Here is a 57,671-nt window from a genome sequence, read left to right as displayed (position 1 = left end):
CGCGCTACAGGGAGTTCGAGCACGCCCTCATTATCTAGCCATGGCATGCTCATGAGTGGACTGGCCTCGATTGCCCCGACGTACCCTGCAGCTCAAAATGTGGCTGAGGATGTTGCCCGCTCTCACTTCAGAGGCTTCGAGAGCCTGTGACTTTACTGTGGCGCGCTGTTCGAAGCGGCTGTCGCGGACTAGGAGCGCCTCAGCTGCGGCTGAGACGTTCCACCAGGCGCTCCACCATATCCAGTACTAACATCCGATCATCCGCCTTCAGAGTAGACAGTAATTTCTGCAGGCGGCGCGTCTGATCCTCAGTTCGAGAGCTCCCGTCGGTCAGCAGGTCGGCTGTCTCGCAGCCGAAGATCGAAGCGAGCTCGACCAAACGCTCCACGTTGGGCGTAACGATCCCACGCTCGATTCGGGACACAGCCTCGCTACCAATCCCAAGCTTCTCCGCGACCTGCTCCTGGCTCAGCTCACAGCGCGCGCGCTGACGTGCAATCGCCTGCCCCACCAGCTCCGCCAACTGCTTTGAATCGGTTTTCGACATGCCACCCTCCAGGTCAACCCGGATGGTTGAGCATCAACCCATTGACATGAAGGACTTCACAAACCGACACTCAACCTAGAAAGTTGATATTCGACTTTTTCTTCACCGCCAATGCCCTGGCAAGGAGCACCCAACAGCATGAACGTCATTACTGGACTGAATGAAGCGCAGATCGAAAGCCTTGTCCGCAGCCAAGCGTCCTTCGAGATCAATGGCCTCAGGGGCAACTTCACCGCCGGCATCAAACTGGTCGAAACCAAGATTGAGAAACTTGGGATGAAATGCCGCGTCGTCACCGATTTAAAAGGTGCAGCCATACGCGGCGGAGTTTTTGGAGCTGCGGCCACTGTGATGTCAGCGCCAGCAACGCTCACCCTGGCGGCACTCGGCGTTGCAGCAGGTGTCGGCCATGCTCTCGTCACCTACAACCCCGATTACGAAATCATCAAAGACTACGTGAACAAGCGGCTCAGGGTCATTTACAAGAAGTAGTCCCTCCTCATTCCCACAGCCACCAACAGCGAAGAACACTAAAGCGCTGCCGAACTCGCAAGCTCCGCTACCGATCGTTAAATGGCCGGTTCGTCTACTCGCAAATCACAAACAGGAGTTAGCTCTTGAAACGGATACTCAATATTCTGCTGCTCGCGCTCTGTGCCAATGCCAATGCAGCGATTGACCATTACGCCTGGAACAACATCGCCTACCCAGACGAGACCTCCACCAATGGCCTCCCCGAAGCTATTCCGTGTATCACAAAGAAAGCCTTCAACGGCCAACCCATGATCAAGTGCACCTGGCTGGAGACCTCCCGCGAGGTGCTCATCTGGGATGCCCAGCGCCAGCAGGACATGCGCTATGTCAACCAGGTCAGTGGCACATGTCTGCGCGGCAAGTGCCGGACGAACACCGCCATCGTGGGTGAATGGAACCAGGATGTCTTCTTCGCGCTGTCGATTTGGTACCGCATCGGCACCAGTACCGACGGCAAGCCGGTAGCCTACCGCATTGACGCCTCCCGTCAGGTGTCGTATGCCGAGGCTGGTTCTATTCTGTACCAGTTCTATCTGGATATTGGCGTACCTGATGACCAGCTAGTTGCCACAATCAACGGGCGCTATGAAGGTGGTTACGCAGCGTGGCAAGCACAGAAGGGAGGTACACAAGCGTCGTCACAGCAATCACCTGCCACCTCGGCCCAATCAGAATGGCCGGAAGTTAAAAGTGCCTGGTGTAACCCACGCATGGATGACGACTGCTACATAAACGAGAAGAAGGTGCCTATCGCTGACCTTGGCAAGTGGTTGCCTGCCGTTGCTGAATCGAACATCGACCAGTTGGGCGGATACTGCGAGGCCATCCTCTGCTTCGATAGCAAAGATCAACCTCTGGGTTACATACTTCAGTAACTCGCGGTAAACAGCCCAGAGTGAGCAGCTTACCGGCTGCTCACTCTGGGCTCCTTCCAGAATTCTTTTTTCATTCCGACCGAGCTCAAATTCCGTTCACGTCGACCCTGAGCTGGTGCAGCCGCTAATTTCCTTTGACGACATCATCCCCAAGCGGCACTCATTAGAGTGGTCAGATCGCGACGCGAAAGCACCTCAGTGAATTCGCGCCAATCTTTCTCCGGCGGTATCATGGTGCCGGTGTAGCGTAAGTCGAAACCAGTCGCGGTCTTTTGGGAATTGATGTATTCATCCAGGCGTTCGCCCAACGTTTCGATGTCTTCGATCCACTCATCCTTGATTGTGTCCGGTAGAGAACCGAAAAGGTCATAACGATTTTTCATGCGCTCGGACAGGCGTTCGTAGATCGTCTCGTCCACCGTCTGCTCAAACACAAGGTTCAACATGTCCACAGTCTCACGCCGTTGACCAAAGCGTTTGATACGGCCGATGCGTTGCTCCAACCGCGTTGGGTTCCACGGCAAGTCAATGTTAATCAGAGTACCCAGTGTTTGCAGGTTCAGACCTTCACAGGCGGCATCGGTGGCCACCATCACGCGGATCTGGTGCTCAGCGACCATGCGTTTGAGAGTTTCACGCTCGACGCTCACACTCTCGCCACTTTGATAAAGTCGACTGCGACCTGCACCTGCGTACAGGCCAACCGCTTCCTCAGGGTAACGGGCAGCAAGCGAATCAGCCAACCATTTCGCCGTGTCGTAATACTGGCTAAAGATAATGACGCCCAGATCCAGCCATTTCTCCTTGTCGAGGAAGTGAACAACAGCCTCCATCTTTGGATCTGCGTCCAGCCGCTCCAGCCGGGCAATTAGGCGCTGCAATACCTCGCGCTCCTCACTCGTCTCAACGTTGACGTCACCTTCCCGCTCCTCATCTTCCTCATGAACGGCATCACCTTCCAGCAAGCGCCGCGCCGTTGAGAGGCCCGCGTGAATGCTGGAGCAAATGCGCTGTTCCATTAGGTTCTTCATGAAGCCGCTGCCCTTACCGCGCCTGGCCAGTGCTTTGCCAAACGCTCGCGCCTCGCTGTATGCCTGCCGGAAGTTCTCGGAGGTTCGAAGAGCCTTGCCTTCAAACAACATATCAAATGCCCGCTGCTCGGACGCGTACTCACGCTCGGGATGGACATCTACCCCAACCGGGGTCAACAAAGGCTTGCCGTCCTTGTCCTTAGTTTCTTCAAGCTGCAGGCGCTTGCGCAAAACCACGTGGCGTACCAGCGGGTTCTCACGTTGGAACAACGTAGCCCCGGCAATACGGCGATCAAGCTCCTCCTCCAGAATTTCCCGCGTTTCCTCTGTCAGCTCAGCCAGCGAACGGTTGGTCTGCCAGTCGCCATTTTGCAAACCCAAGTCTTGCCGAATTGCAGAAAACAAGCGCCGGGCGCGAGGCTCACTGGTCGACTCCGTGCGCGGCAACGGCGACCGCAGCAACTCCCACGCATCAGACAACTTCTCCACCTCTACGCGCCCAGAAAGGATTTCGAGCACCTCACCCGGCCGGTGCCACGGAGCAAGGTCGTGGCCGAGTACAAAGCGGCCTGGGCCTTGATGTAAGATACCCAGCAAGTCCCAAAGATCGGCAGGGTTTGTCTGGATCGGCGTGGCTGTGCCCAGAAGCACGTGATCGGCACGAGCGGCAATATCACGCATGAAGGCCAGCAATTCGTTCGGTGTTCCAGCTTCTTTGCCGAAGCCCTGGCGGGTTCTTGCCTTGTGCGCTTCGTCCAGAATCACTACGCCGAAACGCATACCAAGCAAATGCTGTTTCTCCAGCGAATCGCGCATCATCAGGCCAGTGGAAACAATGCCGATGCGCATCGGGCAATGGGCAATCTGCTCACGCCCACCTGGCGACAGCACGCGCTCGTCAACATCTAGCCAGACCTTGCCCACGGTATCCCAACGGGCGGTCGGGATGCCCAACTTATCCAGCATCTCGGTCTGCCATTGCTCGGTCAGCGTGGCAGGGGCAAAAATCACTACCGGACGACGCGGTCCATTGTCCTTGTCGGATAACAGGCACAGCGTCAGAGCGGCGGTGGCCAGCGACAGCGTCTTGCCCAGTCCTACTTCGTCCGCCAGTAGCAGACGCACAGTGCCGTACAAACGCTGGTGACGCAGGCACTCTGTCAGGAATCCCTGCTGCCATGGCTGTAACTGCTGGCCTTCGCGGTACAGCGGTGATTCGATCAATGCCGCAGGTGCAAGATTCTCGTCATCATCGATTTCGATGAACTCAATTTCTCGCCGATATCCACGCCGGTGCACCTCACGAATGACTGCCTGTGGAAGCGGTTTCGCGGCGTTCCAGAGAAAGTCGAACTCTTCCTCGATCCACGCCACGCCCTCCGGGGATTCGTCTTCCCACAGGATTTCGTAGTGGCGCTGCCAGCCGCTGCGCGTCTCATTCATCGAGCCAATGAAACCCAAGCGACGACCATCCGCCAAGGTAATCACGCCGGCCTTGCCGTGCACGAAACCGCAGATGTCGTCTGGTGCGATGCGCACCGCCTGCCCATGCTTGCCCAGGAAGGCATCTAGCCGACGATAGCGTTCGCGGTTCAGCAGTACCTCGGCCTCCAGGGCACGCTCGTTCCAGCGACCCAGCATCTTACTCTCACGCAGTTGCGCCACTTTCAGGTCGTCCGGGTGGATATCAACATTACAGACGATCTTCACCTCGGGAATGTGTTCCAGCGCCTCACCTGCCACCTCGAATAGAGAACTAGTGAAGTAGCCAGCAATACGCTTGTAGCTCCTGGCACCAACCAGATGCTGCATCAGGAAGCTGGCATCCAGCCGATGGGTACGTGAAGAAAAACGCCGGATGCTCATCTCTCAAGTCCTCACTCGCCGAAGCGCAGGTTCTTCAGGCGCGCGGCCAGCACCTCGGCCGCAGAGCGAACCTCGGGTTCGAGAGCTTTGCGCTCAATGAAAGCCAGCATTTCCACCAACAGCAATCGGACTTCTAGGAAGTCCGCCATCTCGGCGCGTAGTTGCTCAACGATGACCTGCACTTCAGTATCTTTGAGCAATTGTTGCAAAGCGATAATGAGCTGTCCCAACCGTGTTACACCGATCTCGGTAGCATCCGTCAGATCGCGCGAACTATATTCGGCCACGCGCTTCAAGCGGGCATTATTGGGCCGCATTTCACCCATCACGCGGCTGTAGTCCGTTACACGAAAGCCCTTGGCGAAGTTCTGATAGTTGTCCAGCTTTGTTGCACCTGTGGTTTCCATATCCATCATACGCAGTACAAAGCGCTCGATACCGGTCAGCCGTCCCCAGACGTCGGCGCTCAGCCCCTCGGGCACCAGCAGGCTGGAAGCAGTTTCCGCCGCCTGTTGGACGATTTCGTCCACGACGGTCACTTCACCACGTGTACGCGGGCGTAGGGCGAAGGTGGTTACATCCTCATCACCAATGCGGGTGTAGGCAGTCAGCACTTTGAGAGCGGCCGCGTAACCAGCCATTTGTAGATCAGAATCACCCCATACAGGCTCACCGTGGTGCTCTTCCACGACGTCGTTCAGATGCATCATGATTTCTATCTGACGCGCAACTTCCTGCCGCACAGCGGGCAGCAGCCGCTGCTTGAAGCCAGTGCGCTCGCCTGCCGTACGCTTCTTCAACATCAAAATGACAGTGCCCTGGACAAAACTACCTTTCTTGATGGCCGCATTGGTTTCCGTTGCGATGTACCAAGCGGCGACCACTTGCAGGCCAGCTGCCCAAAAGATGCCGATCAAATCGCCCCAGACGGCGGTGTCCTGATGTGTGAACATGACGCACTGCATGCCGTTCTCCGGCATATGTTCGGCCATCGCCTTGTAGGCAGCAACCATACCTCGTCGGAACTCGTCGTCAGATCCCTTGATCGCAAGCGCTCGGCGCGAGTCCCACACCCAGTCATCAAAAGGCTTGGGCGGATTCTTACGCAGCCAGGCGATAAAGAATTCGGTGATCTCGTGGTAGTTAACCGCATCGGCATAAGGTGGATCGGTGATCCAGATATCAGCATCGTCGGCCAGCTTAATCGCATCCTGGCACTTGATAGACCTGTGAGCTTCCGGAAGCGGGCTATTGGCAAAACCGAACGACCGGCCCGCTTCGTGACTGAAAAAGCAACGGATGCCGTAGTTGTAAAACGTATTTAACGCTTGGTTATAGAAGACGTTATTTGTCTTCTCCCAATGGTTCATCCAGTTGGCGATCCGGGAATTCCAGTCCAGCGACTTGGCGTTGAAGACGTAATCTTCCGGCGTCCTGTGTTGGAAGAAGCGCGAGATTAAAAGCAACTGTCGGGCATTGAACAAATGGTGCCAATGCGTCCATCCACGCGTGCGAATCAGTTCATCGGTCTTGTCGCCCGGCTCAATGGCCATATCCGGCACCAAACCTTCGTTCTGCCAGCGGTTCAAGCTCTCGGCAACGAGCGTATCTACGCGATGTTCGCGCTCCCAATCGGCATCAGTCGGTGCTGCAAACCAAGATTCTTGCCGTGTTTTCGTCAGCGTTTCTTTGGTGATCCAATGAATTGCGTAGAGTCGCTCCTGAAAGATATCGCCAGGCTGCGGCTTGAAATCGGATTTATCCCAGCGGCGCAGACGATTGCCCGTGCTGCCATCGACGTTTCGGAAGTCACCACGCAGTGTCTTGATGGGTGTGCGATAGGTCTTTCCGTCCAGCGTGTAGACCATGTCGCCTTCCTGTACGGTGCCCTTGTCAGCAGCGGCAGCCTCCGCGTCGGAAACACCAGTGATGATTTCGATGTCGAAACATTTGTTGTGGTGATCCGGCTTCAAGCGGGCGATGATGTTCCGGCCCTTCGAGATCACCCAAGAGGGTGACAGCGGAATCATCCAGCCCGTTTCCGGACAGCGGGCCTCCAAACAATACAGGTACGATTTGGCACGATTACCTTGCCTGTCATGCTCGACTCCAAGCTCGGTAATCTCCGCATCTACGGCTTTGGCAACAAGCTCCTGCGAGCTCTCGATTTCTGAGCGCCGTGCCGGGCTTGAACCGATGATGTTCAATGCGCCCCAGGTCAGCATGCAAGCGATGGGGTTGAGATCTGAGGCATAGACATCGCAGCCAATTCGCGCGGCCTCAAAAGGGATGGAACCACCACCACTAAAAGTGTCGCCCACACGTGCACGATGGCCGTACCGCAGGATGCCCAACTGCTCAACCAGTTCTGGAAACGACTGCACGCTCACACCCAAGTGAGCGTAGTGGCGGTTAACCTCGGCCCACACCGGGGCGTAAAGCCAGTCCTGATCTACCTCTTCCGGACGTTTGCTGATGCCAGCTTTTTCTTCGTAACCTGACATTGTGGCCAGTGCCTGTCGATACAGCACCAGTTTGTCCTCATCGGTGATATCGCGTCGCCAGCCACGCCCGCCGAAGTAATATTCTGGGTCGGAGATCAGGAGAATCTCCTGCAGCCTGGTAGCCGAGAACGCATTGGCCGCCAGCGCACGACGAGCTAAACCTTCATCATCGAAAGCCATGAGCTTTTCAAAGATTACGAGATCGGCCTCAGCATCGTCGGTGGGTGGCAGCAGGGTACCCAGCACGACAGCGCGCACCAAAATTAGCGGCTTGCGACCCTTCCAGTAGGAGCCAAGCCCGGTCAGTGTCTGGCCGAGATTTGCCTTGCGTTCCTTCTGTGCTTCGAACGACACCTTCTGCGCCGGAAAAACCGTCTCGATTAGAGCGGGCACATCTTTGAGCGCCAATGGCGTGAGTATTGTCGTTTTTTCCATGCGTTGTTAGTTCCTCAATGCGCTGCCGCGACTTCGGGCGACAGCCAGCCCTGTGAGCGAAGCCGCTCTTCGGCAATGGCAAGTTGGCGCGGCGTAAATTGCCGCTTACGGGAGTTCCAGCCATAGACCTGGCGCTCCACGCTGTCATGTTGGGTGGCACCTTCGCGACTCATCACCCAATGTACGGTGGCCAAAAGCTCCAGACCGTAAGGCGATTCAAAGCCCTCCACCAGCTTGGTCACACGCTCGAAGCGAGCGCGGCTGAGGTCGTGCCGATCCAGGTAACCCTTGGCGTCTTCCACTGCGCCAGGCACCAGCGTGAGTGGTTTGTCCGGCGCATCACCGCCATCGGCGTAACCCGCGATCAAATGGCCCTCCACCGCTTTCAGCACATGCCGAAGATTCTCGGCGTAAGGACCGTAGTGATGCTTGACGTACTGCAGTCGCAGCGGCTCACCTGCCTCCTGCATGAAGTACATCAGCTTGTGGACCTCCAGCAGACTAACAAATGGATCGAGCAGCCCACCGAGATAGCGTTGCATCAGCTCCACCAGAGCAGCACGCCCCGCCGTCATCTGGGGCACCTCGCGCACATGTGCCATCTTGTCGTGAGCCGGGGCACCTTTGGGCTCGAATACCATCACGCGCACATCGGCGAGCTCTGCCATGGCGTGCTCGATGCGCGGACGCACATCGTTCCAGTCAAGCCCACCCAAGCCTGCACCTAGTGGCGGGATGGCGATGGAGCGGATGCTATTAGCACGGATGACCTTGACCAGATCGACCAGCCCCGCCTCGATGTCCTCGATGCGGCTCTTGCCGCGCCAATGCCGCTTGGTCGGGAAGTTAACGATGAAGCGCGGCAGGGTGAGCTGTCCCGTCTCATGAACGAACATCCGCCCCGGCTGCACGACTTTCCGCTTGCAGGCCACTTCATAGGCTTTGAAGTTAGCTGGATAGACATTTTTGAACTGCAAGGCTATGCCGCGCCCCATCACACCGACGCAGTTGACGGTGTTGACCAGTGCATCAGCCTCGCATTGGAGGATGTCGCCCGAGGTGTACTCGATCATGGCTGTTCTCCTCTTTTAGTAATACCAATCCGGGCGGACTTCGACCGTGGGCCGATGTCCATGCGCCGGAAGGGCGTTGACCACTTGTTGGTAGGTAGTGCGATCTCGAACGCCGATACGTTCGATCAAATGCCATGGAAAGTGGTGTTCCAGCAAAAATTCGGCTTGCTTGCCTTCCTTGTGTGCCCGCCAGTCGCGAGCCTGAACCGCAGTCCAGTTGATCTCGTCCAGGCACGCGAGATCGTTACGGTCTTCAAAAAAGTACGACCCAGCGTTAGACAGTGTGAATGCCCAACGCAAAGGCTGTAGGTTGGCCCACGCAGCTACCGCATTTAGATCGGCCTCAAAATGCAGGATCGGCCCTTGTCCACCCCGATAGACCATCTCTGGATGGTTGCCCTGATAGACCAGGTAGAGCATCACGGAGCGTGGGCAAAAATAGAACGGCACACAATCGCCGACATGGAGGTCATGGTGACTGCTAAGACTCAATTCGTTCAAACGTCGCTGCTTGATACCGCTCATACCGATGGTCGTGCCCGCTGGTGCGCGGCGCACAATTTCCGAATCGCACCATAGAAACCCGTCTGCCACGATAGATGGCAGACGATCTACATGGGCAATGTGATAGATTTTAGGATGTGGCGGTACGGGGGCGACACTCATGGCACTTCGTCTCCGAACAGCCCCAACGAGGGCTGGACGACTTCCGTAGCTGCCTTGGCTCGTCGTGCACTGGGCGCAAGCAACTCACTCTGCGCCACATCGCCCAGGGCATGTTTAAGTGCCGCGCGCCAACCCTTGTCCGTGTCCATCACCCCACCAGTGCTCATAGCGGTCATGCCGAACAACCACCACCGCTCTTCGGGGCGGAGCGCTAGCCAGTTGCGCACGGCAACCGGAATTTTCTCCATCTCCATCTGCTCAACGGCCCAAGCCAGCACACACAGCTCCTTGCCAAGCAAGCGATCCACTAGGTTTTCACCCACTTTCCAAGCGCCAGCTTTGATGCCGTGCACAGCTAAGCGGGCGTTGAAAGCGCGTTGCACCTCTGCGCGGATAGCGGTCCAGCGCGGGCGATCCAACAAAACGCGATCGATCACCGCGTTGTCGCTACTTGCCGCCTGTAGACCGAGGTGCTCACTGATTTGCACCTTGCCCGAGCTGGCCTTGGGGATGATCACCATGAAGTGATGCGGATCGGACGTAGCAGGCACACCAAAGCCAAGCGTGTGCGGTATTTGCGCACGCGCTTTCGGCGAAGGGGTGCTGGCTGTTGCTCTGGCCATTCTCACTCTTCCTGGCTAATGTCACCCGGCTTCAGCTCGACCCCAGCGAGCTTGGCGAACTCTTTCAGCTCGAAACCGGTATCGAAGGTAATGCCATCGGCAATGGAGATGTTGAGCGGAGCGTCGGGTTCCTTAAGCACATCGCGTAGGCTGTTCACCACACCCTCGATAATGGCAGCGGTAACTTCGCGCTCCTGAAAGCGAACGGTCACGGTGTTTTCGCCTTCGCCAATTTCAACCCGAACGCCCTTGAAGCGCGTACCTGGCTGATCGCGGAAGCGGTTAATTACGCTAAAGACGCGGTCAGTGGTGTCGAGCGCAACGCGCTTGCTTTGCAGGCGCGCAGGCTTACTGTCGAGGATCTGTATGGTCTTATCGCCGCTGGCCGGAATCTGAAAGTCAGCAGTTTTGTTGGCTTCGCCCGCACGAGCAAACACCAATAGGCGGCAGCTTGCGGAGCCGATCTCGAACGGCTCGTCGTAGCGGGCGCCGTCCTTTGGATTTGAGCCGTCCAGGGTATAGAAAATTTCAGCATGCGGTGTTGCAGCTAAGGTGACACGGCGCTTGTCGGCGGCGGGTTCGACCTGATGTCGAATTTTGAGATCAGCAAGCCAGCGAGTGGCCGGGCCGCTCTCATAACGCCCGGTGGGCTCCTTCACCATGAAGTAGACTGTGCCCTCACCGGTAGCGAAGTTATCCAGGTCCTCGACCTTGTTGTCCTTTTCAGACACGTCGGGCTTGCTCGACCAGTAAACGATGGGGCTATCACCCGCGTGACGCGGCGTGAGGCTGAGCACCGTTTCACCGGTATCCGACTTAGAGTTTATGACAGAGACGTTGACGGTGGCCTTATCCTTGGGAAATGGCCCTTTCTCGATGTAACCGTCTTCCCCCAAACGCCACCGGCCTTGCTTCAGCGCTTCAGTTTTGAGCGCATCCATACCACTGGCACCCGGCATCCACGGCCAGATGGGCGAGCACTTGGCGCGAGTGACGACATCCTTCCAAGGCGTGCGACGATTATCCTTGCCGGACGGCCACAAATATTCCTCAGCCTGCGCGAAGTATTCGTCGAAGTTATCCTTACCCAGTGCGGCCACGAGCTTGTAATCGGCTCGTGGATTAGCCAGCAACTTCTCGATCTGTGTTTCAGCGGATTGATCTCCCTGGCCGAGTTTGAGACCTTGATCAATGCTCACCTTGCCCAACTTGTCAGTGCCATCCACGGCATCGTTCACTGGGATGTAGAGGCAGTTGTAAGCAGCTGACAGCGCCTTACCGAAACGATCTTCTGACTCTTCGAATCGGTCACGGGCTTCCTCGAACAAGGTATCGCCCGACTTGAGGCGCTTGTGGATTTGTTCGATTGCGTAAAGCTCGCGCAGGCGCTCTTCCACCGCGTCGGCCAGCAGACTGTCCTGCCCACTCAATACCAGTAAGTTATTCTTTTCTTGCTGGTAGTCGAAGAAATTCTGCAGCTCATTAGGCGGCACCTTGCCATCAGGCTTAATGACAATCAGCGTGCGCGGACCGCCGAGTTTGAGCTCATCTAGCTTGGGCAGCACCTGCACATCCTGATAGGCAGTCTTACTGACCGGCGCAAGGATGCCTGAGAGGCGGTTGATGAGCGCCTGGTCGACCTTAGGCTGCGGAATGTCCTTGGCATTGCGCTCAATCTGCCGCGAGAGGTTCTCGGTTTCCTTGATGAAGAAACGCTGCTCCTCGCGATGCAAGTACCACGCTGAGTCGCGCAAGCGCTGCAAAGCCTGCAGGAACTCGTCGGGCTTACGCTGAGGCGCTGCGAGAAACTCGATCAGCTCACTCTCGGTCAGACCGATACGTCCACCGACAGCACGCGAGAGGCTGGATGAAAGCAGTAAGGTCATCAATTGCTGTGCGGCATCACCAGCCAGTTCGTCATCGACATGCTCGGAGATGGCATTGCCCGAATCGGCGATGTCGCGCGTCACCGCCGGCATCAACTTCGGCGCGATGCGCTCGATCTCGTCCTTGACCTGCTCGTCGTTGAGATTGAGGTGCTGTGTGCCGACTAGGAAGACATCGTCAGCTTCACGCTCGTCCACACTCTTGAGCAGACGTGCGGTAAATTGCATCAGGCCACGGGTTTGGCGGAAGCCTTCGTTTTCCTTGAACAGCGCGACGAGGTGCTTGAAGGAAGGGTGGAAGGGATAGGTTTCCCGAACCTGCTCGGCGATCTGCTCGATGCTGCTGGCGACGATGTAGCCGCCATCCTCAGCCCTTTTGATCTGTTGCGCGTACTCCTCGGCGATGTCAGAGACGACGCGTTCGTCCGGCAGCTCGTCAATTAGACGCTTTTTGAGGATTTCGTAGATTTCGTTGCCTGCCAATTGCACAGGCGTGATGGTCATTGCCTGACGGCGGGTTTCCTGCTGAAGGTTGGATATAGCATCGGCCAGCGCCTTTGTCTGAGCCTTGTAGCTGCCCGAGAGGTTGGCAACCACGATGGCGCAGTTGGGCAGCTCCAGCGCGGCGCTCATCAAGCTGGAGAGGCTGTAGACCGCCATGTTGGCCAGCGTCCCTTGACCGAATACCTGGGTACTGGCGTTGTCTAGATACGGCGGCAACTCATCCAGAAGAATCAGAGTCGGCTGGTCACCAATGATTTCCTTCCACTGGCGCTGATCGACAGCCTTCGGCCCGTTCGCCCAAAATGGCTTGATAGCTTCAGCAGCTCCAAGCTGAGTAGCAATGTCACCCCAAATGTAGTTATCGGGGTTGTTGCGACCATTGAATGCAGCGATGCGCGCATGACCGAATTCAACGCGTGAAGCAAGTTCGGTAGGCAGAACATCTTTACGCAGGTGAGGATGCCTGGCGAGTAAGCCCAGCGCGATCATCATGTGCGTCTTACCACCGCCCATCGCCTGGGTCAGCTCGAAGACTGCTTGATCGGACTTACCGGAAAGGCGCAACAGCCCCTCACGAAATAGCTGATCCATGCCGTGGGTAACGAAATTACGCGAGAAGAACTCGCGCCCGTCACCTTCGTCATTGATGAGGTCAGAGAGATTCTCAATGCCCTGACTCATCCGATAGTCGCGGATAATGGGGTTGAATCGGCAGGCTTGCTTGACCGTTTTAATCATGAATGCGCTCCATTGCTGTCTTCGGCTTCTTCAGAGTGCACAATCGCAATGCCTTGGCGCTCGCAGTGGTCCCGAATGAGAACCTCAACCATATTCGCAATGGATCGGTGCTCCAGATCCGCCGCAATGCGAAGCGCTTCTTTTAGTCCGGGCTCGATACGAAATGTGAGCGTGGCGGTCTTGACGGTGGCCATAGCCTCTCCAGAAACCACTGTAAATGTACTGCACTTTACAGTACTTGCTTTATCTCGACAATTTGAGATGTTCGGAGCGCTGCCCGCTCCGCTTGGGGGCCAATGGATGGACGAAGGAGAGATGAATAGCGGTATCGACCCCCCAGGATTCCGACTCAGTTCGCACCCTGTACGACTAGCGTCCTTCCCCAATGGCGGGGAGGCTTCAGTTGGCCCAGTCGCAGACATCGCGCTCCCTCAGGCTTCAAGCGCAGATGCTGAGCGTCTTTGACCAGATACTTCACCGCATTATGCACATGGCGCCGAATTGCTCGATCACTCCTCAGGATGCGACCGATACCACACTTGTCACCGTACCGATCCTTGTCGTGGTTGCAGCTGTGCACGTAGCCCTGGCCATGCGTGATGTCTTCCCATAGCTCGCATAGCTGGATGGCCTTGTAGACATCACCCTGCACCTCGTTGCCATTGAAGAAATAGGCAGCATGGATGTGGTAGCCCCCGCCATCATTCCTGTCTCCCTGCTCCACCGAATAAATGTGGCCGATAAGGTGCTCGAAGAGTGGGTTACGCCTGTGCTCGTAGTTCAGTTCATTCAGGTCATCGAACACGCGCTCGACTCGTAGCCTGGCCTGCGCCTCTGAACGGTAGTGGAAGTCGACCCTGACGATAGTGATGCGCGAATAGATCTCACATAAGGCATCGGCGTAGTTGCAGACCTGGATCTCCTGCTCCTTGGTCTGATGGCGGAGGTCATGCTTCCTACGGAGATACCACCGCTCACGAGTCAACTGACGGATCCGGGCGACCAAGACACTCATGCTGTGATGATGATCCAGGTAGGCCGTACCCTCCTCATTCAGACAGACAGGGCCATCAGGGTGGCGCTCCAGCCCGACGTCCTGACATGCAGCCCTGAACGCTTGCAGGTGCTCACTGTAGCTATATTCGATACGGCCTTCGAATAGGTCGACCATCTGCTGGATATGATCGAAGTACCGAGAGAGCCTGGTCTCTTGGACGCGTTCGTACCCTGTGCGGGCTTGCTTGATGCGAAATGCCGGTGAATCGGAATCTTCGATGGCCTGGACAAGTCGCTCAATCTGAAGAGCAATTTCGGACTGGGAAAGGTGGGTGTAAATCTTGCGATTAGTCATGGATGGGTACCTGGCTGGTTGTTATACATACCAGGTACGTGTTGTGTGTTTTTTAACCGATTACCTATCCCTACCTGTGCAGTAGGTGTCGTACTGGATAAGCGTCAATGGCTATTGAATCATTGGGTATTGATAGTTAATAGCTATATCACTAGAAGCAGCCCAGCCCATCACCAACCCGCCCGGCGAGACCGGCAATGGGGAGCAACATTGCCAAGCCCACCAGGGAGTTTGCCGAATTGCATCTTGGGAGAGTTAGCTGAGAATTCCGAATTATCCCAAGCGGCATAAACGCCATGACCAGCTGCCAACCGGTCATGGCGTAAATGGTTGTTTCTAGCTGACCCTGCTCAGGTGGCCAGTGGTGCGCACCGCAGTACCTTCTGCCAAGTCACGCTCCTCGATCCTGGCCAGGATCCAGTCGTGCACTTCGCTGTCGACCCAACCGACGCAGCGATCCCCCAGCGAGACGGGCTTCGGGAAGATGCCCTCCCCGATGTATTTGTAGATGGTCGACCGCGCCAAGCCGGTCGAGTCGATAACTTCTTTCAGACGGATGATCCTCATGAACGGGGCTCCTCGTATTCGTTCAGAGGATTGGCAGAGCCGGTAAAAAAACACTGAAGAACTCATCCGATGGCTCTCCTCTCATTCACCTACAGCCAGTGAACGTACATACGTACAGTTTTCTCTAGCACCCGAACTCCGACTTAGGCTATAGCCCCTGCCTCGCGGCTATTCGACTATATAAAGCTCAAAAAAAAGTCAAAAACCCTACTGAACCCCAGTAGAAATGGGCTTTAGACGAAAAATATTATTCTAGAATCGTCATAGAGACGGGCTAGATTTCAGAAAGAAACTAGCTAGAATTAATCTAGAATAGATGTAGAATCGGACGAAAATCCGAACCAAAAATGCCCTTAGATCGGAACTGAAATGACGTGAAGACTGACAATCACGCGCGCACCAAAGATGCCGACAGGCTGAGCGAACTGCTCCAAGAACCTCATCGAAACCATCGCCACGACATCTGGCTGTGGCTGCACCTCTACCATTGCAAAGAGGCGAGGCTTGACCTCAGAACCTGCAACGGCCTAACCATGCGTGACGAGATAGCCAGAGCCCTGAGGGACCATAGGCTCTTCCAGTCCCGCATCCCCCAAGAGAAAGATCGACTCTTACTTCCAAACGAAAAGCTGGAGTGGATCGAAGAGGATGAACGGCAGCATCAATGGCTGATCCGCGAGATCGAGAAAATGACTGACTTGCGCCTACCTCGCGGCCTAGTCCACCTCACCGGCAGAGATCGCCTCATCGGCATGATCGACCTTTGGGATATCGATATTGTCGAAAAGGCATCGGAGGTCGAACAGCTTCACCGGGACTGGCTCAGACACAAGGCGAAGGACAGTGAATTCGAATGGTTCACCGATAAGAAAGAGAGCGAAAAGCGCTGTGCCTGCGCCTGGGAGTGGCTTAAAAAGAATCATCTGCCGTCGCACTCTAGGCAAACGCCAATCAGCAACTACCAAGAGCTGCTGATGTTCTTCGACCAAGAAGATGTAGGCCGTCACGAAAGGAAGGCCATACTTCGAGAGATCAAAAGGCGATGGAGTCGTAAGCAATTTGACGAGCGTACTGCCGACAAGAAGCAGGTCAACGTCATTCTCTCGAAAACGGTGATCGCCCAGCTTGATGCGCTAGCGAAGGCGCACGGCCTGAAGCGTGCTCAAATTATTGAGAGCCTGGTGAGGATGGAGGCTGACGCTGGCGTATACCTAGCCGAAAGCTAGCGATAGCCCCCACCAAGACGCCCCTAGGGTACCAAGCAAATCCTATCGGCATTCCAAATGGCATTCCAACAAAAAAATCTAACCGACATAATTCTTTAAAATCAATAATTTACATTGCCAGTTCAGTTTACCCCGGCCCCACCAAAACCCGAAACCGGATAAAACGCACCTGTACGTCTTTTTTGCCCCTATCACTTGCCGTCTCTACCTCTAACCCTCACATACAACTGCCCCCTCTGATCCAGAGCTGAGAACGATTGGGCCTGTCCCGTGACAACGACATAACCTGTCGCCCCCCACCCCCATCCTGCCTGCACTTGCCAATCACCAGGTGCAACCATGCCAATCACGCCCTTCACCCTCGCCTGCACCTACTGCCCCTGGAAGAAAACCTTCCTCCCGCGCAGTGACGTGCTGGTACTGAACCACGATTGGTTCACTCACTGCCCAACCTGCAACACCCCTTCGCCTCACCGGCGCGCGGCCACTTCCAAAGAGGTGCTCAAGACCCGGCTGGAGCAGTTCTTGGCCGAATCTTCGTCAGCACGACACAGGTTGTCGCCCCAGCCGGAACAATGATCCACATGCTCCAGAGGACCCCGCGATGAAAAACCTGCTCGCCACCATCGGACTTTTCGTGGTGCTCACCAAAGGCTACGAGTTCTACCGCGAATACAGCGAAATGAAACGCGAACGTGACACCCGGCGACCTGCCGAAAGCTGAACCAACCACCGCGAAACGCCTGCAATCACTACGCCGAACGACTAATGGCACAAAGCCATTTATTTGGGTAGGATTCACGCCAACTTGACGCCAGCCCGCTGACGCTCAATCGAGACAAAGGACCAGGTAAGTACCATGCCCCAAGCGAAGGATACGCTGCTCAGGTTGTTTGCACTGCTGCGCCTGATTCCCACCGAACCGCAGCGTATTGCGACTCCGACCCTGTTGGAAAAGCTCCGTGATCGGGGTTTTTCGGTCACCCTGCGCTCGATCCAGCGTGACTTGAGTCGGTTGTCGATTCCGTTCTCCCTGCAGTGTGACGACAGCGAAATGCCTTTTCGCTGGAGCTTCACTCGCGAGGCGCCGCTCAAGCTCGAGGACATGGACGCGCCTACCGCCCTGGCGCTGTTTCTTTCGGAAAGCCATTTGAGCCCGATTCTGCCGCAGAGCGTCCTGGACCAACTCGGTCCGCAGTTCCGCCGGGCCCGCAACTTCCTCAATGGCCTGGGTGGCAATGGCCTTGCCGACTGGGCCAAGCGGGTCCGTTCACTGCCCAACGGCAAGACCTTGCTTCCAGCACAAGTCAGCGCTCACACCTGGGCGCAGGTGTCTGCGGGTCTGCTGGAGCGCAAGCAACTGCAAGTGCTCTACCGCAGCCGCAGCAAGGGTGATCTCAAGCGCTTTCGCCTGCACCCGGCCGGCCTGGTGTCGCGCCATGCCGTGAGCTATCTGCTGGCCTCGGTCGATGGCTACACCGACCTGCGCCAGTTCGCCCTGCACCGGATCAGCGAAGTGCAGGTGCTGGAGGAACCCGGCCATGAACACGAAAGCTTCGATGTCGATACCTACATCGCCAGCGGTGTTTTCAGCTATCGCGAGAACGATGGCCAAGTCGAACTGATCGCCGATGTGCGCCCGCAGATCGCGGCCTTGCTCAACGAAACGCCCCTGAGCCAGCAGCAGACGTTGAGCGGTGTTTCCGAGCAGGGCTGGCATCGACTGCACGCCACCGTGCCGCAAGACCGTGAAACGCTGTGGTGGATCTTCGCCCTGAATGAAAACATCCGGCTGCACGCCCCGCAGGTCTGGGTGGACGAAGTGCGCGAGCGATTGAACGCCATGCAGGCGCTGTACCAGACCTCTGACATATCCCCGCAACTGCAACCCGCCTGACCTCAACACTCAAAAGGACATTGCCCATGCCACTTCCACTCATCCTCGGCGCCGCTGCGCTGGTCACCGCTGCCTACGGGGCCAAGAAAGGCTACGACGGCTACCAGAAGCACTCGGAAGCCGATGACATCGTCAACGCTGCCAAAGGCCGCTACGCCGAAAAAAAGGACGTGTTCGACGTCCAGGAAAAAGCGACCAACGCGGCACTTGAGGCTCTGGGCCGGGAAGAGTTGGAGATCGGCAAGAAGTTCGACGATTTCAAGAACCTCGCCAATGCCTTGCTGGACAAGCTCAACGCAGACCGCCAGGACAAGTTGAAGATCAACATTCCCAAGCACAAGCTGCAGAGCGTGGAGACATACAGCTACACCGCCGTCGGTGTACTGGGCGCCACCGCGGGCGCGGGCATTGCCGGCGCAGCGGCCGGATTTGCCGTATATGGCGGCGTCATGGCACTGGGCGCAGCCTCCACTGGCACGGCGATCTCTTCGCTGGCCGGGGTAGCGGCAACCAACGCAACGCTGGCGGCAATCGGCGGCGGCTCGCTCGCCACAGGTGGGCTGGGCATGGCCGGGGGGACCGCAATCCTTGGCGCAGCCGTGGCAGGCCCGGTACTGGCCATTGCCGGCTGGGCCTACGACAGCCACGGTGAGGAAGCACTGAAAAACGCGCACAAGGCCAGCCGCGAAGTGGACAGCGCGATCACCAAGCTGCAAAAAGCCCAGCAGCAATTGAGCAAGGCAGAGGACTATGCCTTCGACATCAACGATGTACTGAAGTCGGTGTACGGGCAGTTCGACAAGTACTTCGAACACCTGAAGTACGCTGACCGTCGCATCGAAGACGTCCGCTCGCGCAAGCTCGACGTCAAGGCTGAAACAGAGAGCATGAGCGATACCATCCTGCGTGCGATCAACAACGGTTATGCCTTGGCGGCCATCCTGGTCGACCTGATCACCACCCCGCTGTTCAAGGTCAAGGAAGTCAACGGCAAGGTGATCAAGGACGAGAACGACGTTCCGGTCATGGCTACCGACGCCGATGGCTCGATGATCCTCAACAGCAGCCAACTGGACGAGAAGATCAGCGAAACCACGACCAAGGCCCAAGGCGTCGAACCTGCCTGATGCCCGGCACGGGGCCGCAAGGCCCCGTCTTCGCCTCACCCTCACTCATTCGTCATGGATGCCCATATGCACGCCGCAGCGCAAGACTTCCCCTGGGCCGAAGAGCTCGAGAAAACCGTAATTGCCAGCCTCACGACCAGCTTTGGCCTGGACTTCCTGCTGTTCACGGACAAACACGGCGGCGAGGTGAACACCGTCCACAACGTACGCCAAGGTGTATGGGCAAGCGAGGCCGAGAAGCAGCATTTCGAAAAGCAGACGGTTGGCACATACGACTCGGCTGCCTACCACGATCACGCGAACTACATCGCGACCGGCAAGCGGGACAAAGCCAGTCAGGCGGCGGGCACGCTCAATGATCCGTACCGCAACACCGTGATGGGCGCACATGAGCAGCGCAACCTGGATCACGTGATCAGTGCCAAGGAGATCCACGACGACGCCGGCCGGGTGCTGGCCGGACTGGACGGTGTCGAGCTGGCCAACCAGAGCAGCAACCTGCAGACCACCCACGAAACGGTCAACAAGTCGAAGAAGCAGACGCCCATCGACAAGTACCTGGAAAAGCTGCCGGGCCTGATTTCAAACCATGAGAAGTCGCTGGCGGGCGATCGTGCACGACTGACCAGAATGCCGCGCGAGACGCCGCAGCAACAACATGAAGCCCGTGTCCTGGAAGACAAGATCCGCAAGACCGAGAGCAAGATCGACGAGCTCAAGGCGGTGGATGCCGAAGGCATGCGCAAACGCGACGCCGAGGCCCGCGCCCCTTACGACGAGCAGATCAACAGGGCCTATTACACCAGCAGCAAGTTCCTTCATCAGACCGCTTATGCCGCCGGCTCTGCGGGCCTGGCCATGGGCACCCGCCAGATGCTCGGACTGGTGATGGCCGAGGTATGGTTCGAACTGCGCGCACAATTGCCAGCGCTGCTGGACAAGCTCAAGCACAGCTTCTGTCTGGAAGCTTTCGTCGAGAGCATCAACCAGTCGCTCAAAGGCATCTGGAAGCGGGTACAGGCGCGTTTCACCGACTTCCTGGTGGCGTTCAAGGATGGTGTGTTCGCCGGTGTACTCGGGAGCCTGACCACCACCGTATTCAACATCTTCGCCACTACCCAGGCGATGGCGATCAAGATCATTCGCGAACTGTGGGGGCAACTGGTCAAAGCCATCAAGGTGATGGTTTTCAACCCTGATCAGCTGAGTTTCATCGAACAGTGCCAAGCGGTGACGTCGTTGCTGTCGGTAGGGGCTGCAACCGTAGTGGGAACGATGGCCTACACCCAGCTGGTGCCGTTCCTCAGCTTCCCATTCGGCACCGAACTGGCTGCGTTTGCCGGTGCCATGGTGACCGGCCTGGTGACCCTGGGTCTGAACTATTTCCTGCTACACAGCCCAATGGCGCGCAAGCTGTGGGCCTTCATCGAATCGCTCACGCCTCATGCGGGTACGGTACGCGAATTCCAGGCGATCAATGCAGAGCTCGACCGTTACCTGGTGGAGCTGAGCCTGCTCGAGTTCAACCTGGACGTGGACGAGCTACAAGCCTTTACCCTGGAGCTTGAGGCCTGCAACGACGAAATCCAGCGCAGCGCCATCCTGCAGCAGGCCGTGGCAGCGCGAGGCATCGAACTGCCATTTGAAATGGGCAACGCGGCCAGCACTCGAAACTGGCTGGCCTCACTGGTATGACGCAATCGGCGTTCCCCTGTACGCAGTGCGGGTTATGTTGCCGCAATGTCCATCTTGCGCAACAGACACAGTACTTGGACCGGGGGGACGGTGCCTGCCGGCATTACAGTGATGCCGGCAAGCATTGCCTGATCTACGAAACCCGGCCGGATATCTGCCGGGTCGATCGACAGTACCAGATGCATTACACGCAAATACTCAGCTGGGATGCGTTTGTCGAAGCGAATGTGGACGTTTGCAGAGAGCTGCAACGGCAGGCTCGGGAATGAACTGAGCTGCCCCGCACGTTGGATGGCACCGGCTTCGCCGGTGATCGCGGGACAAGCCCGCTCCCACAAGATTTTGGCTGGCCTGCAGAGTGGCTACTTCCACAAGATTTTGGCTCGCCTGTAGAGAAGCTGTTTCCACAAGGCTTTGGATAGCTTGCAGAGCGCCCGCCCCCACAAACTGCGGGCGGGCTTTCACCTCTTGCATCAATCAGCTGCGCCAAACACCCCCGCCCTACGGCATCCCCAGCCACTCCGGCAACGCCAGCGATATGAACGGCACGTAGGTCACCAGCACCAGGAACAGCAACAGGATCGACAACCACGGCAACGCCGCACGAATCGTCTGCCCCAGGGTCAGGCCGGTCACCGCGCTGGTGACGAACAGGTTCAGCCCGACCGGCGGATGCACCAGGCCGATCTCCATGTTCACCACCATCACGATCCCCAGGTGAATCGGGTCGATGCCCAGCTTCATTGCGATCGGGAAGAAGATCGGCGCCAGGATCAGGATGATCGCCGAGGGCTCCATGAAGCTCCCCGCCACCAGCAGCACCACGTTGACCATGATCAGGAAGCCGATCGGCGTCAGGCCTTCGGAGAGCACCCACTGGGTGATCTGCTGGGGGATCTGTTCGGTGGTCAGCACGTGGGCGAAGAGCATGGCGTTGGCGATGATGAACAGCAGCATGATGGTCAGGCGGCCGGATTCGAGCAGCACCTTGGGGCAGTCCCTGAAGCTCATGTCCTTGTACACGAACAGCGCGATGAACGCCGAGTACACCGCCGCCACGGCCGCAGCCTCGGTGGGGGTGAACATGCCGCTGTAGATGCCGCCGAGGATGATCACCAGCAGCAGCAGGCCCCAGAACGCGCGGCGGGCGGTGCGCAGCCATTCGGCGAAGCTGGCGCGGGGCTGGGCGGGGAGCTTCTTGATGCGGGCGACGATGTAGATGGTCACCATCAGGAAGATGCCCAGCAGGATCCCGGGCACCACGCCGGCCATGAACAGCTTGCCGACCGAAGTCTCGGTGGCGGCCGAGTACACCACCATCACAATCGACGGTGGAATGAGGATACCCAGGGTACCGGCGTTGCAGATGATCCCGGCACCGAACTCCTTCGGATAGCCCGAGCGCACCATGCCGGCCACGGCGATGGAACCGACCGCCGCGACCGTGGCGGGCGAGGAACCGGACAGCGCGGCGAACAGCATGCACGCCAGCACGGCGGCAATGGCCAGGCCGCCGCGGATGTGGCCGACGCAGGCGTTGGCGAAATCGATCAGGCGCTGGGCAACGCCGCCGGTGGTCATGAACGCGCCCGAGAGCAGGAAGAACGGGATCGCCAGGAAGGTGTAGCTGTCGGAGGTTTCGAACAGCTTGATCGCCAGCGAGCTGAGCGAGTCCTGGCTGAACAGCAGGATCGACACCGCGCCCGACAGGCCGAGGGAAATGGCAATCGGCACGCCGAGGAACATGAACACGAACAGCAGCAGGAACAGGCAGATAACGGTCATCAGTGTGACTCCTCGCCCGGGTTGGCCAGTTTGCTCGCTTCCGCCGCTTCATCCGCAAGGCCGAGGCCGGTCTGGCGGTGGGTGAAGATGCGGTAGAAGATTTCCAGGTAGCGCACGATGATCAGGGCGAAGCCGAACGGCACGATCATGGCGATGTGGCCGATCTTGACCCCGTAGCGGTCGAGGTCCTCTGCGCCGATACCGGCGGCGAGTACGGCGTTCACCCACTTGATGCTGGCGACCAGGAACAGGCCGGCGTAGGCCAGGCAGCAGGCGCAGGCGATCATCCCCAGGATGCGCTGCACCGGCTTGCGAGTGCGCCGCACCAGCACGTCGACGCCCAGGTGCCCGGCGGTGCGCACGCCGTAGGCGATGCCGAAGAAGATCAGCCAGCCGAACAGCGCCTTGGTCAGGGCGATGCTCCAGGTCATTTCCTGGGCGTAGCCCATCAGGTGGTCGCCGACATCGAGCAGCAGCTCGCTGGCGAAGCTCCAGTGGTCGCTGAGGGTGTAGAACAGGGTGTAGAGGTTGTTCAGCGCCACGTAGATGAAGGTGATCAAGGTCATGGCCGCCAGGAGGAAGGCGATCATGCCTTCCTCGAAGTGCTCCCAGACACGCCTTAACGTTTGCATGGGCATTCTCCGGACAGAAAGAGGCCGGACCACCTGCGCTGCAGGTGGCCGTGGGCGGGGGATGCGATCAGGACGCCTTGTTGGCGTCGTCGGCCGCCTTGATCAGGTCGGCGCCGATCTGGTCGGAGAACTTGTCCCACACCGGGCGCATGGCTTCACGCCACTGGGCGCGCTGCTCTGGCGTCAGCGGGTCGATCTCGCTGGTCTTGGCGTCGATGATCTTCTGTCGCGAGGCCTGGTTGAGTTCCTCGGCCTGCTTGTTCACCTCGACGGTGACCTTGTCCATGATCGTCTGCAGCTCGCCGCGCACGTCTTCAGGCAGGCTGTTCCAGAACTTGGCGTTGGTGATCACCATGTAGTCGATCAGGCCGTGGTTGGTCTCGGTGAAGAACGGCTGGACTTCGTTGACCTTCTGGCTTTCGTAGTTCGACCAGGTGTTCTCGGTGCCGTTGACGGTACCGGTCTGCAGGCCCTGGTAGACCTCGGCGAAGCTCATCTTGCGCGGGTTGGCGCGGATGGCCTTGAACTGCTCCTCGAGCACGCTGGAGGCCTGCACGCGGAACTTCAGGCCGCGGGCGTCCTTGGGCAGGATCACCTTCTTGTTCGCCGACAGTTGCTTGAGGCCGTTGTGCCAGTAGGCCAGGCCACGGATGCCCTTGTCTTCCATCGAGGTCAGCAGCGCCTTGCCCTGCGGGCCTTGCTGGAAGCGGTCGACGGCAGCGAGGTCGTTGAACAGGAACGGCAGGTCGAACAGTTGCACCTGCTTGTTGTAGTGCTCGAACTTGGCCAGCGACGGCGCCAGCATCTGCACGTCGCCCAGCAGCAGGGCTTCCATCTCCTTGCCGTCACCGAACAGCGAGGAGTTGGGGTAGACCTCGACCTTGACCTTGCCCTTGAGCTGCGGGTCGGCCTCGACCAGTTTCTGGAACATCAGCGCGCCCTGGCCCTTGGGCGTGCTGTCGGCCACTACGTGGGCGAACTTGATGATCACAGGATCGGCAGCCTGGGCGAGCCCGGCCATCGACACGGCGGCGGCGCACAACAGCGCCTGGGTCAGCTTCAACATCGGTGTCACCTTTTATTGTTGTTGGAAGGGGTCAGCAGGGAAGCGTTGCCAAGGGTACGATGGCCCAATCGGGCGTGTTTCGAGAATCAGCTTTTGTGTAAGGCTGCGTTTGGCTGGGGTGAACGCTCCTGGACGGGTTGAGTATGGCACCTGTTTTGCCGGTGATCGCGGGACGAGCCCGCACAGGTACAGCGTCGAGCCCAGAATCAGCGCTGTAGCTGTCACTGTCTTGTTCAAAGTCTGAAACCAGCCCAGCTCCTGTGGGAGCGGGCTTGCCCGCGAAAAGGACACCGCGGTGTAGGGCACCGGCTATGCCGGTGTTCGCGGGCAAGCCCGCTCCCACAAATGCATCAGTGGGGATGACACCGGTTTGCCCCGCGAAAGGCCTAGGTGCTCTCGGCCAGTGCCAACAACCGCTGCGCCCGCAGCAGCACCGGGGCATCGACCATCTGCCCATCGAGCTGGAACGCCCCGGCGCCCTTGGCCGCCACACTGGCTTCGACCACCCGCCGCGCCCAGGCCAGCTCTTCGCTGCTCGGCGCCAGCACGCCATGAATCAAGGGCACCTGGCTGGGATGAATGCACAGCGCCCCGCCATAGCCCATGTCGTAGGCATGGCGCATGGCGCGCTGCTGCCCTTGCGGGTCGCCGATGGCCGGGAATACACCGTCGAGCGGGGGCGCCAGGTCGGCACCGCGCGAGTGCAACTGCACCGCCATGCGTGCCTGGTCGAGAAAACCCTGGGCCGAAGCGCTGTCTGTGTTCAGGTTCAGGTCCAGCGCCAGGTCCAGGCTGCCGAACGACAAACGCTCGACGCCCTCGGCTGCGGCGATGCGCTCCAGCGCCAGCAGGCCCTTGGCCGTCTCGATGATCGGCAGCACCGGCTTGCCGGTGCGCGCAGCCACCGCCACCTGCGCGGCGCTCTCGACCTTGGGCAGCAGCACGGCGCTGACGCCAGGCTGCTGCGCGCAGAACGCCAGGTCATCGGCGTGCCCGGCATGCTCCGGGGCGTTGACCCTGACCCACACCCGCGCCTGCGGATGGGCTGCAAGAAAGGCTGCGAGGTTGTCGCGTGCCTGGCGCTTGAGCGGCTCTTCGACCGCATCCTCGAAATCGACGATGACGGCATCGGCGCCTGCAGCCAGGGCCTTGGCGAAACGCTCGGGGCGGCTGCCCGGCACGAACAGCGCGGAACGAACGATGGTGTGCGACATCAGCACGGGCTCCTTGTACTCAAACGACACCGGCAGCAGCCAGCCGGGCCTGGTCTTCGACCGAGAAGCCCAGCTCCTCGAGAATTGCTGCGCTGTGCTGCCCCAGCCCCGGGACCGGGTCCATGCGCGGGGTGAAGGCGGCGTTGCGCCCCGGCGGCAGCAACGACGGCAGCGGGCCGGCGGGGCTGTCGACTTCACGCCAGCGGTCACGGGCCTTGAGCTGCGGGTGCTGCCACACGCCCTGCATGTCGTTGACCCGGGCATTGGCGATCTGCGCGTCTTCCAGGCGCGCCACCACCTCGTCCAGCGACAGCGCGGCGAAGCCGTCGATGATGATCTGGCGCAGCACCTCGCGGTTCTCCGAGCGGCGGAAGTTGGCCGAGAAGCGTTCGTCGCTGGCCAGCGCCGGTTCGAGCAGCACTTTCTCGCAGAACAGCTGCCATTCCCGCTCGTTCTGCAGCCCGAGCATGATGGTGCCGCCACCGCCGGTGGGGAACGGCCCGTACGGGTAGATGGTCGAGTGCGAGGCGCCGGCCCGTGGCGGGGGCGGCGCGCCGTTGTAGGCGTAGTACATGGGGTAGCCCATCCACTCCACCAGGCTCTCCAGCATCGACACGTCGATGCGGCTGCCGACACCGGTCTTGTCGCGCAGCAGCAGCGCCGACAGCACGCCGGTGTAGGCGTACATACCAGCAGCGATATCGGCGACCGAGCATCCGGCCTTGGCCATCTGCTCCTCGCCCGGCCCGCCGGTCACCGAGAGAAAACCGCCCTCGCTCTGGATCAGCAGGTCGTAGGCTTTCTTCTTCTCGTACGGGCCACCTTCGCCGTAGCCGGAAATGTCGCAGACGATCAGACGCGGAAAGCGTGCGTGCAGGGCTTCGAACGACAGGCCCATGCGCGCCGCCGCACCCGGGGCGAGGTTCTGCACCAGCACGTCGGCCTTGGCCAGCAGCGCCAGGAGGATGTCGTCCGCCTCGTCGTGCTTGAGGTCCAGGGTCAGGCTCTGCTTGGAGCGGTTGGTCCAGACGAAGTGCGAGGCCAGGCCATCGACACGCTGGTCGTAGCCACGGGCGAAGTCGCCGCTGCCGGGGCGCTCGATCTTGATCACGCGCGCGCCCAGGTCCGCCAGTTGGCGGGTGCAGAACGGCGCGGCGATGGCATGTTCCAGGCTGACGACGGTGATGCCGTCCAGCGGGCGGGGAGCGGATTGGGTCATGGCAAATTCCTGTTCGGTATTCAATGCAGGTCCGCCAGCGACTGCGCGTCACGCAGCTGCCAGACGCGCTCGATCAGCGCACGGCCCTCGGCCTCGCTGCGCTGCCCGGCATAGGCCAGCAGGCGCTGGAACTTGGCCTCCAGCTCCGGGCGCGACAGGGTGTTGCCTGGATCGCCCTTGGGCTCGTCGATGGCGGCGCTGAACTGCCGACCATCGACGCAGCGCACCTCGACCCGGCCCAGCCAGCGTGCCGGATAGGCGCCGTCTACCTCGGGATCCAGCTGCATGCGCACCTTGTCGCGGAACGCCGCGATGCGCGGGTCGGTCAGCGCCAGGTCGCGGAACTCGAGCAACTGCGCACTGCCATGCACGGCGATCAGGCCCAGCACCGTACCCATGGAGAACTTGGCCTGGTGCACGGTGCTCGGCGTGGTCACCCGCCCCAGCACATCGATGGCGCCCTGGTGCACGCGGGTGACCACCTCGGCGATCTGCTCGTGGCCCAGCCCCTCGCGCTGCATCAGGTGCAGCAGCGCATCGGCTGCCGGGTGGGTGTGGCGGCACGAGGCGTGGAACTTGAACGAGGTTTCCGCCAGCGCCCAGCGCGTGCCGAGCCGGTCGGACAGCCGCGCCGGGTCGGCATCGCTGGACATGCCCGCAGCCATGCCCTGGTCGCCTTCGAGGATGTTGCGCGCCCCGCTCAGGCCATCGGCGGTGAGGTAGGCCGCAAGCAGGCCATCGGCAGCGGCCTTGGCAGTGTGCAGTTGCTTGGAGTCGGCGGCGTCGCGCAGAAACTCCCACAGCCCGGCGGCCTGGGTGCCGGCGCTGCCGAGCAGGTTGATGAACTGCTCCTGGTTGAAGTCCAGCAGCTTGCCCACGCCCACGGCGGCGGCCAGGGTGCCGACCGTGGCAGTGGTGTGGAAGATGCGGTAGTGCGAACGGCCGAGGAATTCGCCGATGCGGATGCCGGCCTCGTAGCCGGCGACCGAGGCCAGCAGCAGGTCCTGGCCGGACTTGCCCAGGTCTTGTGCGGCCGCCAGCACGGCGGAGAACACCACCGTGGCCGGGTGCAGCACAGAGCTGTTGTGCAGGTCGTCCTGTTCGACCAGATGCGAGGCGGCGCCGTTGACCAGCGCAGCGAAATAGGCCGAGGTGCGGCGACCATTGGTCAGCACCCGCGCACGGCCAGACGCCGGCCCCATGCGCTCGGCGTAACGCTCGAACAGCGGGATCGGGTGCGACCCCTGGCTGGCCAGCGCCGAGCCGAGCCAGTCGAGGAACAGGTCTTCGGTGCGGTCCAGCACGTTGCCGGGGATGGCCTCGTAGCGCAGGTCGGCCAGGAAGCTGGCCAGGGCTTGGGTATCACGCATGGTCGGCTCCTCAGAAGCTGCGCGGCAGCTCGAGCAGGTGCTCGGCTACGTACGACAGGATCAGGTTGGTGGAGATCGGCGCCACCTGGTACAGGCGGGTTTCGCGGAACTTGCGCTCGACGTCGTACTCGTTGGCAAAACCAAAGCCGCCGTGGGTCTGCAGGCAGGCGTTGGCCGCCTCCCACGAGGCCTTGGCCGCCAGGTACTTGGCCATGTTCGCCGCCGCCCCGGCGTTGGCGCCGCTGTCGTATTCGGCGCAGGCGCGCCAGCGCATCAGGTCGGCGGCCTCGATCTCGATATGGGCTTCGGCAATGGGGAACTGCACACCCTGGTTCTGCCCGATCGGGCGGCCGAACACCACGCGGTCGCGGGCGTACTGGCTGGCCTTTTCGACGAACCAGCGACCGTCGCCGATGCACTCGGCGGCGATCAGCGTGCGCTCGGCGTTGAGGCCGTCGAGGATGTAGCGGAAGCCCTTGCCCTCCTCGCCAATCAGGCTGCTGGCCGGGATTTCCAAATTGTCGAAGAACAGCTCGTTGGTCTCGTGGTTGACCATGTTGGCGATCGGCTGCACGGTCAGGCCGTTGCCGATCGCCTCGCGCAGGTCGACCAGGAAGATCGACATGCCTTCGGACTTCTTCTTCACCTCCGGCAGCGGCGTGGTGCGCGCCAGCAGGATCATCAGGTCCGAATGCTGGATGCGCGAGATCCAAACCTTCTGCCCGTTGATCACGTACTTGTCGCCCTGGCGCACGGCAGTGGTCTTGATCTTGGTGGTGTCGGTGCCGGTGGTCGGCTCGGTCACGCCCATCGACTGCAGGCGCAGCTCGCCGCTGGCAAGCTTTGGCAGGTAGAAGCGCTTCTGTTCGTCACTGCCGTTTCGCAGCAGGGTGAACATGTTGTACATCTGCCCGTGGATGGTGCCGGAGTTGCCGCCGCAGCGGTTGACCTCCTCGAGAATCACCGACGCCTCGGCCAGGCCCAGGCCCGAGCCGCCGTATTCTTCCGGGATCATCGCCGACAGCCAGCCGGCGTCGGTCATGGCCTTGACGAAGGCTTCGGGGAAACCTTTCTCTTCATCGATCCTGCGCCAGTATTCGGCGGGGAATTCGGCGCACAGGGCGCGCACGCCCTCGCGGATGGCATTGAGGTCATCGCTGTCGTAGCTGTGCATGTGTGGATTCTCTGCGAAGGCTTTGGGAAGTCAGTCGAAGGTCAGTTCGGCGCTCTGGGCGATGCCCTCGGCATTGCCGGCCCACAGTCGGGCCTTGCCCGGCGCGTCGATGCAGCCGCCCACCTGGAACGGCGTGGGCAGGGTCAGCGGCCGCACGCCACGGTAGGCGAAGTGGCGTACGGGCTTGTCGGGGTGGGCCCGCACGAAGGCGCGCAGGTTGAGGGTGGCGATCATCGGGCCGTGCACCACCAGGCCGGGGTAGCCTTCGGTCTCGGTGACGTAGGGGTGGTCGTAGTGGATACGGTGGCCGTTGAAGGTGATGGCCGAGTAGCGGAACAGCAGGGTCGACGTCGGGGTGATGGTTTCGCTCCACTCACCCGCCTCGCTCGGCGTGCCGCTGCCGCTCTTGGGCGGGTTGGGCTCGCGGTAGACGATGTCCTGCTCTTCACGCACGCACAGGCGGCCATCCTGGGAGTAGTCGTGGCGCACGGTCACGAACAGCAGTGCGCCGGTGCGGCCGTGCTTTTCCTCGATATGCAGGATGGTCGACAGGCGATGGGCTTCGCCGCCGACCTTCAGTGGGGCGATGAATTCGACCCGCCCACCCGCCCACATGCGGTTGCGGTTGTCGGCCGGTGGCAGGAAGCCGCCACGGGCCGGGTGACCATCCGCGCCCAGCTGCGACTCCGGCACCGGCTCCTGGAAGAAGCACCAGGTCCACAGGTGCGGCAGCGCATCACCATGGCCTGGCGCGGCCTCACCGAAGGTCGCGGCAATGCGCTTGACCAGGTTGCGGCTGAGCACGTCCCAGGCCTCTTCGGTGCGGCCGATCCAGGCGCTGAAGTCGGTGGGCGAAGTCGGAGCAGTCATGAGCATGGGCCTCTGCATTTGTTGTTATGGGCCGATCATGCGAGGCGTCCGGCATTCTGTGAATTTGCATTTGCGTAATCCAGCGTTCATAAATGCCGAACGCCTCTGCTACGACAGGACCTCCCCATGCACTTCGACCTGGCTGACTTGCGGCTCTTCATCCACATCGGCGAATCGCCGAGCCTCACCCAGGGCGCACGCCGTGCGTTCCTCTCCCCGGCTGCGGCCAGCGCGCGGATCAAGGCCCTCGAGGCGCAGCTCGACACGCGCCTGCTGTACCGCGACAGCCGTGGTGTGGAGCTGACCCCCGCCGGTCAGAAACTGCTGACCCACGCGCGGTTGATCATGCGCCAGGTGGATTACCTCAAGGCCGAATTCACCCAGTTCGGCACCGATTCGGCCGGGCACATCCGCATCTTCGCCAACACCACGGCGGTGACCGAATTCCTCCCCGAGGTGCTGGCCGGTTTTCTTGCCCAGCGGCCGGGGGTGACGGTCGACCTGCAGGAGCGGCTGTCACGCGACATCGTGCGCGGGGTGCTCGATGGCAGCAGCGACATGGGCATCATCGCGGGGCCGGTGGAGGCGGCCGGGCTGCAGGTGATGCGCTTCAGTACCGACCGCCTGGTGCTGATCGTGCCGGCCGCACATGAGTTGGCCGGGCGTCGGCAGGTGACGCTCAAGCAGACCCTGGCCTACCAGCATATCGGCCTGCATGACGGCAGCACGCTGCTGACATTCCTGCGCGATCACGTCGAGCGTATCGGCCAGAGCCTGGCGCTGCGGATCCAGATGTCGAGCTTCGAGGCGATCTGCCGGATGGTCGAGGCGGGGGTGGGGATCGGCATCATTCCCGAGTCTGCGGCGGTACGTCACAGCCACACCATGAACCTGGTGACCATCGCTTTGGACGAGCCGTGGGCGGTGCGTGAGCGCAGCATCCTGGTGCGTGAGCTGGATGCGTTGCCGGGGACGGTACGGGCGTTGATCGCGACCTTGATGCCGCAAGCGGATGGCACCGACACTGACGGTGTTCGCAGTTGATCCGGTGGGAGCGACTGTCTTGCTCAAAATCCAAGGGCCAGCCCGCTCCCACAGGGATTTGAGCTGGACTTTCAATTTTGAGCAAGACAGTTGCTCCCCCAGGAATTGGGCTGGCCTTCAGATTTTGAGCAAGACAGCGGCCCCCACAAAGGCCCTTCAGGCTCGTACACCCAACTGTCCCAGCGTGCGCCGCGCCTGCGCCGCTTCCATGCAGGCATAGAGCCTGTCGGTCAGGGCCTGCAGATCGATGCGGCGCCCGTCCACCTTCGGTGTGCACAGCCACACCTTCACCCGCAGCCCTCCCGCCACCGGCCAGGCATCCGGCGCCGCCAGCGACTTGAAGCAGGCAGGCGCAAGCACTGGCGCACGGCTGATGGCGGCCAGCGAAAACACCAGCGTCGTGCTCAGGTGACGCTGCTCGATCTCGAATCCATCGAAACAGTACAACGGCGTCGGCGCCTGTGCGTTGGCGAACAGCAAGCCATCGTCGTCCAGGCGCAACACCTGCTGGCCATGCCGGCGGCGAAGCCCTTCGGCAAAGGCCAGGCCGACCATCCCAGCGACCGCCAGCACGCCCCCCGGCGCCCACAGCAGCCATTGCCCGGACAGCATCTGCCACTGTGCGGGCAAACTGACCAGCCAGCCTCCGACGAGCAGCAGTGCAACAGCCAGCAGCGCACAGGCCAGCGCCTTGCCGCGCGAGCACTCGGTCACCGCCCAGGGTTCGCAGGGCGCATCCGCCTGGGCCTGGAGCCGGGCCAGCAAGGCCTGCCTGTCGGCGTCAGCCATGAACCTGCAGGGCATCGAGCTGCTGCTGGGCGCAGGCGGCGTCGCGGTAGGCGCCGAGCAGCGCGGCGATCTCGTCGCAATCCAGCTTGCGTCCGCCGGTCATCAGTCCGGCAGAATGGATACGCACATGCGGTTCAGGCTTGTTCAGCGACATGGCCTGGTTGCCGAACACCTGGAGCCTGGCGACGTGGTGGGTGGGCAGTTGGGCATGAGGGTCGAGCGTGAGCTTCTGCAGGGTCAGCAGCCCTTCGTCCTTGACCAGGATGTCCTGCACCTCGGCCATTTCGATCGGCGCGTCGAGCGTGTCGACGAACAGCTGGCGGCGGGTCAGGCGCATGAACACATGCTTGCCCGCGTCCCGGTGCTGCCAGGTGACGAGCGCCATGACCAGGGTCAGGAAGGCGCCGCACACCACCAGGCCGGTACGGCCCATGTTCACGCCCATGGCCAGCACGCCCAGCGACACCAGCAGCATGACCGGCCCCCACAGGCGGTAGCGCCGCGAGTTGGTGAACTCGGTCTGCTCCGGCACCCGCTCGATCACCTGGCGCAGCTCGGCGATCACCCGGTCGCGCTGGGCAGCGCGGGACTGGCCGTATTCGTCGGGGGAAATGGACGGATCAGGGTGGTGTGACGTGGTCATGGCTTGCTCGGTGCGGTGTTGAGGTAGTCGGTGAGGAACGCCTGGGCGTTGCCCTGCTCGGACAGGGCCTGCGAGTAGCCGATCTTCAGCGCCTGGGCTTCGCCGGGCAGGTACAGTTCGCTGGCGCTCCAGCTGTCCGAGCCCTGGATCACCAGCGCCGCGAACTTCTGGCCGTCGACCGTGGTGTAGTAGCGGGTCAGCTTGTCGGTCTTCTCGACCTTCATCTTCTGGATGCGCATGTTCCAGTCGTGGTCGACACCCTCGACCTGCACCAGCGCCTCGTTGGCGCTGCGTTCACCGATGCGCAGGGTCCAGACCTTCACGCCCTGCTCGCCGGCATAGGCCACGACCTTGTCGGCCACCGGCGGACGCTCCTCGGCCTGGGCCATGGCGCCCACGAGCGCCAGCGCTGCGACCATGCCGGCCGCCCATCTGCGATGAATCGACATCCTGCTTGCTCCTCGAAATTCTGGGGGCCCTGTATTGAAAGGGGCGTGCGCCAGCCTGCCAACCGGCCTGGCCGCTGCGCACAACAAACAGGCCGTCGCGCACAATGGCTGACGCCCGAACCGTGTTCGCGTTAACATCCGCCGACATGCCGCAACAGCCAATGGACAGGCGCCACCGATGGAACGCTGGACTCCTTACCTGGACATGCAGTTCAGTTTCGATCGCCCAGGCTCGCTGGCCCAGGCGGGCGTACTCGACAGCGCCGCCAGCCGCGTCATGGGCAGTGCGATCGGTCACTATCGCGCCCACACCCTGCGCGCGCACCTGCAGTACTTCGATTGCGACCTGCAGTTTCCCGAGCCCCTGCGCATCCACAAGGTGCTGCCCGACAGCCTGTGCCTGGTGCACATGCTCAGCGGCCAATGGCAGCACCGGGTCGACGGCCGGCTCAACCACTACCTCACCGGCAAGACCCACGCCCTGGGCCTGAGCGAGCACATGGAAGCCTTCGACCGGCTACCGGCCGGCAGCCATGCACGCATGGCCGGGCTGCGTGTCGGCGCCGACTATCTGCGCGAGCTGGCCGAGGAAGACCCTCAGTTGCAGCCCTTGCTCGGCTTGCTCGAAGACGGCATGCGTTTCACCGACTTCGAGCGCTGCCCTGCCCTGGGCCGCATGCTGGAGCAACTGTATCACTCGCCCTACCACGGCACGCTCAAGCGCCTGCACCAGGAAAGCCTGAGCCTGGGGCTGCTGGTGGAACTGGCCGCACACCTCGGCGGCCGTGCGCAGGCACCGACGCCGACCGTACGCGGCCAGCGCGACCTGGCCCACGAAGCGCGGCGACTGCTCGACCTGGAACTGACCGACCCGCCCGGCAGCCTGGCCCTGGCGCAACAACTGGGCGTGGGTGAAACCACCCTGCGCCGCGCCTTCGCCAAGGTCTTCGGCCAGTCGATGCTGCAGTACCTGCGCCAGCAGCGCATGGAACTGGCGCGCACGCTGCTGCTGCAGCGCAAATGGCAGGTGGCGCAGATCGCCTACCGCCTGGGCTATGCCAATCCGGCCAACTTCAGCAACGCCTACAAGGCCTACCACGGCCATCCTCCAGGCGCGGAGTGAGCGCCCCGGTTGTGAAAGCTGTGGCCTGTTGTGAATCGTTGTGAAGGCCGGCCGTACTAGCCAATTGCCCATGCTACCGTCCGGAGCCGTCATCAAGACGACCCTCCATTTCCGTTTCGGGAGCAGCGCCAATGTCTACCATCACCCCCGCTGGTAGCGGGTCCAACACTCCAAAATCCTCGAGCTCGGCGTTCGACAACCGTCTGGACACCGCCAAGTCGAGCCAGACGATCGCCGACTACATGCGCCAGACCGGCAAGTCGGCGATCACCAAGGACGAGCTGGACAAGCTCGCCGACAACAAGTCCGGCAACGTGCCGGCCGATGTCTCGGATGCCGCGAAATACATGCAGCGCCACCCGGATGTGTTCACCGCCATCGAAACCCACGACGTGCCCGGCGCCGACAACCTGTCCGGGGTGTGGAACTTCGACTGGGCAGCCAAGGGCGGCCTGGCCGGCACCCCGACCGACGCCATCGCCAAGATGCAGGAGACCTTCGACCTGGCGATCGAGAAGTCGGCGAAGATCACCGAAGTGACCACGGGCAAGAAAGCCGAGCTGGATGCGACCAAGCAGCGGCCGAGCAACTGATTCGGGCTGTGGCGGGTTCTCCCCTGTTGCAACTCGATACCTTGCAGGAGCGGGCTTGCCCGCGAAGCAGTCACCGCGGTGCATTGCCAGGGCTTCGCCCTGGTTCGCGGGCAAGCCCGCTCCCACAGGAATTGGGCTGGCCTCTAGATTTTGAGCAAGACAGTGCCCCCACAGGTCTGGACTGCCCCCAAAAAGTTGGACACAAATCCAACTCTTGGGGGGCAGTCCAGGATCAGTGCTTGATCATCACATGCCGGATGGCGGTGTAATCCTCCAGCCCGTACATCGACATGTCCTTGCCGTAGCCGGACAGCTTCACCCCGCCATGGGGCATCTCGCTGATCAGCATGAAGTGGGTGTTCACCCAGGTGCAGCCATACTGCAACCGCGCCGCCAGCCGGTGCGCGCGCCCGACGTCCTGGGTCCACACCGACGACGCCAGGCCGTAGTCCGAATCGTTGGCCCACTCCAGTGCCTGGGTCTCATCGCTGAATTCGGTCACCGACACCACCGGCCCGAATATCTCACGGCGCACCACTTCATCGTCCTGCTGCGCGCCGGCCAAAACCGTCGGCTCGAAGAAGAACCCCGCCCGGTCGGCTCGCTTGCCGCCAGTGGTGACCTGGATATGCGGCACCTGCCGCGCCCGCTCGACGAAGCCGGTGACCCGCTCCAGGTGCTGCTGGGTGATCAACGGTCCCAGTTCGGTCTCGGGATCGTCCTGCTCGCCAATGCGGATGCTCGCCACCGCCGCCGTGAGCTTGTCGACGAAGGCCTTGTACACGCCCTTCTGCACATACAGCCGGCACGCCGCCGTGCAGTCCTGCCCGGCGTTGTAGAAACCGAACGCGCGGATGCCTTCGACCGCTGCATCGATATCGGCATCGTCGAAGATGATCACTGGCGCCTTGCCGCCCAGCTCCATGTGCATGCGCTTCACACTGTCGGCAGTGCCGGCGATGATGCGGCTGCCGGTGGCCACCGAACCGGTCAGCGACACCATGCGCACCTTGGGGTGGGTGGTCAGCGGCTCGCCCACGCTCGGGCCTCGGCCGAACACCAGGTTGACCACGCCCGGCGGGAAGATGCCCGCGATCAGCTCACCCAGACGCAGGGCGGTCAGCGGTGTCTGCTCCGATGGCTTGAGCACCACGGTATTGCCCGCCGCCAAGGCCGGGCCGAGCTTCCAGGCGGCCATCATCAGCGGGTAGTTCCAGGGGGCGATAGAGGCGACTACGCCCACCGGGTCGCGGCGGATCATCGAGGTGTGCCCCGGCAGGTATTCACCCGCCGCCGAGCCCTGCAGCACGCGGCTGGCTCCGGCGAAGAAGCGGAACACATCGGCCACCGCCGGCAGTTCGTCGTTCAGCGCAGCCTGGTAGGGCTTGCCGCAGTTGTTCGACTCCAGCCGCGCCAGCTCCTCGGCGTGCGCATCGATGGCATCGGCCAGCTTGAGCAACAGCAGCGAACGATCCTTGGGGGCGGTCTGGGACCAGCTTTCGAACGCCGCGTCGGCTGCACGCACGGCGGTGTCGACCTGGGCCGGCGTGGCTTCGGCAATCTCCACCAGGGTGGTGCCCAGCGCCGGGTTGAGCACGGCGAGCGACTCGCCTTCACCGGCGACCAGTTGGCCGTTGATCAGCAGTTTGGTTTGCATGAAGCGCTCCTTTTCTCAGGTTCTTGTTCGCGTGTTCACTTGCCGCTGCCGGCAACACCTTCGCCACCTTTGGTCAGGTAGTAGGCGCCAAGGATCGGCAGCATGGTCACCAGCATCACCAGCATCGCCACCACGTTGGTCACCGGCACGTCGCGCGGGCGACCGAGCTGGTTGAGCAACCAGATCGGCAGGGTGCGCTCGTGGCCGGCGGTGAAGGTGGTGACGATGATCTCGTCGAACGACAGGGCGAACGCCAGCATGCCACCGGCCAGCAGCGCCGAGCCGAGGTTGGGCAGGATCACGTAGCGGAAGGTCTGCCAGCCGTCGGCCCCCAGGTCCATCGAGGCCTCGATCAGGCTGTGCGAGGTGCGCCTGAAGCGGGCGATGACGTTGTTGTAGACGATCACCACGCAGAAGGTCGCATGGCCGACGACGATGGTCATGAAGCCCGGTTCGATGCCCAGGGTCTTGAACGCCGAGAGCAACGCGATGCCGGTGATGATGCCGGGCAAGGCGATCGGCAGGATCAGCATCAGCGAGATGCTCTCCTTGCCGAAGAAATCACGCCGGTACAACGCAGCTGCCGCCAGCGTGCCCAGCACCATGGCGATCAGCGTGGCCAGGGCGGCGATCTTCACCGACAGGGTCACGGCATCGAGCACATCCTGGCGGGCGAAGGCCACGCTGAACCAGTGCAGGGTGAAGCCCTGCGGCGGAAAGCTGAACGCGGCGTCTTCGGTATTGAAGGCGTACAGGAAGATGATCAGGATCGGGAAGTGCAGGAACACCAGCCCTCCCCACGCTGCCAGTTTCAAGCCCCAGGACGCTTTTTCAGAGTGCATCGAAGGCCCCCAGGCGTTTGACGATGGACAGGTAGACGGCGATCAGCACGATCGGCACCAGGGTGAAGGCCGCAGCCATGGGCATGTTGCCGATGGCGCCCTGCTGGGCGTAGACCATGCCGCCGATGAAGTAACCGGGCGGGCCGACCAGCGACGGCACGATGAAATCGCCGAGGGTGAGGCTGAAGGTGAAGATCGAGCCTGCGGCGATGCCGGGCACCGACAGCGGCAGGACCACCTGCATGAAGGTCTGGCGCGGCTGCGCACCCAGGTCGGCCGAAGCCTGCAGCAACGACGGCGGCAGGCGCTCCAGCGAGGCCTGGATCGGCAGGATCATGAACGGCAGCCAGATGTAGACGAACACCAGAAAGCGCCCCAGGTTCGAGGTCGACAAGGTGTTGCCGCCCACCCCGGGCACGCCCAGCAGCAGGTTCAGCAGCGGCTCAAGGCCCAGGTGCTGGACGAACCACATGGCCACCCCGCCCTTGGCCAGCAGCAGGGTCCAGGCGTAGGCCTTGACGATGTAGCTGGCCCACATCGGCAGCATCACCGCGATGTAGAAGAACGCCTTGGTCTTGCCGCTGGTGTAGCGCGCCATGTAGTAGGCGATGGGGAACGCCAGCGCGGCACTGGCGATGGACACCGCCACGGCCATCAGCACCGTGCGCTGGATGATGTCGAAGTTGGCCGGGGTGAACAGCGCGGCGAAGTTGGCCCAGGTCAGGCTCGGCGTCACCGTCATGGTGAAGTCGTCGAAGGTGTAGAAGCCCTGCCACAGCAGGGTCAGCAGCGAGCCCAGGTAGATCGCGCCGAACCACAGCAACGGCGGCACCAGCAGCAACGAAAGGTACAGCGTCGGCTTGCGGTACAGCAGGTTGGACAGCCCGCGCAGGGCGCCATGACGGGCGACCGGCGCGGTGGCATCGAGGGTCAGGCTCATCTCACAGGCCCTCGCTCAGCGCCACCATGGCCTCGCGCGACCAGCGGGCAGTGACGCGCTGGCCCGGCTGATGGCTGACCGGGCCGTCGCCCCACTGGCTGTTGGCCTGGCTCAGGCTCAGGTGCTGGCCATTGTCCAGGCGGATCTCGTAGCGGGTCGCGGCGCCCTGGTACTGGATATCGTGCAGCAGGCCGCTGACCTCGACCTCGCTGGCTCCCCGCTCGCCCTGGGCGAAACGGATATGCTCGGGGCGAATGGAGAACGGCCGGGCATCACCGATCAGCTGGCTGGCGAACTCGCCGCGCAGCACGTTGGAGGTGCCGACGAATTCGGCGACGAAGGCGGTGGCCGGCTTCATGTACAGGTTGCGCGGGGTGTCGACCTGCTCGATGCGTCCCTTGTTGAACACCGCGACGCGGTCGGACATCGACAGCGCTTCGCTCTGATCGTGCGTGACGAAGATGAAGGTGATGCCCAGTTGGCGCTGCAGGCGCTTGAGTTCGCCCTGCATCTGTTCGCGCAGCTTGAGGTCGAGCGCACCCAGCGGCTCGTCGAGCAGCAGCACGCGCGGGCGGTTGACCAGCGCGCGGGCAAGGGCTACGCGCTGGCGCTGGCCGCCGGAAAGCTGCACCGGCTTGCGCGTGCCATAGCCGCCGAGGGCGACCATCTCCAGCGCCTGCTCGGCACGCTGCAGGCGCTCGGCCCTGGCCACGCCCTTTACCTTCAGGCCATAGGCGACGTTGTCGAGCACGTTCATGTGCGGGAACAGCGCGTAGTCCTGGAACACCGTGTTGACGTCACGCTGGTAGGGCGGCAGGCCGGCGGCTTCGAGGCCATGGATGCGGATCGAGCCGGCGCTGGGCTGCTCGAAACCTGCGATCAGGCGCAGGCAGGTGGTCTTGCCCGAGCCCGAGGGGCCGAGCATGGAAAAGAACTCACCGTCCTGGATGTCGATCGACACCTGGTCGACGGCCTTCACCTCGCCGAACTGGCGGGAAACCTGGGTGAACTCGACGGCTGGGGACATGGCGGGGCTCCGGGGCTGGAAGTTAACGGGGGCGGACCTTCGGGAGTGGCCTTTATGGGAGTGGCCTTCATGGGAGCGGGCTTTGTGGGAGCGGGCTTGCCCGCGAACACCGGCAAAGCCGGTGCCATTCACCGCGGTGTTCTTTTCGCGGGCAAGCCCGCTCCCACAAAGTGGACTGCTCCCACAAAGTGGACTACTCCCACAAAGTCCGCCCCCACAGAGGCCGCTGCCACAAAGGCCGCTGCCAGCTCTCACAACAACCAGGCCTAGCGCCCGCCCATGATCGCGATGTAGTCCTGGGTCCAGCGGCTATAGGGCACGAACTTGCCGCCCTCGGCCTGCGGGGTCTTCCAGAAGGCGATCTTGTCGAACTGGTCGAAGCCGTTGGTCTTGCAGCCCTCGGCGCCCAGCAGCTCACTGGCCTTGCAGCCCTGCGGCACCGCCGGCAACGAGCCGAACCATGCCGCCACATCGCCCTGCACCTTGTCCTGCAGCGACCAGTCCATCCACTTGTAGGCGCAATTGGGGTGCTTGGCCTCGACATGCAGCATGGTGGTGTCGGCCCAGCCGGTGACACCCTCCTTCGGGAACACCGTGGCAATCGGCTGGCCCTCGGCCTTGAGCGCGTTGGCCTGATACGGCCAGGCGCTGGAGGCGGCGACGCCCTCGTTCTTGAAGTCGCTCATCTGTACCGTGGTGTCGTGCCAGTAGCGGTGGATCAGCGCGTGCTGCTTGCGCAGCAGGTCGAGCACAGCGGCGTACTGTTTCTCGTCGAGCTGGTACGGATCGGTAATGCCCAGGTCAGGCTGGGTCGCCTTGAGGTACAGCGCCGCGTCGGCGATGTAGATCGGCCCGTCGTAGGCCTGTACACGGCCCTTGTTCGGCTTGCCGTCGGGCAGGTTCCCGGCCTCGAACACCGCCTTCCAGCTGTCTGGCGCGGTAGGGAAGACCTTGGTGCTGTACATCAGCAGGTTCGGGCCCCACTGGTAAGGGGTGCCGTAGGTCTTGCCATCGACGGTGTACCAGGGCGCGTCGTGCAGGCGCGGGTCGAGGTTCTTCCAGTTGGGGATCAGCTTCGGGTCGATCGGCTGCACGCGCTTGCCGTAGATCAACCGCAGCGAGGCATCGCCAGAGGCGGTGACCAGGTCGTAGCCGCCCTTGGCCATCAGGCTGACCATCTCGTCGGAGGTGGCGGCGGTCTTGACGTTGACCTTGCAGCCGGTGTCCTGCTCGAACTTGCTGACCCAGTCATAGGCCTTGTCCGACTCGCCGCGCTCGATGTAGCCCGGCCAGGCGACGATATCGAGCTGGCCCTCGCCCTTGCCGACTTCCTTCAGGGCTTCGGCGGCCTGGAGGCTGCCACTGGCCAGGAGCGCGGTGGCGAGCCCGCTGAGCAACGCTGTCTTGTACATCGTTCATCTCCCAAATTGTTCTTTCTATTGTCGGGGCAGTATCAAGCGAACAACGTCCCTGGCGGTGCCAGCGGATTCTTGTGTCAATCGAGCAGCTCGCCGTGACGCGCCATGATGTGGCGCACCACGCTGTAGTCCTGCAGCGAGTCGCTGGACAGGTCCTTGCCATAGCCGGAGCGCTTGAGCCCGCCATGGGGCATCTCGCTGGCCAGCATGAAATGGGTGTTGATCCAGGTGCAGCCGTACTGCAGGCGGTTGGCGATCTGGAAGGCCTTGTCGAGGTTCTGCGTCCACACCGAGGAGGCCAGCCCGTATTCGGAGTCGTTGGCGCAGTCCAGGGCCTGGGACAGCTGTTCGAAGCGGGTCACGGTGACCACCGGCCCGAACACTTCGCGCTGGACGATCTCGTCCTGCTGGCGGCAGCCGGCCAGCAAGGTCGGCTGGTAGTAGAAGCCGGGGCCCGAATGCACCGCGGCACCGGTCACCCGTTCGATATGGGGCTGGCCCAGGGCGCGCTCGACGAAGCTGGCCACGCGGTCGCGCTGGCGGGCGCTGATCAGCGGGCCGATCTCGTTGTCGGCGTCTTTCTTGCGGGCAAAGCGGATGCTGCCCACCGCGTCGCCAAGCGCGGCCACCAGGCGGTCGTGGATGCCGGCCTGGGCGTAGATGCGGCAGGCGGCGGTGCAGTCCTGCCCTGCGTTGTAGTAGCCATGGGTGCGAATGCCCTGGACCACGGATTCCAGGTCGGCATCGTCGCAGACGATCACCGGCGCCTTGCCTCCGAGCTCCAGATGGGTGCGCTTGAGCGTGCGCGAAGCCGCCTGGAGGATCTTCTGGCCGGTGACGATATCGCCGGTCAGCGACACCATGCGCACCTTGGGGTGACCGACCAGGTGGCTGCCGACCGCCTCGCCGCCACCGCAGACGATGTTCAGCACGCCTGCCGGCAGGATATCGGCCAGCAGCGGCGCCAGCGCCAGGATCGACAACGGCGTGTGCTCAGAGGGTTTGAATACCAGGGTGTTGCCGGCGGCCAGGGCTGGCGCGATCTTCCATGCCGCCATCATGAGTGGGTAGTTCCAGGGTGCGATCGACGCCACCACCCCCACCGGATCGCGGCGCACCATGCTGGTGTGCCCGGCGACGTACTCGCCGGTGAGCTGGCCCTGCTGACAGCGCACGGCGCCGGCAAAGAAACGGAACACATCGGCGGTGGCGGGAATGTCGTCCTGGCGCGCCAGGTGCAGGGGTTTGCCGCAGTTAAGCGCCTCGAGACGGGCGAGCAGGTCGGCATTGGCGTCGATGACATCGGCGATGGCCAGCAAAGCCGCAGCCCGCTGCGCCGGGGTGGTACGCGACCAGCCGGCAAAGGCGCGCTGGGCCGCCTGTACTGCAGTCTCAAGCTGTTCGAGGGAGGCTTCGCCGACACTCAGCAGCACCTCGCCGGTCGCCGGGTTGACGATAGGCTCGACCAGCCCCTCCCCGGCAACCAGGTGGCCATCGATCAACTGCGCGCTGTACAGCGGAAGACTGGTGGGCATTTTCGGACTTCTTCTTTTTTTCGTGTCGTCGTGCATGGCGCCTCCGCTGTGGGTCGGGCGCGTCCACTTGAAACGAGACTAGGACCCGACAGCCAGCTTCACAAATTCTAAATATTGAAAGTCTCGTTCGGTTAAATCGATACCTTGCGCTGGCTGCCCTGCCCCCTGGCCAATGTCAGGAACGGGTCCACCAGCGGCGTGCGTGCCGTGCCCCGGCGCCAGGCCAGGCCCACGTCAAGGGTCTCGTTGAGGTCGGCCAGAGGGCGGGCTTCGATGATGTCGCCTTCCAGCGACCAGGGGCGGTAGGTCATGTCGGCCTGGATCGACAGCCCGAGGCCCGCCGCCACCAGACTGCGCACCGCCTCCACCGACGCGGTGCGCAACGTGACCTTTGGCGTCAGCCCCGCACGGCTCCAGATGCGCTGGGTGTGCAGGCCCATTTCATCGGCGTTGAGCTGGATCAGCGGCTCGCCCGCCACATCGGCCAGGCTGATGCTGTCGCGCTCGAGCAGCGGATGGCGCGGCGGCAGCCACAGGCGGTGCGGCGAGTGGGTGAGCACTTCGGTCTGCAAGGCGTGGCGGTCTTCGAGGTTGGACAGGATCAGCACACCGACATCGATCTCGCCGGCAACCAGCAGGTGCTCGATGTAGGGCCGTTCGTCTTCCACCACGCGGGTGTGCACGTTGGGGTAGGCGTGCTGGAAGCGGGTGATCAGGTCGGCCAGGTAATAGCCGGCGACCAGGCTGGTGACGCCGATGGTGAGCTGGCCGTCGACCTGGTCGGTGCTCTGCTGCAGGCTGCGCTTGGCGTTGTCCACGGTGGCCAGGATCAGGTGCGCCTGGCGCAGGAACTGGTGGCCCTGGTGGGTCAGGCTCATGCCCTTGGCGTGGCGGGTGAACAGGGTCACGCCGATCTCGTCTTCCAGTTGCTGGATGGCCTGGGTGAGGGTCGACTGGGAGATGAACACCGCCTGCGCGGCGGCGGAGATCGAGCCGGTTTCGGCCACGGCGATGAAATGGCGGATCTGGCGCAGGGTCATCATGCGGAAAAACACCTGTTGTTTTTTCCGCAGTATGGTTTATCGAAAGGGTGGTTGAGCGTTCTTTTTTATCGAACAGAGTTGAGGGCTGTGTTGGCCTTTTCGCGGGTAAACCCGCTCCTACAGGGATTGCTGTGGGAGCGGGTTTACCCGCGAAGAGGCCGGGCCTGGCGGAACTACTACCCGGCAGTCTTGAAGAAGCCCATCCGGCTGCCCAGGGCATCCGCCAGCTCCAGCAGTTCCTGGCTGTCCCCGGCCAGGCGCGTGGAGCCTGCGTGGGCATCGCGCGAGGAGGCATGGATGCGGTTGATGTCCTGGCTGAGCATGCTCGCCGCCACATCCTGCTGCGACGAAGCCGCGGCGATCTGGTTGTTCATCTGGCTGATCGCTGCCACCTCGCGACGGATCTCGTTCAGCGAACGCTGCGCGACCTGGGTACGCTCGACCGTGTCCTGCGCCAGCTCGCGGCTGTCACCGACGATCTGCGCCGTTTTGCCGGCGCCTTCCTGCAGCTTGCCGATCATGCCGCGAATCTCGCGGGTCGACTCCTGGGTGCGGTTGGCCAGCGACCGCACCTCGTCGGCGACCACGGCAAAGCCCCGGCCGAACTCACCGGCACGCGCCGCCTCGATTGCCGCATTGAGCGCCAGCAGGTTGGTGCGCTCGGCGATGGAGTTGATCACCTCGATGATGCTCTCGATGGCCTGGCTGTCGGAGGCCACCTGCAGCACCGCCTCGGTGGCCGACTCCAGCACCTGGGCCAGTTCGTGCATCGAGCTGGCGGTGCCTTCGACCACGGTCTTGCCGGCGTCCACTTCCTGATCGGCCGCTTCCGACGCCCGTGCGGCGGCAGCGGCGTAACCGGCGATCTCGTTGATCGCGGCCACCAGCTGCGACACGGCGCTGGCCATGTGCTGGGTATCGTCGCTCTGCTGCTGCATGCGCCCTTGGTTGGCAGCAGCGCCCTGGCTCATGCGGCTGGACGACGCCACCAGGTCGGTCGCCACCTGGTTGACCTGGGCGATGATCTCGGTGAGGTGACGGTTGGTGGTGCCCAGCGCACCCATCACGCTTTCCGGGTGCTGGCTGCGCACGCTCTGGTCGATCTCGCCACGGGCCAGGCCGTGCAGCAACTGCGCCACTTCCTCGGGCTCGGCACCCAGGGTCGAGCGGATGCTGCGGATGATCAGCAGCGAGGCGCCGATGCTGAGCAACGCCGCCAAGGCCGCCGCCCAGAGCATCAGGCCGGCGAAGCCGGAGGCGCTGTCACGCACGCTGCCGATGTCGCGCACCACATCCTTTTCCTGCAGGTCGATGAAGGCGTTGATGCTGCCCAGCCATTGCTTGTACGCCGGCGCCACCTGGGCCAGCAGCAACGCCTGGGCCTGTTCGAACTCGCCCTTGTGACGCAGCTCCAGCAACTGCGCGGTGGCCGCCTGGGCTGTGCGCTCGATGCCCTGGATCTGCTGCTGCAGGCGCTGCTCGTCGGCACCGGCCTGGGGTTCGCCGAGCATCTTGGCCAAGGGTGCGGCGGAGGTCTGGTAGAACTCGTCCAGGTGCTTGATATCCTGGAGGAAGCCGGCCAGTTGGCCCTCATCGTGGGTCAGCACCGCATCGCGAATGGCGATGGCGCGGTCATGCACGCTGCCGCGCAGGTTGATCGCGTAGCGCTGCTTGACCGTGGTATTGCTGGTGACCTGGGTGAGCAGCGCGTCGATCCCGCCGACCCGATGCACGCCAATCGCGGTGATGATCAACATCAGCCCGACGACCAATGCGAACCCCAGCGCCAACCGCATGGTGATGCTGATACCTCTGAACATGACTTCCTCCCCCGAGTGCATAAAAGCGTTTTGCCATCATTTTTTCACGTTTTATACCCAGAGAATGTGAAGCCTTCTAATCGCGTTGATTGATAACCACCATGAAATTAAATCATCAGGCCGTTTGTACGGCTGGCACGGGCAACGGTCGGCTCAACAGCAGCCCGACGACCAGGGCGAATACCAGGGCAGCAACGCCCGCCCAGGTCAGCACTGCCTCGAAACCGCCGATGAACGCCTGGCGCGCCAGCGGCGCGAGAGTGTCACGCAGGCCTGGATCGACCAACGCCAACGCCGCCGACAGATCGCCCGCCGCAACCCGGGTCGCCATCTCGCCCACCTTGTCCAGTTGCCCGGGCGCCGCGTCGGCAACCGCCTCGTGCAGCAATTGCCCACTGCGGCTGGCCAGGATGCCGCCGAGCACGCCGATCGCCAGGACGATCGCGCCGAAGCGCGTGGTGGTGCTCAGCCCCGAGGCCATGCCGGTGCGCTCGCGTGGCACGCAGGCCATGATGTTCTTCTGCGTGTCGCCGTTGAGCAGGCCTGCGCCCGCACCCAGTACCAGGCTGGCCAGGGCGAAGGCGGCGTAACCGCCATGGGCGGCGGCCATCGCGCACAGCAGGTTGCCTACCCCCACCAGCAGCAGGCCGACGGCAAAGATCCGCGCCGAGCCGAGCCGCGCCGACAGGCGCATGCCCACCCGCGGAGTCAGCAACATGGCCAGGGCGAACGGCAGCATGCCCGCCCCCGCCGCCAGGGCTGGAAGCTGCAGGCCGTTCTGCAGGTACAGCGGCAGCAGGGTCATCATCACCTGGGCGCAGGCGGCATAGGCGAACATCCCCAGCAGCGCGCCGATGAAGCGTCCGCTGCGCATCAGTTGCAGGTCGATCATCGGCCGCGACTGGTTGCGCTCGACCAGCACGAAGAGGAACAACAGGAACGCCGCGATCACCAGGCGCCCGAGGGTGGGGGCGCTGTCCCAGCCGACGCGGTTGGCATCGATCAGCGCCCAGATCAGGTAGCCCAGCGCCCCGGCGAAGGTGAGGCTGCCGAACGGGTCCAGGCGAGCGGCAGCGCTGTCGCGGGATTCCTCTACGCTGCGCCGGACCATGAACGCCAGCACCATCACCAGCGGCAGGTTGATGTAGAAGATCCAGCGCCAGCCCAGGGTACTGGCGATCAGGCCCCCCAGCAGCGGCGCAAAGGTGATGGTCGCGCCCATGCAGGCGCCCCAGAAGGCCCAGGCACGCAGGCGCTCCTCGGGTTCGTGGAAGCGGTGACCGATGGCCGCCAGCGCCGCGGTGAGCAGCAGCGCCGCACCAATGCCCTTGGCGGCCCGCGCCAGGTCGAGGAACATCAGCGTCGGTGCCGCCCCGCAGGCCAGCGAGGCCAGGCCGAACAGCCCCAGGCCCAGTTGCAGCATGCGTCGGCGGCCGAAGCGATCGGCCAGGCTGCCGGCCGGCAGCAAGGCGGCGGCGAAGGCCAGCAGGTAGGCACTGACCACCCATTCGATGTCGGCGAACGAGCCGGACAGGTCGCGGGCGATGCTGGGCAGGCTGACCGCGACGATATTGGTGTCGAGGATGATCAGGGCACACACCGCCGAGGCGGTGAACAGGGTGAAGCGGGCGGATGACATGACGGGGCTCCCGAGGGGGGGGATCTTCAGGGCCTCATCGCTGCGACTTGTCCCGCGATGAGGCCGGAACAGCCACCGCAAGCCTGTCGGCCAGAATCGCTTCGCCACAGTCTTTGCAGTGCTGCTACCACCCTACCCTTCCAACGCCCAGCCCTTGTTAGCCGGGTGCCGCTTTGTCATTAGCCTGGAGCTAACGCAGCACCGCTGGTTTCTCGCCGTTCACGGCGCAACTCGCTGCCCAACTCCCGCGCCAGAGCCACAAAATTCACCGCCTGCGGCGACGGGTTGTCCTGTCGGCACAGCAGGGTAATGGGCGCCGCCAGCCGCGGCCGGGCATCGCGGATCGGCCGGTAGGCCACGCTGTGCTCGTGAAAACCGCGCATCGAGGTTGGCACCACCGACACCCCGGCACCTGCGGCCACCAGGCTGACGTTGGTCAGCATGCGCTCGACCTCGAACGCCACCTTCGGCTCGAACCCGGCATTGCGACAGGCCTGCAGCAGGTTGGCGTACATCCCCGGTGCCCCCGGGCGGCGCACCAGGATGAACGGCTCGTCGGCCAGGTCCTTGAGGGCGATGGCTGCACCGCTCTCGAGCAAGCGGTGACCGACCGGCAGGGTGAGTACCAGCTCTTCGTTGAGCAGGCGATGGTAGGCGATGCCACGCGGGCGATCGACCGGGGCACGAAGGATGCCGATATCGACGCTGTCGTCGCCCACCTCGTCGGTCAGCTCCCGCGCGTTGCCCTCGTGCAAGGCGATGTCGACATCCGGGTACAGGTCGCGGTAGCGCCGGATGATCCGCGGGATCAGCGGATGCGACGCCGCCGAACTGGTGAAGCCGATCTTCAGCCGGCCTTCGATGCCCTTGGCGGTGCGCGCGGCCTTCTGCGCGCCGTTCTCCACGCGCTGCAGGATGTCCTGCGCCTCCTGCAGGAACACCTCGCCGCCGGCGGTGAGGTCGACACCCTTGGCATGGCGGATGAACAGGTCGAAACCCAGCTCCTGTTCCAGCGCGCGAATCTGCTGGCTGAGCGGCGGTTGCTGCATGTTCAGGCGCGCGGCGGCACGGGTGAAGTGCTTTTCCTGGGCGACCATGACGAAGTAACGAAGGTGACGAAGTTCCATGCAGGCTCCGGAGGCGGGTGGCGAGGGGCATTGTGGCGTATGCGCAGTCCTCGCACCATTCACGCTAGAATCGGCAAAACCAAAGAACAACAAAACTGCCGATGATCCGCAACCGCCCACGCTCCGATCTTGCCCTGCTCCTGCTCGCCCTGCTGGCCGGTGCGCTGCTGGGTGTCTGGCAGCCGGACCTTGCGGTGCAGATGAAGCCGCTCAGCGACCTGTTCATTTCCATCATCGGCCTCTGCGCACCGGTGGTGATGTTCATCCTGGTCTGCTCCAGCACCGCCGCGCTGAGCGACTACCGTTCGACGGCGCGCCTGGGCCTCAAGGCCATGGCCTATTGGCAACTGATGTCGCTGCTGTCCTTGCTGATAGGCCTGGTGGTCGCCCTGCTGCTGCGCCCCGGCGCCGGCCTGGAAAGCTCCAGCCATGTGTGGGCGGTGCCGCTGCTGGCCGGTGACGGCCCGATGCTCTCGCGCCTGCCGACCCTGCTGCTCGACTCTCTGGAGGAAAGCCCGATCCTCAAGGTACTGCTGGCCGCGCTGGTCTGCGGCCTGCTGCTGGGGCGCAGTGGCGAAACCGGCCGACGCCTGGCGCGCCAGCTCGACCGGAGCATGGCCTGGATGTTCCGCAGCATGCGCCTGATCGTCAGCTTCGCGCCGCTGGCCGCCTTCGGTGCCGTCGCCTTCATTATCGGCAAGTACGGCCTGGACGCTGCCATTCCCCTGGCCAAGTTCGTCGTTGCCGCCTACGCCGCCTGCCTTGCCTACCTGCTGCTGGTGCCGCTGCTGGTGATGCGCCTGCTCGGCTGTCGCCTGTGGCGGCTGGTGGGCTACATCAAGGAAGAACTGCTGCTGGTGATCTCGACCGGCTCGTCGGTGGCCGCCCTGCCGCGCCTGGTGGAAAAGCTCGAAACCGCCGGTTGCGACAGCCAGACCCTGCGCCTGACCCTCACTGCCGGCTACAGCTTCAACCTCAACGGCTCGAGCCTGTACCTGATGGTTGCGGTGCTGTTCCTCGCACAGCTGGGGCATATCGACCTGCACCCATCGCTGCTGGCGACCATCGTGCTGGTCAGCCTGTTCACCTCGCTTGGTTCGACCAGCGTGGCCGGTTCGGCCTTCGTCACCCTGGCGGCGACCTTGAGCGTGCTGGACATCGTGCCGCTGGAAAGCATCGGCTTGCTGATTGGGGTGGAGCGGATGATGAAGTGCCGCTCGGTGACCAATGTGCTGGGCAATTGCGTGGCGTGCCTGGCGATTGCCTGGTGGCACGGGAAGGTGGATCGGGCACGGTTGCGAGAGGTGTTGGGCTAGGACAAGCTCGCTCTCAGATAGGTGGCAGCTGTGGTGGGGTGAGAGACCGGACCAACACAGAGCAAAAGCCGGCCAGGTATAAAGCCTGCCCACACACAGCTGCCATGACAGCGTTGAAGTGCAAATGGATAGCGGGTTCTCACACCCTTCTCTTTCAAGGTGTTCGCATGTGATTGCGTGAGGGCTGACAGGTGCTTGCCTGAAGCTTTTCAGCGCCTGTGAGATCGAGCGCCGCCCGCGCGGCGCTTCGCGGGCAAGCCCGCTCCTACAGTTTGTTTCGGGCCAATGAATCCTGTGGCATTTTCGCGCGCCCCCTTTGGCGCACGGCGCGTTACCGAGTCGTACACACCAGGCGTCGAGCGCCTATGGCACAGGCATAACTGGCCCGAAACAAACTGTAGGAGCGGGCTTGCCCGCGAAGCGCCGCGCGGGCGGCGCTCGATCTCGTAGGCGCTGAAAAGCTTTCGGCAGGCACCTGCCAGCCTCTACACAAACACCTTGAAAGGCATAGCTCTCAAACCCGGTTCACCATATCTCTCGGTTGCCTGGTTTGCGGCCGCTTCGCGCCCGATCGCGAGACTAGTCGGGGCGCCGAACCGCCGCTCCCACAGTAATTACTGCCCGGCGAGCTTGTCGAAGGCCTTGTCCAGCGCCGCATCGGCATCCACCAGTTTCTGCCGATGCTGCTTCATCCAGTCCTGGTCCGCTGCCAGGCGCTTGCCCGCTTCCATCAGCATGCGCCGCACTTCGTTCGGCTGCGGCCCACCCGTGCCCTTGCGGCTCTCGACCATCGCCCGTGGCGACAGGCTGGCGCGGAAGGCGTCCTCGCTCAGCGGCAACTGGTCGTCCTGCCATTTGTACTTCTTCGCGGCCTGGGTGTAGAGCGCCTGGGCATCGGCGTAGGCGAAGTCCTTGGGCAGCGTGCCCTCGGCACGGGCCTTCTCGACGATCAGCGAGGCGAAGCTGTGACCGATGCGGAACGGCACATGGTGCTGGCGCTCCAGGGTGTCGGCCAGCTCCATCGAGGTGGTCCAGTCGGCGTCCAGTTCCTCTTCTGCACGGGCGGCATTGATCTGCAGGGCATCGAGTACCAGGTCCAGGCGCTCGAACATTTCGTTGGCCGACTTGAACAGCCCCAGGTCGTCGAAGGCGGCCTTGTAGTCGGTCATGCCGGTGGTGACGTTGTGCGCACGCACGGTGGTGGCGTTGGCCAGCCCGACCACATCGGAGGCCGACTCACGGGTGCGCATCAGCAGACCCGGGTTACGCTTCTGCGGCATGGCACTGCTGGTGTAGGTCGAACCTTCCTCGAGCAGCAGCCACGGGCGGGTCTGGTGGTACTGGGTGTGGATGTCGCCAATGATCGCGCCCACCCGAATGGCTGAGGACGAGGCGATGCCGGCGGCTTCCAGTGGAATGTCGTAGGTCGACACCTGGCTGGCATCCAGCGAGTTCTCGCGCAGGCCGTCGAAGCCCAGCAACGTGGCCAGGCGCTCGCGGTTGAGCGGGTAGCCGGAGTTGGCCAGCACCGCGGTGCCCATCGGGCTCAGGTTCAGGCGCGCATAAAGGTCGTGGATGCGCTGGGCATCGCGCTGGAACGACGCCTCGTACGCCAGCAGGTAATGGGCGTAGCTGATCGGCATGGCCTGGACGCCGTTGGTGTAGGCCGGCACCAGGGTGTCGACGTTGACCGAGGCGAGCTTGAGCAGGCGCTGGCGCGTGGTATTCAGGGCGTCACTGTAGGCCAGCACCTCGGCGCGCAGGGAGGCCAGGCGGTAGGTGGCGTACATGTCCTGGCGGCTGCGTCCGGAGTGGATCAACGAGGCCTGCGGGCCAATCTTGTCGATCATCACCTGCTCGAGTTGCAGCACGTCGCTGGGCCGCTTGCCGTCAGGCTGCTTGGCCTGATCGATGGCATAACGCACGCCGCCGGCGATCACCTTGCCCTGCTCGGCGGGCACGATGCCCTGCTCGGTGAGCATGACGATGGACGCCTTGTTGATGCGGTTGAGCCAGTCGAACTGGCTTTCCTGCTGGCCACCCTTGAGCGCGGACTTGTCCACCGTGGCGCCGATCTTGCGCGCCTGCTCGGCACATTCGGCAGTGGTCTTGCACGGCAGGTCGGCGGTGTTGGCAGCCTGGGCCGTGGCAGCGGCGAACAGGGCGTAGGCGATGGCCAGGTAGAGCGGGGTCTTTCTTGTTGTCATGGTTTCGGTTCCGCGAATGTGTCGCTCAGGAGGGGCGAACATGGCGGGATGCTAGCGGCGGGGTTTGAAGATTAAAAATATATTAAAAATATCCACTCAATACCTCTCTAATATGAGGTTTGGCGATCGCTAACCGATACTTTTTAAATATCAAAACAGTCGATTCAAGATATTTTATCTCGGGAAAATCCGCTGCTAGGATCGGCGCCATAACTCCAATCAAACCGGCCGATCCCTGTACACTGCCCCCGGATCCGACCGGCACCGCACTCATTCGAGGTGGTTACATGCCGTACCCTGCCCTGCGCTTCCTGCTGCTCCTGATTGCCAGCCTGCTGGCCTTGCCTGCGCTCGCCGCACCCCAGACCCTGCGCCTGGGCGACAGCGCGCCCTACAACTTCGTCGCCTTTGCCAACAACGACCTGCAGCGTGCCAGCCTGCCCGTACAGCGCGCCGTGGTGCTGCTGCACGGGGTGCGGCGCAATGCCGACGACTACTACGACAGTGGCGAGAAACTTCTGGAAAATGCCGGTTTCAGCGCTGCCGACACCCTGCTGCTGGCCCCCAACTTCCTCACCCCCAGCGACCGCCGCGCCGGCGACGACATGCCGCTGTGGCCCAAGGACAAGTGGATGCATGGCACCGAGTCGCAGAGCGGCCGGGCCGGTATCGCCGGTTTCACAGTACTCGACGACCTGCTCGCCTACCTCGGCAACCGCCAGCACTTCCCCGCGCTCAAGGAAATCGTGTTCATCGGCCATTCCGCCGGTGGCCAGCTGATGCAGCGCTACACCCTGCTCGGCGACGGCGACCAACACCTGCGCGCCAGCGGCATCCAGGTGCACTATGTGGTGTCGAGCCCCTCGTCGTACCTGTACCTGGACGACAACCGCCTGCAGGACGGCGCGTTCAAGCCGGTGCTCACGGTCATGTGCCCCAGCTACAACCAGTACCGCTATGGCCTGGAACGCGCTCCTGCGTACTTCACCCGCCAGGGCCTGGACGCCGTCCAGGTGTTTCGACGCTATGCCGCACGCGACATCACCTACATGGTCGGCGAGCTCGACAACAAGCCCGACGACCGGGTGATGGACCGCGCCTGCGGCGCCGCCATGCAAGGCGACACCCGCGTCGAGCGCCAGCTCAACTACCTGCGCTACGAGGCTTTCCTCTCGCAGAAATGGAACGTGCCCATCCATCACCCGCAGTTCCAGGTAGGCAAGGTCGGACATAACGCCGCCCGCCTGTTCGCTGCCAAACAGGTTGCCGGCAACCTGCTGCAGACCCGCTGAGCACTGACGCACTTCCTACAAAAACAACAAAAGAATCTGCCATGACCCGGACTACCTTCCCCGCCCACGTGCGCCGGGCGTTGCACCCGCGCGCCCTGACTTTACTCACCGCCGCCATGCTGGCCGGCCAGGCCCAGGGCGAAACCCTGCCCAGCGCCGGCTCGCTGTTCGACACCAACCGCGACAGCCTGCGCCCGGCGCAGCGCAGCCAGCAGCCCCAGGGCAGCGTGCGCATCGAAGCCGAGGACGACCAACGCCAGGCCCAGGGCACTGCACCTGCCGGCCCGTCGTTCAGTTTCAAGGTCTCGGCCTTCAAGCTCAGCGGCAACCGCGAGATCAGCGAATCGCGCCTGCAACAGGAACTGCAGGGCGATATCGGCCGCGAGCTCGACCTCGCCGGCCTGCGCGCCGCCGCCGACCGCATCACCGCGCTGTACCGCAGCCGCGGCTACCTGGTGGCCCGCGCCTACCTGCCGCCGCAGGAAATCGAAGGCGGCGTGGTCAGCCTCGACGTGCGCGAAGGCAAGGTCGGCACGGTGCGCACCGAGCCAGGCCCGGGCGTGCGCCTGAATGCCGGCATGCAGCAGCGCTTCGTCGATGCCCTTCCCAGCGGCAGCGTGATCCGCGAGCAGGACATGGAGCGCGTGCTGCTGCGCCTGTCCGATATCGCCGGGGTGTCCGTGCGCGCGGTGCTGCAGCCCTCGCGTCAGCCCGGCGCTGCCGACATCGTGCTCAAGCTCAGCGAGATGACCGCCTGGACCGGCAGGGTCAGCTTCGACAACTACGGCAACTACTACACCGGCAGCAACCGGATGAGCACCAACGTCAGCCTCAACGACGCCTTCGGCTTCGGCGAGAGCCTGTATTTCAACAACCAGGCCAGCTTCGAGGGCCTGGACATCAAGGGCGTGGGCATGCGCCTGCCGCTGGGCGCCAGCGGCATCAGCGTCGGTGCCAGCTACGCCGAGATGGACTACAGCATCGGCAAAGGCCTGAAGACCGCCAACGCCAGCGGCAGCGCCCAGGTGTCGTCGCTGTTCGCCGATGCCTCGCTGCTGCGCAGCCGCGACGCCAACATCGGCTTGAACCTGGCCCAGGAACACCGTTACTTCGACGACGCCGCCGGCGCCTTCGAGGTGCGCAAGAGCGCCGTGTTCCGCGGCCTGACCCTGTACGGCGACTGGCGTGACGGCTGGGCCGGCAGCAACCGCTGGAGCCTCGGCTACGGCATCGGCCACCTGGACAAGCGCACCCCGCTCGACGAAGCCCTCGACGCCCTGACCGCCGAGGCCGCCGGCACCTACCACAAGGGCACCCTGTCGTTCAGCCGCCTGCAGGCGCTCGGCGGTGGTTACTCGCTGTATGCCGCCATCAGTGGCCAGTGGGCCAACAAGAACCTCGACAGCTCGGAGAAATTCACCCTCGGCGGCCCCAACGGCGTGCGCGCCTACGGCGTGGGCGAAGCCGCCGGTGACGAAGGCCTGCTGGGTCGCGTCGAGCTGCGCAAGTACCTGGGCAACATCAACGGCGCCATCGCCGAGGGTGCGCTGTTCGCCGACGCCGGCCGGGTGAAAGTGAACAAGAAGCCCTGGGACGACAGCGAGAACACCCTCAGCCGCCATGGCTACGGAGTCGGCGTGAACATCTATCACCGCGACCTGGTGATGAACGCCAGCCTGGCCTTCTCCAACGGCGACGACCCGACCAGCGACGAGCGCGACGCCAGGCGTTTCTGGCTGTCGGTCAGCGGCTCGCCGCAGGCCTTCGCCGGCCTGGCCAAGGACCTCGGCACCCGCGAGGACTTCCGCGACAAGAACACCGAGCTGACCCTCTACGGCTCGCTCGGCCTGGTACCCGAATACGTCAACCGCCACGACTCGACCCGCCAGGCACCGGCCGACCAGAGCAAACTGGCCACCCCCAACGGCCGCAACATGAACAGCTACCTGCGCGCCCGCGACAACGTGTCCTACGTTGGCGCCCATGCCGGTATCCCGATCAACGACACCTCGCGCTTCCTCTGGCAGCTCGAATACGGCATCTCGGTCAACTACACGCTGTCGGGCGACGAAACCGCGCCCAAGTCGATCTCACCCAACACCCGCCTGCGCAACTCCGCCGTGGCCTTCGACGACGACCGCTACGGCACCCTGCTCTACGGGGTCTGGGACATGCCGCTCAAGGAGAGCACCACCAGCCTCGATCCGTTCAACGGCAAGACCGCTGGCGCCTACTACAACATCATCGGCTCGCCCGGCTTCAACGTCAGCATGGCCAGCAACGTCAACGGTCCCGCCAGCCGTGCCGACAGCAGCGAAAGCTCCGATGCCGCATTCAACCGGCGCCAGTCGGGCGTGGTCGCCTGGTGGTCGCCGGAGTGGAACGGCCTGACCCTCAAGCTCGCCTACTCCAACAACGGCACCCGCGCCGCAGAAGACGTCGACAACGGCTACATCTATGGCGGCAGCCTGACCTACCAGAACGGTGGCTTCACCGCCGTGGCAGCCGCCGAGCGCCACGTCGACTACTTCGGTATCGCAAGCCTTGGCCGCAACTCGCGCGGGGTCGGCAGCAACACCCACGTGACCGACGGCACCTCGTCCAACGACTACAGCTACCGCCTGGGCCTGGGCTACAAGATCGGCGACACCCAGCTGTCGCTGGTGGCCGACGAACTGCACTACTCCGAGGACGGCGTGGTGAACAACAGCCTCAACGTCAGCGACCTGTCCGACTACAAGCGCCGCGCCTACATGCTCGGCGTCAGCCACCGCCTCGGCGCCTGGCGCCTGCGCGCCAGCTACGCACGTGCCCTGGCCGGCGACTGCCAGATGATCTCGGCTGCCAACTACCAGTGCGACACCAGCGGCATGGGCGCGCGCCAGTACGCCCTGGGCGTGGGCTATCGCCTGAGCCGCAACAGCGAAATCTTCGCCCACTACGTGCTGCTGCAGAACGAGTCGCTGGCCAACTACAACTTCGCCGTGGTCGGCGCCTTTGCCGCCAGCGGTCATTCGCCGGGCGTGGGCACCACGATCAACGCCATCGGCACCGGTTTCAACTATTCGTTCTGAGGAGACGACCATGCATGCCACCCTTTCCCGTCGTCCCCAACGGCCGACCCTCAAACCCCTGGCCCTGGCCGTGCTGTGCGCGGTACACGGCCTGATGCCGCTGCAGGCCATGGCGCTGGACGCCGGTGCCCTGCCGACGAACGGCCAGATCACCTCCGGCAGCGGCGGCATCAGCCAGGCCGGCAATGTGCTGGACGTTACCCAGAACAGCCAGCAGATGATCGCCACCTGGGAGCGTTTCAACATCGGCAAGGACGCCCAGGTCAACTTCCACCAGCCCAACGCCTCGGCAGTGGCGCTGAACCGGGTGACCGCCAGCGACGCCTCGCAGATCCTCGGCCAGCTCAACGCCAACGGCCAGGTGTACCTGATCAACCCCAGCGGCGTGCTGTTCGGCAACGGTGCGTCGGTCAACGTCGGCGGCCTGGTCGCCAGCACCCTGGACATCAACGACGAGGACTTCAAGGCCGGTCGCCTGCGCTTCCAGGGTGACGGCCAGCGCGGCGCGGTGATCAACCAGGGTACGCTGCGTGCCGCCGACGGTGGCAGCATCGCCCTGCTCGGTAGCGAGGTGCGCAACGAAGGCGCCGTGGTCGCGCGGATGGGTTCGGTGGTGCTCGGTGGCGGCGAGAAGATCACCCTCGACTACAACGGCGACGGCCTGATCAACCTGCAGGTCGATGAAGCTGCTGTCGGCGCCAGCGTCGCCAACCGCGGCCTGCTGCAGGCCGACGGCGGCACGGTGCTGATGAGCGCGCGCACCAGCGATGCGATGGTCGGCAGCGTGGTCAACAACGAAGGCGTGATCGAGGCGCGCAGCCTGCAACAGCGCAACGGGCGCATCGTCCTGGACGGTGGCGACAGCGGCGTGGTCGCCAATAGCGGCGTACTCGATGCTTCGGGCCGTGGTGCAGGCGAGCATGGCGGCAACGTGACCCTGACCGGCGAATACGTCGGTCTGTTCGAGCAAGGTCGCATCGATGCCTCCGGCAGCACTGGCGGCGGCAGCGTGCTGCTGGGCGGCGACTACCAGGGCAGCGGCCCACTGCACCAGGCTACGGCGACCTACATGGGCCAGGATGCACGTATCGACGCCAATGCACTGGGCGACGGAGACGGTGGCAAGGTCATCCTCTGGTCGCGTGACAGCACCCGCTTCGAGGGGGTGATCAGCGCCACGGGGGCCGGCGCCGGCAAGGGCGGTCTGGTCGAGACTTCCGGCAATGCCCTCGATGTGACCGGCCTGGTCAACCTCGCCGCAGCGTCCGGCCAGGGCGGCACCTGGCTGCTCGATCCGTTCAACATCAACATCACCAGCGGTGCCAGCAATGGCACCTCCAGCAGCAGCCCGTTCACCCCCAACGCCGGGCGCAGCTCCAACCTCAGCTCGGCGACGCTCAACGCTTCGCTCAGCGAAGGTGCCAACATCATCGTGCAGACCTCTTCCGGCGCAGGCACCTCCGGCGACATCAACGTGCTGGACAACGTCAAGGCCCAGGGCAACGCCAGCCTCACGCTGATCGCCCACCGCAACGTCAGCATGAATGGCACCAGCATCAGCAACGCCGACGGCAAGTCGCTGAACGTCTCGATGCTGTCGAACTTCAACAACAGCGGC

The 57,671-nt window shown here is 62.7% G+C and carries 47 protein-coding genes and 1 pseudogene (1 of these 48 cut by a window edge); 15 read left to right on the top strand and 33 right to left on the bottom strand.

Annotated elements, in window-relative coordinates:
* Positions 1-199 precede the first annotated feature (199 nt).
* Positions 200-547 carry a helix-turn-helix domain-containing protein gene (locus AC1TXO_RS03740; RefSeq protein WP_085633587.1) on the bottom strand — a complete coding sequence of 116 codons (348 nt, stop codon included), beginning with the start codon at positions 545-547 and terminating at the stop codon, positions 200-202.
* Between the two features lie 138 nt (positions 548-685).
* On the opposite strand from AC1TXO_RS03740, the gene AC1TXO_RS03735 reads away from it, so the two are divergent.
* Positions 686-1,039 carry a hypothetical protein gene (locus tag AC1TXO_RS03735; RefSeq protein ID WP_085633589.1) on the top strand — a complete coding sequence of 118 codons (354 nt, stop codon included), beginning with the start codon at positions 686-688 and terminating at the stop codon, positions 1,037-1,039.
* 125 nt (positions 1,040-1,164) lie between these two features.
* A complete protein-coding gene (locus AC1TXO_RS03730) occupies positions 1,165-1,956 on the top strand; it encodes a hypothetical protein (RefSeq protein WP_085633591.1) in 792 nt (263 codons plus the stop codon).
* A gap of 143 nt (positions 1,957-2,099) precedes the next feature.
* On the opposite strand, the gene AC1TXO_RS03725 is transcribed toward AC1TXO_RS03730, so the two are convergent.
* The 9 genes from AC1TXO_RS03725 to AC1TXO_RS03685 form a co-directional block, all read right to left on the bottom strand.
* Positions 2,100-4,853: a phospholipase D-like domain-containing anti-phage protein gene (locus tag AC1TXO_RS03725; RefSeq protein ID WP_058152393.1), complete on the bottom strand. Its 2,754-nt coding sequence runs from the start codon at positions 4,851-4,853 to the stop codon at positions 2,100-2,102.
* A gap of 11 nt (positions 4,854-4,864) precedes the next feature.
* Positions 4,865-7,792, bottom strand: coding sequence for an anti-phage-associated DUF1156 domain-containing protein (locus AC1TXO_RS03720; RefSeq protein WP_486405093.1), 2,928 nt, complete (start codon positions 7,790-7,792; stop codon positions 4,865-4,867).
* A 14-nt stretch (positions 7,793-7,806) separates the two neighbouring features.
* Positions 7,807-8,865, bottom strand: a complete 1,059-nt coding sequence (gene darG / locus AC1TXO_RS03715) for a type II toxin-antitoxin system antitoxin DNA ADP-ribosyl glycohydrolase DarG (RefSeq protein ID WP_058152391.1) — start codon at positions 8,863-8,865, stop codon at positions 7,807-7,809.
* A gap of 15 nt (positions 8,866-8,880) precedes the next feature.
* On the bottom strand, positions 8,881-9,531 hold the full coding sequence (gene darT, locus AC1TXO_RS03710; protein ID WP_058152390.1) for a type II toxin-antitoxin system toxin DNA ADP-ribosyl transferase DarT: 651 nt from the start codon (positions 9,529-9,531) through the stop codon (positions 8,881-8,883).
* Positions 9,528-10,154 carry an anti-phage-associated DUF3780 domain-containing protein gene (locus AC1TXO_RS03705; RefSeq protein WP_058152389.1) on the bottom strand — a complete coding sequence of 209 codons (627 nt, stop codon included), beginning with the start codon at positions 10,152-10,154 and terminating at the stop codon, positions 9,528-9,530. Before AC1TXO_RS03705 ends, darT begins: the two co-directional genes overlap by 4 nt.
* 2 nt (positions 10,155-10,156) lie before the next feature.
* Positions 10,157-13,282, bottom strand: a complete 3,126-nt coding sequence (locus AC1TXO_RS03700) for an anti-phage-associated DUF499 domain-containing protein (protein ID WP_085633597.1) — start codon at positions 13,280-13,282, stop codon at positions 10,157-10,159.
* Positions 13,279-13,476, bottom strand: a complete 198-nt coding sequence (locus tag AC1TXO_RS03695; RefSeq protein WP_058152387.1) for a type II toxin-antitoxin system antitoxin — start codon at positions 13,474-13,476, stop codon at positions 13,279-13,281. The genes AC1TXO_RS03700 and AC1TXO_RS03695 overlap by 4 nt, the downstream gene beginning before the upstream one ends.
* A 155-nt stretch (positions 13,477-13,631) precedes the next feature.
* On the bottom strand, positions 13,632-14,633 hold the full coding sequence (locus AC1TXO_RS03690) for a YagK/YfjJ domain-containing protein (protein WP_486405092.1): 1,002 nt from the start codon (positions 14,631-14,633) through the stop codon (positions 13,632-13,634).
* A 336-nt stretch (positions 14,634-14,969) separates the two neighbouring features.
* Positions 14,970-15,200: a helix-turn-helix transcriptional regulator gene (locus AC1TXO_RS03685; RefSeq protein ID WP_058152385.1), complete on the bottom strand. Its 231-nt coding sequence runs from the start codon at positions 15,198-15,200 to the stop codon at positions 14,970-14,972.
* A gap of 374 nt (positions 15,201-15,574) precedes the next feature.
* Between AC1TXO_RS03685 and AC1TXO_RS03680 the strand changes: the two genes are divergently transcribed.
* The 6 genes from AC1TXO_RS03680 to AC1TXO_RS03655 all read left to right on the top strand — a co-directional run bounded on the left by AC1TXO_RS03680 (position 15,575) and on the right by AC1TXO_RS03655 (position 21,414).
* Complete coding sequence (locus tag AC1TXO_RS03680; RefSeq protein ID WP_486405091.1) at positions 15,575-16,426, top strand: hypothetical protein; 852 nt, start codon at positions 15,575-15,577, stop codon at positions 16,424-16,426.
* Between the two features lie 339 nt (positions 16,427-16,765).
* Entirely contained in the window at positions 16,766-17,005 is a 240-nt protein-coding gene (locus AC1TXO_RS03675) for a hypothetical protein (RefSeq protein WP_486405090.1), read from the top strand.
* A 280-nt stretch (positions 17,006-17,285) separates the two neighbouring features.
* The gene (locus tag AC1TXO_RS03670) at positions 17,286-18,323 is read left to right on the top strand and encodes a helix-turn-helix transcriptional regulator (RefSeq protein ID WP_486405089.1); all 1,038 of its coding nucleotides are present in this window, start codon (positions 17,286-17,288) and stop codon (positions 18,321-18,323) included.
* A gap of 26 nt (positions 18,324-18,349) precedes the next feature.
* Positions 18,350-19,450 (top strand): hypothetical protein, encoded by a 1,101-nt coding sequence (locus AC1TXO_RS03665; RefSeq protein WP_486405088.1) that lies wholly within the window; start codon positions 18,350-18,352, stop codon positions 19,448-19,450.
* Between the two features lie 66 nt (positions 19,451-19,516).
* Positions 19,517-21,145, top strand: a complete 1,629-nt coding sequence (locus tag AC1TXO_RS03660) for a hypothetical protein (RefSeq protein WP_486405087.1) — start codon at positions 19,517-19,519, stop codon at positions 21,143-21,145.
* Positions 21,142-21,414, top strand: a complete 273-nt coding sequence (locus AC1TXO_RS03655) for a YkgJ family cysteine cluster protein (RefSeq protein WP_486405086.1) — start codon at positions 21,142-21,144, stop codon at positions 21,412-21,414. Before AC1TXO_RS03660 ends, AC1TXO_RS03655 begins: the two co-directional genes overlap by 4 nt.
* Before the next feature lie 232 nt (positions 21,415-21,646).
* On the opposite strand, the gene dctM is transcribed toward AC1TXO_RS03655, so the two are convergent.
* The 8 genes from dctM to AC1TXO_RS03615 form a co-directional block, all read right to left on the bottom strand.
* Complete coding sequence (gene dctM / locus AC1TXO_RS03650) at positions 21,647-22,930, bottom strand: C4-dicarboxylate TRAP transporter large permease protein DctM (RefSeq protein WP_200603042.1); 1,284 nt, start codon at positions 22,928-22,930, stop codon at positions 21,647-21,649.
* Positions 22,930-23,562: a TRAP transporter small permease gene (locus AC1TXO_RS03645; protein ID WP_486405085.1), complete on the bottom strand. Its 633-nt coding sequence runs from the start codon at positions 23,560-23,562 to the stop codon at positions 22,930-22,932. Before AC1TXO_RS03645 ends, dctM begins: the two co-directional genes overlap by 1 nt.
* A gap of 67 nt (positions 23,563-23,629) precedes the next feature.
* Positions 23,630-24,628 carry a TRAP transporter substrate-binding protein gene (locus AC1TXO_RS03640; RefSeq protein ID WP_486405084.1) on the bottom strand — a complete coding sequence of 333 codons (999 nt, stop codon included), beginning with the start codon at positions 24,626-24,628 and terminating at the stop codon, positions 23,630-23,632.
* Between the two features lie 386 nt (positions 24,629-25,014).
* Positions 25,015-25,842, bottom strand: a complete 828-nt coding sequence (locus AC1TXO_RS03635) for an HpcH/HpaI aldolase/citrate lyase family protein (RefSeq protein ID WP_486405083.1) — start codon at positions 25,840-25,842, stop codon at positions 25,015-25,017.
* A gap of 19 nt (positions 25,843-25,861) precedes the next feature.
* Entirely contained in the window at positions 25,862-27,061 is a 1,200-nt protein-coding gene (locus tag AC1TXO_RS03630) for a CaiB/BaiF CoA transferase family protein (RefSeq protein WP_486405082.1), read from the bottom strand.
* A 20-nt stretch (positions 27,062-27,081) separates the two neighbouring features.
* Positions 27,082-28,431, bottom strand: coding sequence for an MmgE/PrpD family protein (locus tag AC1TXO_RS03625; RefSeq protein ID WP_486405081.1), 1,350 nt, complete (start codon positions 28,429-28,431; stop codon positions 27,082-27,084).
* 10 nt (positions 28,432-28,441) lie between these two features.
* Positions 28,442-29,605 (bottom strand): acyl-CoA dehydrogenase family protein, encoded by a 1,164-nt coding sequence (locus AC1TXO_RS03620; protein ID WP_486405080.1) that lies wholly within the window; start codon positions 29,603-29,605, stop codon positions 28,442-28,444.
* 30 nt (positions 29,606-29,635) lie between these two features.
* Positions 29,636-30,475 (bottom strand): HTD2 family dehydratase, encoded by an 840-nt coding sequence (locus AC1TXO_RS03615; RefSeq protein ID WP_486406783.1) that lies wholly within the window; start codon positions 30,473-30,475, stop codon positions 29,636-29,638.
* Between the two features lie 126 nt (positions 30,476-30,601).
* On the opposite strand from AC1TXO_RS03615, the gene AC1TXO_RS03610 reads away from it, so the two are divergent.
* A complete protein-coding gene (locus AC1TXO_RS03610; RefSeq protein WP_486405079.1) occupies positions 30,602-31,519 on the top strand; it encodes a LysR family transcriptional regulator in 918 nt (305 codons plus the stop codon).
* Between the two features lie 156 nt (positions 31,520-31,675).
* On the opposite strand, the gene AC1TXO_RS03605 is transcribed toward AC1TXO_RS03610, so the two are convergent.
* From AC1TXO_RS03605 to AC1TXO_RS03595, 3 genes are read right to left on the bottom strand one after another with little or no spacing between them, the layout of a single operon-like run.
* Complete coding sequence (locus AC1TXO_RS03605; RefSeq protein ID WP_486405078.1) at positions 31,676-32,308, bottom strand: hypothetical protein; 633 nt, start codon at positions 32,306-32,308, stop codon at positions 31,676-31,678.
* The gene (locus AC1TXO_RS03600; RefSeq protein WP_486405077.1) at positions 32,301-32,951 is read right to left on the bottom strand and encodes a hypothetical protein; all 651 of its coding nucleotides are present in this window, start codon (positions 32,949-32,951) and stop codon (positions 32,301-32,303) included. The genes AC1TXO_RS03605 and AC1TXO_RS03600 overlap by 8 nt, the downstream gene beginning before the upstream one ends.
* Complete coding sequence (locus tag AC1TXO_RS03595; protein WP_486405076.1) at positions 32,948-33,400, bottom strand: hypothetical protein; 453 nt, start codon at positions 33,398-33,400, stop codon at positions 32,948-32,950. The genes AC1TXO_RS03600 and AC1TXO_RS03595 overlap by 4 nt, the downstream gene beginning before the upstream one ends.
* Positions 33,401-33,578: 178 nt before the next feature.
* Between AC1TXO_RS03595 and AC1TXO_RS03590 the strand changes: the two genes are divergently transcribed.
* Together AC1TXO_RS03590 and AC1TXO_RS03585 are read left to right on the top strand one after the other, a co-directional pair.
* Positions 33,579-34,523: a helix-turn-helix transcriptional regulator gene (locus tag AC1TXO_RS03590; RefSeq protein ID WP_486405075.1), complete on the top strand. Its 945-nt coding sequence runs from the start codon at positions 33,579-33,581 to the stop codon at positions 34,521-34,523.
* Between the two features lie 131 nt (positions 34,524-34,654).
* Positions 34,655-35,116, top strand: coding sequence for a hypothetical protein (locus AC1TXO_RS03585; RefSeq protein ID WP_486405074.1), 462 nt, complete (start codon positions 34,655-34,657; stop codon positions 35,114-35,116).
* Between the two features lie 232 nt (positions 35,117-35,348).
* Here AC1TXO_RS03585 and AC1TXO_RS03580 read toward each other — a convergent pair whose 3' ends face one another.
* The 11 genes and pseudogenes from AC1TXO_RS03580 to AC1TXO_RS03530 form a co-directional block, all read right to left on the bottom strand.
* Positions 35,349-36,773: a gamma-aminobutyraldehyde dehydrogenase gene (locus AC1TXO_RS03580; RefSeq protein ID WP_486405073.1), complete on the bottom strand. Its 1,425-nt coding sequence runs from the start codon at positions 36,771-36,773 to the stop codon at positions 35,349-35,351.
* Between the two features lie 35 nt (positions 36,774-36,808).
* Positions 36,809-37,615 carry an ABC transporter permease gene (locus AC1TXO_RS03575; protein WP_186711580.1) on the bottom strand — a complete coding sequence of 269 codons (807 nt, stop codon included), beginning with the start codon at positions 37,613-37,615 and terminating at the stop codon, positions 36,809-36,811.
* Complete coding sequence (locus AC1TXO_RS03570) at positions 37,605-38,555, bottom strand: ABC transporter permease (protein WP_486405072.1); 951 nt, start codon at positions 38,553-38,555, stop codon at positions 37,605-37,607. Before AC1TXO_RS03570 ends, AC1TXO_RS03575 begins: the two co-directional genes overlap by 11 nt.
* A gap of 1 nt (position 38,556) precedes the next feature.
* On the bottom strand, positions 38,557-39,582 hold the full coding sequence (locus AC1TXO_RS03565) for an ABC transporter ATP-binding protein (RefSeq protein ID WP_486405071.1): 1,026 nt from the start codon (positions 39,580-39,582) through the stop codon (positions 38,557-38,559).
* A 266-nt stretch (positions 39,583-39,848) separates the two neighbouring features.
* Positions 39,849-40,994, bottom strand: coding sequence for a putative ABC transporter substrate-binding protein YdcS (gene ydcS, locus AC1TXO_RS03560; protein WP_486405070.1), 1,146 nt, complete (start codon positions 40,992-40,994; stop codon positions 39,849-39,851).
* A gap of 83 nt (positions 40,995-41,077) precedes the next feature.
* Positions 41,078-42,535 carry a gamma-aminobutyraldehyde dehydrogenase gene (locus AC1TXO_RS03555; RefSeq protein ID WP_486405069.1) on the bottom strand — a complete coding sequence of 486 codons (1,458 nt, stop codon included), beginning with the start codon at positions 42,533-42,535 and terminating at the stop codon, positions 41,078-41,080.
* A gap of 131 nt (positions 42,536-42,666) precedes the next feature.
* Entirely contained in the window at positions 42,667-43,578 is a 912-nt protein-coding gene (locus AC1TXO_RS03550; protein ID WP_486405068.1) for a LysR family transcriptional regulator, read from the bottom strand.
* Between the two features lie 176 nt (positions 43,579-43,754).
* Positions 43,755-44,870 carry a methyl-accepting chemotaxis protein gene (locus tag AC1TXO_RS03545; protein WP_486406782.1) on the bottom strand — a complete coding sequence of 372 codons (1,116 nt, stop codon included), beginning with the start codon at positions 44,868-44,870 and terminating at the stop codon, positions 43,755-43,757.
* Between the two features lie 60 nt (positions 44,871-44,930).
* Positions 44,931-45,374 (bottom strand): annotated as a pseudogene (locus AC1TXO_RS03540) (MCP four helix bundle domain-containing protein); the annotation flags it as partial.
* A 139-nt stretch (positions 45,375-45,513) separates the two neighbouring features.
* A complete protein-coding gene (locus tag AC1TXO_RS03535) occupies positions 45,514-47,037 on the bottom strand; it encodes an MFS transporter (RefSeq protein WP_486405067.1) in 1,524 nt (507 codons plus the stop codon).
* A 179-nt stretch (positions 47,038-47,216) separates the two neighbouring features.
* On the bottom strand, positions 47,217-48,164 hold the full coding sequence (locus tag AC1TXO_RS03530; protein WP_486405066.1) for a LysR family transcriptional regulator: 948 nt from the start codon (positions 48,162-48,164) through the stop codon (positions 47,217-47,219).
* Positions 48,165-48,265: 101 nt separating this feature from the next.
* Here AC1TXO_RS03530 and AC1TXO_RS03525 point away from each other — a divergent pair, with 101 nt between their 5' ends.
* A complete protein-coding gene (locus AC1TXO_RS03525) occupies positions 48,266-49,480 on the top strand; it encodes a cation:dicarboxylate symporter family transporter (protein WP_486405065.1) in 1,215 nt (404 codons plus the stop codon).
* A gap of 614 nt (positions 49,481-50,094) precedes the next feature.
* Here AC1TXO_RS03525 and AC1TXO_RS03520 read toward each other — a convergent pair.
* On the bottom strand, positions 50,095-51,687 hold the full coding sequence (locus AC1TXO_RS03520; protein ID WP_486405064.1) for an argininosuccinate lyase: 1,593 nt from the start codon (positions 51,685-51,687) through the stop codon (positions 50,095-50,097).
* Between the two features lie 287 nt (positions 51,688-51,974).
* Between AC1TXO_RS03520 and AC1TXO_RS03515 the strand changes: the two genes are divergently transcribed.
* The 3 genes in view from AC1TXO_RS03515 to AC1TXO_RS03505 are tightly spaced (at most 41 nt apart) and all read left to right on the top strand, a layout consistent with a single transcriptional unit that may run on beyond the window.
* Positions 51,975-52,979: a hypothetical protein gene (locus tag AC1TXO_RS03515; RefSeq protein WP_486405063.1), complete on the top strand. Its 1,005-nt coding sequence runs from the start codon at positions 51,975-51,977 to the stop codon at positions 52,977-52,979.
* A 41-nt stretch (positions 52,980-53,020) separates the two neighbouring features.
* A complete protein-coding gene (locus AC1TXO_RS03510; protein WP_486405062.1) occupies positions 53,021-56,053 on the top strand; it encodes a porin in 3,033 nt (1,010 codons plus the stop codon).
* A gap of 10 nt (positions 56,054-56,063) precedes the next feature.
* A protein-coding gene (locus tag AC1TXO_RS03505) for a beta strand repeat-containing protein (protein WP_486405061.1) crosses the window boundary here: on the top strand, positions 56,064-57,671 show its start. The gene runs 2,223 nt beyond the window's last position; only the first 1,608 of its 3,831 coding nucleotides appear in the window; its start codon is at positions 56,064-56,066; the stop codon falls past the right edge of the window.

It is taken from the genome of Pseudomonas sp. FA117 (genome assembly GCF_057370475.1).
This window is presented reverse-complemented; position numbering and strand designations above follow the sequence as displayed.

Excerpts from the sequence above, each read along its gene's own strand:
- AC1TXO_RS03740 (WP_085633587.1), bottom strand. The coding sequence starts at position 547 with ATGTCGAAAACCGATTCAAAGCAGTTGGCGGAGCTGGTGGGGCAGGCG.
- AC1TXO_RS03735 (WP_085633589.1), top strand. The coding sequence starts at position 686 with ATGAACGTCATTACTGGACTGAATGAAGCGCAGATCGAAAGCCTTGTC.
- AC1TXO_RS03725 (WP_058152393.1), bottom strand. The coding sequence starts at position 4,853 with ATGAGCATCCGGCGTTTTTCTTCACGTACCCATCGGCTGGATGCCAGC.
- AC1TXO_RS03720 (WP_486405093.1), bottom strand. The coding sequence starts at position 7,792 with ATGGAAAAAACGACAATACTCACGCCATTGGCGCTCAAAGATGTGCCC.
- darG (WP_058152391.1), bottom strand. The coding sequence starts at position 8,865 with ATGATCGAGTACACCTCGGGCGACATCCTCCAATGCGAGGCTGATGCA.
- darT (WP_058152390.1), bottom strand. The coding sequence starts at position 9,531 with ATGAGTGTCGCCCCCGTACCGCCACATCCTAAAATCTATCACATTGCC.
- AC1TXO_RS03705 (WP_058152389.1), bottom strand. The coding sequence starts at position 10,154 with ATGGCCAGAGCAACAGCCAGCACCCCTTCGCCGAAAGCGCGTGCGCAA.
- AC1TXO_RS03700 (WP_085633597.1), bottom strand. The coding sequence starts at position 13,282 with ATGATTAAAACGGTCAAGCAAGCCTGCCGATTCAACCCCATTATCCGC.
- AC1TXO_RS03695 (WP_058152387.1), bottom strand. The coding sequence starts at position 13,476 with ATGGCCACCGTCAAGACCGCCACGCTCACATTTCGTATCGAGCCCGGA.
- AC1TXO_RS03690 (WP_486405092.1), bottom strand. The coding sequence starts at position 14,633 with ATGACTAATCGCAAGATTTACACCCACCTTTCCCAGTCCGAAATTGCT.
- AC1TXO_RS03685 (WP_058152385.1), bottom strand. The coding sequence starts at position 15,200 with ATGAGGATCATCCGTCTGAAAGAAGTTATCGACTCGACCGGCTTGGCG.
- AC1TXO_RS03675 (WP_486405090.1), top strand. The coding sequence starts at position 16,766 with ATGCCAATCACGCCCTTCACCCTCGCCTGCACCTACTGCCCCTGGAAG.
- AC1TXO_RS03670 (WP_486405089.1), top strand. The coding sequence starts at position 17,286 with ATGCCCCAAGCGAAGGATACGCTGCTCAGGTTGTTTGCACTGCTGCGC.
- AC1TXO_RS03665 (WP_486405088.1), top strand. The coding sequence starts at position 18,350 with ATGCCACTTCCACTCATCCTCGGCGCCGCTGCGCTGGTCACCGCTGCC.
- AC1TXO_RS03660 (WP_486405087.1), top strand. The coding sequence starts at position 19,517 with ATGCACGCCGCAGCGCAAGACTTCCCCTGGGCCGAAGAGCTCGAGAAA.
- AC1TXO_RS03655 (WP_486405086.1), top strand. The coding sequence starts at position 21,142 with ATGACGCAATCGGCGTTCCCCTGTACGCAGTGCGGGTTATGTTGCCGC.
- dctM (WP_200603042.1), bottom strand. The coding sequence starts at position 22,930 with ATGACCGTTATCTGCCTGTTCCTGCTGCTGTTCGTGTTCATGTTCCTC.
- AC1TXO_RS03645 (WP_486405085.1), bottom strand. The coding sequence starts at position 23,562 with ATGCAAACGTTAAGGCGTGTCTGGGAGCACTTCGAGGAAGGCATGATC.
- AC1TXO_RS03640 (WP_486405084.1), bottom strand. The coding sequence starts at position 24,628 with ATGTTGAAGCTGACCCAGGCGCTGTTGTGCGCCGCCGCCGTGTCGATG.
- AC1TXO_RS03635 (WP_486405083.1), bottom strand. The coding sequence starts at position 25,842 with ATGTCGCACACCATCGTTCGTTCCGCGCTGTTCGTGCCGGGCAGCCGC.
- AC1TXO_RS03630 (WP_486405082.1), bottom strand. The coding sequence starts at position 27,061 with ATGACCCAATCCGCTCCCCGCCCGCTGGACGGCATCACCGTCGTCAGC.
- AC1TXO_RS03625 (WP_486405081.1), bottom strand. The coding sequence starts at position 28,431 with ATGCGTGATACCCAAGCCCTGGCCAGCTTCCTGGCCGACCTGCGCTAC.
- AC1TXO_RS03620 (WP_486405080.1), bottom strand. The coding sequence starts at position 29,605 with ATGCACAGCTACGACAGCGATGACCTCAATGCCATCCGCGAGGGCGTG.
- AC1TXO_RS03615 (WP_486406783.1), bottom strand. The coding sequence starts at position 30,475 with ATGACTGCTCCGACTTCGCCCACCGACTTCAGCGCCTGGATCGGCCGC.
- AC1TXO_RS03610 (WP_486405079.1), top strand. The coding sequence starts at position 30,602 with ATGCACTTCGACCTGGCTGACTTGCGGCTCTTCATCCACATCGGCGAA.
- AC1TXO_RS03605 (WP_486405078.1), bottom strand. The coding sequence starts at position 32,308 with ATGGCTGACGCCGACAGGCAGGCCTTGCTGGCCCGGCTCCAGGCCCAG.
- AC1TXO_RS03600 (WP_486405077.1), bottom strand. The coding sequence starts at position 32,951 with ATGACCACGTCACACCACCCTGATCCGTCCATTTCCCCCGACGAATAC.
- AC1TXO_RS03595 (WP_486405076.1), bottom strand. The coding sequence starts at position 33,400 with ATGTCGATTCATCGCAGATGGGCGGCCGGCATGGTCGCAGCGCTGGCG.
- AC1TXO_RS03590 (WP_486405075.1), top strand. The coding sequence starts at position 33,579 with ATGGAACGCTGGACTCCTTACCTGGACATGCAGTTCAGTTTCGATCGC.
- AC1TXO_RS03585 (WP_486405074.1), top strand. The coding sequence starts at position 34,655 with ATGTCTACCATCACCCCCGCTGGTAGCGGGTCCAACACTCCAAAATCC.
- AC1TXO_RS03580 (WP_486405073.1), bottom strand. The coding sequence starts at position 36,773 with ATGCAAACCAAACTGCTGATCAACGGCCAACTGGTCGCCGGTGAAGGC.
- AC1TXO_RS03575 (WP_186711580.1), bottom strand. The coding sequence starts at position 37,615 with ATGCACTCTGAAAAAGCGTCCTGGGGCTTGAAACTGGCAGCGTGGGGA.
- AC1TXO_RS03570 (WP_486405072.1), bottom strand. The coding sequence starts at position 38,555 with ATGAGCCTGACCCTCGATGCCACCGCGCCGGTCGCCCGTCATGGCGCC.
- AC1TXO_RS03565 (WP_486405071.1), bottom strand. The coding sequence starts at position 39,582 with ATGTCCCCAGCCGTCGAGTTCACCCAGGTTTCCCGCCAGTTCGGCGAG.
- ydcS (WP_486405070.1), bottom strand. The coding sequence starts at position 40,994 with ATGTACAAGACAGCGTTGCTCAGCGGGCTCGCCACCGCGCTCCTGGCC.
- AC1TXO_RS03555 (WP_486405069.1), bottom strand. The coding sequence starts at position 42,535 with ATGCCCACCAGTCTTCCGCTGTACAGCGCGCAGTTGATCGATGGCCAC.
- AC1TXO_RS03550 (WP_486405068.1), bottom strand. The coding sequence starts at position 43,578 with ATGATGACCCTGCGCCAGATCCGCCATTTCATCGCCGTGGCCGAAACC.
- AC1TXO_RS03535 (WP_486405067.1), bottom strand. The coding sequence starts at position 47,037 with ATGTCATCCGCCCGCTTCACCCTGTTCACCGCCTCGGCGGTGTGTGCC.
- AC1TXO_RS03530 (WP_486405066.1), bottom strand. The coding sequence starts at position 48,164 with ATGGAACTTCGTCACCTTCGTTACTTCGTCATGGTCGCCCAGGAAAAG.
- AC1TXO_RS03525 (WP_486405065.1), top strand. The coding sequence starts at position 48,266 with ATGATCCGCAACCGCCCACGCTCCGATCTTGCCCTGCTCCTGCTCGCC.
- AC1TXO_RS03520 (WP_486405064.1), bottom strand. The coding sequence starts at position 51,687 with ATGACAACAAGAAAGACCCCGCTCTACCTGGCCATCGCCTACGCCCTG.
- AC1TXO_RS03515 (WP_486405063.1), top strand. The coding sequence starts at position 51,975 with ATGCCGTACCCTGCCCTGCGCTTCCTGCTGCTCCTGATTGCCAGCCTG.
- AC1TXO_RS03510 (WP_486405062.1), top strand. The coding sequence starts at position 53,021 with ATGACCCGGACTACCTTCCCCGCCCACGTGCGCCGGGCGTTGCACCCG.